The following is a 53,646-nucleotide window of genomic DNA, read 5'->3' on the forward strand; positions in this document are numbered from 1 at the left end:
CGTAGGTCACCTCGACGCGCCGAGAGAGATGACCGAGCAGTGAAAGCCCGAGCAACGGCGCGAGATACGTCAACAGGAAATCGAGGCCGCGCGCCGGAAGAGACGGGGCGCTCCGCTCGGCCAGCGTGACGTACTGGAAGCTCTCGTCCTCGAGTCGGATCGGTGTGTCAGGAGTCTCGACCTTGCGATGAGAGTCGGCGGCTCCGCTTCGCGCGGCTTCGGCGATGGTCGGTGAGACCTCATCGGCCGTCACGGGGATACTCACGTCACGTAGCACCTGCTCGAGCGTCGTCCGCTCGAGCGCCAGATCGATGCGGTAGCCGTCGTTCTGTCGGGCCGACTCGTTCGCGATGTATATCGTCTCGTAGACGGTCTCGTTGAGGAGGACGTACTGGTAGCGGTCGTCAACCGGCGGCCATACACGACCGGCACTGCCGTATTGGATATCCGTCGGGACGGTCCGATTCTCGAGCAGTAATCGCTCGAACGCACACGCTCGACTGTCCCACGGTATCCCGTCCGTACAGGCAATTTCGTCGCGAAGCGGTGTTTCGTGCGAGACGGCGTCGGCATCGGCGTAGTCGATGCTACCGTTGCCGGCCGTCACCGCCGTCCGCTCGTACCGATAGGTCGGTTCGTCCACGTGCAACGGCAGTACCCACAGGGACGCAGCGAGCAATCCGAGCGCGAGGATGGCGAGAACGACATCGCGACGGATCGTGAAAGGCATCGGGCGAACGTCTCGCGAGCAACGGGTTAGTATTTATTATCCAACTTCCGGAAGATGGATAATATCGATCCGGTATTCGAACGGCGGAGTGAGACGGGAGTCCGGAATCCAAACCTTGAATTCTCACGGTCACGTGGACTTGACAATGACTGACGTTGCGGATTCGCCGCCCGTTCGCCGCCTCTCCGACTGGGACGCGGCCGAACTACTGGCGCTCGTCGACGACTACGGCACGCCGCTGTACGCGCTCGACCTCGAGCGCGTCCGCCGGAACTACCGACGGCTCGAGGCCGCCTTTCCCGACGCCGACGTTCTCTACGCGGTGAAGGCGAACGCGCTGGGTGAGGTGCTGTCGACGCTGCACGAAGCGGGCGCTGGCCTCGAGTGTGCCTCCGCCGGCGAAGTACAGCGGGCGCTCGCGGCGGGTGCACTCGGCTCCGAGATTCATTATACGGCGGTTAACCCGCCCGCGGGCGACCTCGACTGGATCGTCGACGCCTGGGCGGACCACCCCGACCTGACAGTCACCGCCGGCTCCGAGGACACGATCGATCGCCTCGCAGATCGGGGCTACGACGGTCGGCTCTGCCTCCGCGTGAATCCGGGGATCGGTGCCGGCCACCACGAAAAGGTCCGGACGGGTGCCGCGGCGAAGTTCGGCGTCCCCGCGGAGCGTGCGGTCGACGTGCTCGCGGATGCCGCCGCCCGCGGCTTCGACGTCGTCGGCATCCACGCTCACGTCGGCTCGGGCGTCTCGAGCGACCAGCTCGATGCCCACCGGGAGTTCGTCGCGCGGATGGGTGATCTCGCTCGAGACGCTGCGGGGGCCGTCGGCGACCTCGAGTTCGTCGACATCGGCGGCGGCTTCGGCGTGCCCTATCGCGAGGACGAGGCCCCGCTGGACCTCGAGCGCGTCACGGACGCGACGCGGGACGCGCTCGGCGAGCTCGACGCGGCGTTGACGATCGAACCCGGCCGCTACTTCGTCGCGGACGCGGGCGTGCTCCTCACCACGGTGAACACGGTCAAGGAGGCCCGCGAGACGACCGTCGTCGGCGTCGATGCGGGGCTGACGACGCTGCTCCGACCGGCGATGTACGACGCGTACCACCAGATTCGGAACCTGACTGCCGACACGAGCGAGCGTGGCTCCTCCCGCGAACGGAGCCCCCAGACCGTCGCCGGCCCCATCTGCGAGAGCGGCGACGTTTTCTGTACCGACCGTGAACTCCCGGGAAGCGAACGCGGGGATCTCCTCGCGATCGGCAACGCGGGGGCCTACGGCTACGAGATGGCGTCCCAGTACAACACCCGACCCCGACCCGCATCGGTCGTCCTCGACGACGGCGACGTGCGACTCGCGCGCCGCCGCGAGACGATCGCCGACGTGACGCGGCCGGAGCGCGAGGCACTCCGCTCCTCGAGCGCGGACCGAAAGACCGACCACGACCGAGCGACCGACACCGACAACGAACGCGATCGATAGCACGATGAGTATCCCATTCCAGAAGTACCACGGCACCGGCAACGACTTTCTAATTATCCACGCGGACGAACACGTCCCCGATCGGGGCGCGCTCGCCGAACGCGAGTGCGACCGGACCGACGGCGTCGGTGCCGACGGCATCCTCTTTCTCGCACTCGAGGAGCAGTTCAACCCGCCACGCGTCGTGATGACGCTGGTCCAGCCCGACGGCGCGACGGCACCCATGTGCGGCAACGGCGCTCGCTGTGCCGCCGAGTGGGCGATGGATCGGACGGGCTCCGAGAGCGTGATGATCGATACCCAGGCGGGAACGCTGCGCGCCGAACGCGACGGCGAGACCGTCGTCGTCGAGATGACCGAACTCACGTTCGTTCCCGACGAGGTTCCGGTCAACGCCGACGAACCGGTCCTCCGGGAGGAGATCGAAGGGCTCGAGGTCTCGGTCGTCAACACCGGCGTCCCCCACGCGGTGAGCTTCGTCGACGACGTCGACGACGTCGATCTCGAGGCGGTCGCGCCGCCGGTTCGCTACGCCGATGTCTTCCCGAAGGGGACGAACGTCTGCGTGGCCAGCCCGGACGGCTCGGGCGGGTTCCGCCAGCGAACCTACGAGCGCGGCGTCGAGGGCGAGACCGACTCCTGTGGCACCGGTGCGGTCGCCATCGCCGTCGCGGCGCGTCGCCTCGGTCTCACCGACGCCGATCCGGTCGCCGTCAGCCCGCCGGGCGGCGACCTTCGGGTGAGCTTCAACGACCGCGGGCGGCCGACGCTCGCCGGCCCCGTCGAACACGAGTTCGACGGCGAAGTGGCCGTCGAATCCCCGGTCGAGCCGTGACGGACGCCGATGCAGCCGTCGATGCCGGGAACGCCGACGCGTTCGACCCGATCGATTTCCTCGAGACCGCCGTCCAGCACCCCTCCCACGAGAATGTCGACCCGATGCGGGAGTTCCTCTGCGAGACGCTCGCCAACCAGGGGATCGAGCCCCACGTCGACGACGCCGGGAACGTGCTGGCGAACCGCGGCCGAGCGATCGAGGACGCCGAGACCCACGTCGTTTTGAATACCCACATCGATACGGTCTCGCCACACGTTCCCTTCGACCGCGACGCGGACGCTCCGGAAGCCGACGGTGCCCCGGTCGTTCGCGGCCGCGGCTCCTGTGACGCGAAGGGACCCCTCGCAGCGCTGCTCTCGGCGTTCTTCGCGGTCGACCCGACCGACGGCCGCGTCACGCTCGCGGTCACGCCCGACGAGGAGGTCCTGTCGACGGGGGCCCACGCGATCGTCTCGAGCGAGCAGCCGCCCACGCGGGACGCCGACGCGGTGATCGTCGGCGAGCCCACCGATCTCGACGTCTGTACGGCCGCGAAGGGACGGTTTCAGGGCACGATTCAGCTCTCCGGTGCCAACGCCCACGCCGCCGAACCCGACACCGGAAGCAACGCGGTCGCCGCGCTCGAGCCGGTACTCGAGGCGATCCGGACGTTCGGCGAGCGCGCGGACGCGCCGCCGACCCACCCGCAACTCGGCGCGGCGACGCTGACGCCGACCGTCGTCGAGGGCGGCGAGGCGACCAATCAGGTGCCCGCCGACTGTGCGCTGACGGTCGACCGCCGGAGCGTGCCGCCGGAGACGGCCGACGACTTCCACGCGTCGCTGACCGCCCACCTGCGGGCCGCCGTCCCCGACGACGTAGCCCTCGCGTTCCGGTTTACCGACCGGCCGACGCCGTTTCTCGAGGCGTGGGAGACCGACCCCGACGCGGCAGTCGTCGACATCCTCGCGGATGCCTCCGGCGGCGCGGTGCGTCCGTTCACCGCGGCGACGGAGGCCTCCTACTTCGCGTCCGCGGCCCCGACGGTCGTCTTCGGACCCGGCGTTCTCGCCGACGACGAGGGAGCCGTCGCACACGCCCCGCGCGAGTACGTACGCGTCGATGCCGTCCGCAAAGCGGCGCGGGCGCTCGAGGCGACAGTGACCGAACTGCTCGAGGACCGGTCCCCGCCCGGCAGTCAAAGCTAATACTCGCTCCGGCTCGTATCCGTTTCCGCCGCGCTGACGATACCGTCGAACAGCCGTCCGTCCCCGTACGGTTCCCGGCCGGTCGACCGCACTTTTTTACCGGTTTCCCGTCTGTCTCGAGACGAACCGTGGTTCCCACTGTTGCCGCACTCCCCGTGCCGGGACGTACAGCCACCGCGCCGCTCTCGCAAGCGGCGTCGGTGACGCTCGCCTGGATGGCGATTACCGCCGTCGCCGCGACCGTCCTGTTGCTCGGCGCGCCGAGAGCGATGCGCGGATTTCGTGACGATCTCGTTACCGAGCCGGATACGACGTTCGCCGTCGGGTTCGTCGCCCTCTTCGGCGTGCTCGTCTGTTCCGGACTGCCGCTGTTCGTCGGCACGTCGCTCGAGCACTCGGGGCTGATCGCGGTCGGCCTGATCGTGGCCACGCCGGGACTGCTCGCGTGTGTCGTGTTGCTGATCGGCGGCGGCTGCGTCGGCACCGTCGCCGTCGGCGATCGGCTCGGCAACCGGCTCGGATCGGGAGCGCCGTCAGCGTGGCAGTCGCTCGGGCTCGGACTCCTCGCGGTCGGCGGCAGCCAGCTCGTCCCGATCGCCGGCACGATCGCGACGATCGCAGTGGCGAGCGTCGGCAGCGGTGCGATCGTCAATCACGGGACCGAAGCGTGGCGCGGCGAGCCGTTGCTCGGGGCGTCGGCCGACGGTCGCACCGATCGCCGGACGGCGGCTCGGTCAGCAGCGCCGTCGGAACGGGATCGGTCGGACCGACATGTCTCGAGCGACCCCACCGACGGCGGCGGGGACACGGACCCGATCCCGGCCGTGACCGGGACTCGATCGGCTGGAAAAGCCGACCGCCGCGGCGACGCGTCGTGGGGGCTCGAGAACGGTGAACCGGATCTCGAGGCCGGCGACCAAGCAGCAGACGAGCGTCGGGGTACTGATGAGACATCACGGGACGATCGCGGCGGCGAGCGCCGGGATGACGCGACCTGATCGATCGGCGGCGCGGGCAGGCGTCTCCCGGCCCGCCGACGGATCGGTCACGCGTAGGTCAGATAGTTCGTGAGATAGACGGTCGCGTTGAAGCAGCCGTGGATCAGCGCGGGGACGAGCAGCGTCCCGCTGCACTCGTAGAGGACCCCGAAGTACAGCCCGAGCGTCGTCACCGTCCCGAGGCTGACGACGACTGCGCTGGGTTCGGAACCCATGTAGACGGGCAGGTGGACCGCCCCGAAGACGAGCCCGGTCAGCACCACCGCGACCGTCGTCGGGAACGTCTCTCTGAGCCGCGACTGGAGGACACCCCGGAACAGGAGTTCCTCGCCGGGCCCCGTCAACAGGACCGCGAGCGGAATCCCGAGGAGGAACAGGACCGGATACTCCCGGCCGGCCTCGATCCCGGAGTGAGTCGTCCCCTCGCTGCCGCCGAGCGGTTCGATCAGGTCGACGACCTGCTGGTAGCCGACGACCGCGACGAACGCGCCGATGAGACCGACGACGACCCAGCCGAGGTCCCAGCGGGTCGGTCGTCGGAGTCGGAGGAAGTCGACGATGAACTCCCGATCGAACCCGTGGCGGCGGACGATCAGATACGACACGGCGGTCCCACCGGCCCCGACGACGTTGAACGCCACCGAAAGCCCGATCTCGTCGACCGTTTCCGTGCTGTACCCCAGAACGGAGAGGTGACCGATCGTACCGATTCCCGCGGCCGTGCCGCTGAGATAGCCCAATACCCCGACTGCAAGACAGACGGTGATCGCCCGGCCACCGCGCTTGATCCGCGTTCCGATTCGCTGACGCCGTTGGCTCGAGGACACACGATCACGTTGCCGGGAGACACAAAAATAGGTACTGACACGTCGAGGCACCGGCGACCGCCGTCGCGGCGACTCTACTCGAGATCGTCGACCAACTCGCTCGCGACGCCGGTGTAGCCCGCCGGCGTCAGCGCGCTGAGTTCCTCGCGCACGTCCTCGTCGATGTCGAGTTCGTCGAACAGTTCGCGGAAGTCCGCGAGGGTGACGTCCTTCCCGCGGGTGACGGCCTTGACGCGCTCGTAGGCGTCCGCTTGGCCCTCGCGGCGGAGGATCGTTTGGACGGCCTCACCGATGATCTCGGGGGTGGCCTCGAGTTCGTCGCGCATGACCTGTTCGTTGGGAACGACCTTCGAGAGGCCCGCAGCGGTCTTGCCGTAGCCGATCAGGCAGTGGGCGAAGGCACCGCCGATATTGCGCTTGACCGTCGAATCCGAGAGGTCCCGCTGGAGCCGGGAGGTGGTGACGTAGTCCGCGAGGAAGGTGAGATCCGAGTTGGCCTTCGAGAGGTTCCCCTCACTGTTCTCGAAGTCGATCGGGTTGACCTTGTGGGGCATCGTCGAGGAGCCGGTCTCGCCGTCGACGGCCTCCTGGCCCAGATAGCGATCGGAGACGTAGAGCCACACGTCCAGATCGAGGTCGAGGAGGACGGTATTGGCTCCGCGGAACGCGTCGAACAGCGCCGCGAGGTCGTCACAGGGGTTGACCTGCGTCGTCAGCGGCTCGAACTCGAGGCCGAGCCCCTCGACAAATTCCTGCGCGAAGGCCTGCCAGTCGACGTCGGGATAGGCCGCGACGTGGGCCGCGTAGGTGCCCGACGCGCCGCCGAGCTTGCCGCTGAGTTCGTCGGTCGCCTGTCGAATGCGTCCGGTGGCTCGGCCGAGCCGCGCGGCGTAAACGGCCATCTCCTTGCCGAAGGTCGTCGGCGTGGCGGGCTGGCCGTGGGTCCGCGCGAGCATCGGGATCGCGCGGTAGTCACGCGCCATGTCGGCAAGGGTGTCCCGCACGTCGTACAGCTGTGGCAAAAGCACCTCGTCGACCGCGTCGCGGACGAGTAGCCGGTGGGCGAGGTTGTTCACGTCCTCGCTCGTCAGCCCGAAGTGGATCCACGGCGAGGCGTCGCTGCCTTCGGGGAGTCGGTGCCGGACGAAGTACTCGATGGCCTTGACGTCGTGGTTCGTCGCCTCGAACTCGGCGTGACCCTCCGTCTCGAGTTTCTTGATCAGCTGGGCGTCCTCCTCGGCGAAGTGCTGGTAGAGGCCACGCAGGTGGTTGCGATCGTCGAGATCGAGTTCGAGCGGCGTCGCCTCGAGTTCCGCCAGCGCGATCAGGTACTCGACTTCGACGCGAACGCGGGCGCGCATGAGCGCGGCCTCGCTCGCGTACGGCGACAACGGTGCGGTCCGGCCGTCGTACCGGCCGTCCAGCGGCGAGACGGCGTACAGGGCGTCGGTCTCGGTCATACTGGCCGTTGGTCCGGGCCGTCGCAAAAGCGTATCGATACCGTGACCCGTTCGAGACCACGAGCGTGTATACCTCCACGCAGTCGATGGCGAATGTGGCCGTAATAATGCACAGACATGCATATGTTGGCACTCGAGACCGCAACCACTTTGCTGCTCGCGAGTGCGGACTAGACCATGACGCGAATCGCCGGGATGGCCGGCAACCGAGGGCGCAACCTGTTGAACATCGCCGACCGCGAACCGGGCGGAGCCGAGTTCGCCGTCGTTTTGACGACCGACCCGGACGCGCCGGTGCTCGAGGCCGCCGCCGAGCGCGACATCCCGACCGAGGTCGTCCCGCTCGCCGACGAACTGAGCCGCCGCGAGCACGAGGAGGCGGTAGTCGAGGCGCTGTCCGACTACGAGTTCGACCTCGTCTGTCTGGACGGCTACATGCGAATCCTCTCGAACACCTTCCTCGACGAGATGCCAACGACGCTGAACGTCCACCCCGCACTGTTGCCGTCGTTCCCCGGCATGGACGCCTGGGGCGACGCGCTCGAGGCCGGCGTCTCGGTGACGGGTTGTACGGTCCACGTGGTCACGGACGCGACCGACGAGGACGGGGCGGTCGTCGAGGAAAAAGTCGACGCCGGTCCGATCGTCACGCAGGAACCGATCCCGGTTTACGAGGGCGACGACGAGGAGACCCTGAAGGATCGCGTTCTCTACGAGTGCGAGTTCCGCGCCTATCCGCGAGCCGTGAAGTGGTTCGCGGAGGGTGCGATGGACGTGGATTTCGCGACAGGCGAGGTATCGGTCGACGCCGACGTTGCGACCGCCGAGGGAGACGACCACGACGGTCTCCCGGCGCGACGGCTGGTCTCCGACGATCGCGCGGAGACGCTTCGCTACGGGGAAAACCCCCATCAGGACGCTGCGGTCTACACCGACTACACCTGTGACGAGGCCAGCGTCGTCCACGCCGACCAGTTAAACGAGGGCGCGAAGGCGCTGTCGTACAACAACTACAACGACGCCGACGGCGCGCTCAATCTGATCAAGGAGTTCGACGAGCCAGCCGCAGCGGTCATCAAACACACCAATCCGGCGGGCTGTGCGACCGCCGACTCGCTCGCCGCGGCCTACGAGAAGGCCCTCTCGACGGACCCGATGAGCGCCTTCGGCGGCATCGTCGCCCTCAACCGCGAGTGCGACGCCGCGACCGCCGAGCAGGTCATCGACTCGTTCAAGGAAGTCGTCGTCGCGCCCGGCTATACCGACGCCGCCCTCGAGGTCCTCCTCGAGAAGGACAACCTCCGCGTCCTCGATGTCGGCGACCTGAACGAGACACGCACCGAACGCTTCACGGAGAAGCCCCTCGTCGGCGGGCGACTCGTCCAGGAACGGGATCTACAGTCGATCTCGGCCGCCGACCTCGAGATCGTTACTGAGCGCGAACCGACAGACGCGGAACTCGAGACGATGGTCTTCGCGTGGCAGACCCTGAAACACGTCAAGTCGAACGGCATCTGCTTTGCCGAAGGCACGGAGACGGTCGGGATCGGCATGGGGCAGGTCTCCCGCGTCGACGCGGTTCGGCTGGCGGCGATGAAAGCCGACGAGCACGCCGAGGGCAAGGACGCCGAGGGCGCGGTCATGGCTTCGGACGCCTTTTTCCCGTTCCCGGACGGGATCGAGGAGGCCGCGGAGGCGGGCATCGAAGCGGTGATCCAGCCCGGTGGCTCGGTCAACGACGAGGACGTAATCGAGGCCGCCGACGAGCACGACATGGCGATGGTGTTTACCGGCCAGCGGTCGTTCAGACACGACTGAACGAAACGACGGCGAATCCGACGTTTCGGCGGGACTGACTGACAGCGGTCCGTTTCAGTGTCCAACCCCTGGGACTCGGATGCGGCCGACCGTCCCGCCAAGCCAGTCGCCGATCCACGCGCCGATCATGGCGACGACGATGGCCATGCCGACGCCGAGCACCGTGAACCCGGCCACGAACGTGACGGTAACTGCCCGGAGCCACGGCGGCGAGGTCGTCTCAGTGAGGGCGAAAACCACCATATCGCTGCACTGCCAGAGCACCGGCAACGAACTGATACACCCGACCCGAGTCGCGACTCGGGAGCGGTCGGTGGAGCCGGATTCGTAGACATAGCCCGCCAGCAGGCCGGCGTAAAACACCGGGCCGAAATCGATCTCGGTCCCCGTCCGCACGTAGCTGGCGGTCGTAAACGGCAGCGCGGCGACGCCGGCGACGAGCGCCACCCGCCACGCGTCGTCCTCGAGTAGGGTTCGGAGGATCGGGGTACGGCTCACAGTCGTCATTCATGTCCACGGGATTATAAAGACAAGCCATCGACACGCCCGACCAGCGGGCCGCGGCCGCGAGCGCTCGGTGGCGAGCGAGCCGTCACCGTTCGACCGGGCGATCCGTCGCGGTCGATGCCACGAAGCTATCAGCACCGTCCCCGTTCGTGTGGCTATGATCGCGAACCGTGATCGCCTCGCCGCGAGCGAGGCCCGCGACATCGCACTCGACTGCGTCGCGGCCGGCATCGAGGCGGGCCATCCTCGAACGGTCGTCCGCGATACCGTCGCTCTCGAGGGTGCGACGCTCCGCATCGCGGACGCGACGTACGACCTCCGCGAGTACGACACCCTCGTCGTCCTCGGCGGCGGCAACGCCGCGGCACACGTCGCCGTCGCGCTCGAGGCGATTCTGGGTGATCGAATCGATAGCGGCGTCGTCGTCACGGACGATCCCGCCGAGACCGAGCGCGTGACGGTCCGGGCGGGTGACCACCCGATACCGAGCGAGCGCGGCGTCGACGCGGCGGGCGACGTCCTCGCAGCGGCGGACGCGGCCGACGGGGATACGCTCGTGCTAGCGGCGATCACCGGCGGCGGAAGCGCCCTCATGCCCGCACCCGCGGGGGACCTCTCCCTCGCCGATCTCCGGACGACCACCGACGCCCTGCTCGCCAGCGGGGCCGACATCGGCGACATCAACGCGGTCCGCAAGCACCTCTCGGCGCTGAAGGGGGGCCGACTGGCGCGCCGCGCCGCCCCCGCGACGGTCGCTTCGCTCGTCCTCAGCGACGTGGTGGGGAACGACCCGAGCGTGATCGCCAGCGGCCCCGTTGCGCCCGACGAGTCGACCTTCGACGACGCGCTCGCAGTCCTCGAGCGGTACGAAATCGACGCTCCCGGCTCCGTCCAGGCTCGCCTCGAGCGCGGAGCCGCCGGCGAGATCGCCGAAACGCCCGGACCCGACGACGCGGCGTTCGAGACCGTTTCGAACCACATCATCGCGGACGGCATGACCACCCTCGACGCGGCTCGCGATGCGGCGGCCGAGCGGGGGTATGAGACGCTCGTCCTTTCTTCGCGCGTTCGTGGCGAGGCTCGCGACGCGGCCGCGACCCACGTCGCGATCGCGGAGGAGGTGCTGGCGACCGGCAGGCCGGTCGCGCCGCCGGCCGTCGTGCTTTCCGGGGGCGAGACGACGGTGACGGTCCGGGGCGACGGGACGGGCGGACCGAATCAGGAGTTCGCGACGAGCGCGGCGCTCCACCTCGCGGACGGGAGCGAAATCGCGGTCGCTGCGGTCGACACCGACGGCAGCGACGGGGCGACCGACGCGGCGGGNCGCGCCATCAGAGATGTGTATAAGAGACAGACCTGCGGGTCATCGGTATCGAGTAGACCGTCCACGGCCCGGAGCGGCTCGAGCCGGCCGACTCAGCTCCAGTAGTCCCCATCGGGCGCGAGCGGGTCGATCACGCGGCAGGCGTTTTTCGAGAAGGCACGACGCAGCAGGTCCTCCGAGACATCGAGGGTCAGGATCTCCATGACAGCGACGTTCGGGTGACAGGCGGGTGCGCCGCTCCCGAAGAAGACGCGATCGGGGTGTTCCATGAGCGCCCGCTCGAGGTGGTCGCGATACCGGACGAAGCTCGTCTCGAGATAGCAGTCGTCGTATTCGGCGAGCAGATCGATCATCTCGGTCATGAGCGACCGATCGAGCGGATAGCCGCCGAAGCAGCCGACGACGACGGGGAACGAGCGCTCGAGGAGGACGTCCGCGAGCGTCTCGGGCGGGGCGTCGACGCCGCCGCGGACGATCACCGGCAGGCCGACGTCCTCGAGAGCCGCGAGAACGTCGTCGTCGGGGTAGTCGTCGACGGCGGGGTCGAGGACGAACCCGTGAAAGCGATCGTCGTACGCGTACTTCTCGATGTCTTCGGGGGACGTGTGGTAGCCCTCGCGACTGCTGACTGCGTTGCGCAGACGGCCGGTCGCGTTTCGACCCGGCGTCTGGGTACCGTTGATTCGGGCGAAAGCGACGAACGGGCGGTCGACGCTCCGTCTGGCGACGCCGTTGTTCGGCGCGAGATAGCTCGTCTCCGCCAGCGCCGGCGGGCAGACGACCGACCGCGTGATCCCGGCCTGATGCATCTCCCGCTCGAGCCGTTCCGCCGTCATCGGTCGCCCCCCGTGCCCCCCACTACCGTCCGTCGGCGGCAGCCGCGTCGAGACGTCGACGACGCGGAACCCGTGTTCCAACTCCAGCATCTTCCGAAACGTTTCGCGTCGATCCATATTTCCCTACCGGCTCCGTCGCCGCCCGCCGTGGCGGTCGTTCACATGCGCAATCGCAAGACGGAACGGCGGTCGGAGGGAAAGAATTATATAGAAGTGCTGACGACATGGTTAGTGAGGATCAACGATGGCACAACAGCGACGCATGGGTGGGCAGCCCATGTTCATCATGAGCGAGGATAGTCAGCGAACGCAGGGTCGCGACGCGCAGTCGTCGAACATCATGGCCGGCAAGGCCGTGGCCGAGTCGGTACGCACGACGCTCGGACCCCGCGGTATGGACAAGATGCTCGTCGACTCCGGCGGGGACGTCGTCATCACCAACGACGGGGCGACCATCCTGAACGAGATGGATATCGAGCACCCCGCGGCACAGATGATCGTCGAGGTCTCCGACTCCCAGGAGGAGGAAGTCGGCGACGGGACGACCACGGCTGCGGTGCTCGCCGGCAACCTGCTGGGCGAGGCCGAAGACCTCATCGAGCAGGACGTCCACGCGACGACGATCGTCGAAGGATATCACGAGGCCGCCGAGATCGCCCTCGAGGCGATCGACGAACAGGTCAACGAGGCCGACGTCGATGACGAAATCCTCCGGCAGGTCGCCGAGTCGAGCATGACCGGCAAGGGCACCGGCGGACTCACCGCCGCGTCGCTGGCGGAGACGGTCGTCGAAGCGATCCGCCACGTCGATACTGACGCGGGCGTCGCACGCGACAACGTCACCGTCCACACACAGATCGGAGCCTCGTCGAACGCGACCGAACTCGTCCCCGGAATCGTCGTCGACGAGGACCCCGCTCACGACGGCATGCCGAGCGAGGTCGAGGACGCGTCGATCGCCGTTCTGGACGTCGAACTCGATGTCCGCACGGGCGACGTCGACGCCGAGTACGCCATCGACTCGATCGACCAGCTCAACGCCGCAATCGACGCCGAGGAGGGCGAACTCGAGGGCTACGCCGAGACCGTCGCCGAGAGCGGTGCCGATGTCGTCTTCACGACCGAAGACGTCGCCGACCGCGTCGCCAACGCCCTCGCCAACGAGGGCGTCCTCGTCTTCGAGGGACTCGGCGACAGCGACGCCCGGCAGGTCGCCTCCGCGACCGGCGCACGCCGCGTCGGTGACCTCGACGATCTCGAGGAATCCGACTTCGGCTCGGCCGACCGCATCCACACCGAGACCTACGGCGATGACGATCTCGCCTTCGTCGAAGGCGGCGCAGCGGCCGAGACGGTCACCGTCTTCGTCCGCGGCGGCACCGAACACATCGTCGACGAACTCGAGCGTGCCATCGGTGACGCGCTCGATGTCGTCGCGACGGCGCTGGAATCCGGCGAAGTCGTCCCGGGTGCCGGCGCGACCGAAATCTCGATCGCGGACAAGATCCGCGAGGAAGCCGCCGGTATCGAGGGCCGCAAGCAACTCGCCGTGACGGCCTTTGCCGACGCGGTCGACATCGTCCCACGCACGCTCGCGGCCAATACCGGACGCGACCCGATCGACGTGCTCGTGGACCTTCGTGCCGCCCACGAATCCGAGGGTCGAGCCGGCCTGATCACCAAGGGTGACGAGGTCACGATCGACGATCCCTTCGAGCACGGCGTCGTCGACCCCGCCGACGTCAAGCGCGAGGCCGTCGAGAGCGCGACCGAGGCCGCCACGATGATCGCCCGCATCGACGACGTTATCGCGGCCGAATAACGTCGCCGTTCGCGACATCCGTTTCGAACGTCCGCTTTTTTCGAGCGCTGTTGTCCCGATAGCCATCACGATTAGCCAATAGTGTTAAGTGTTAACATCAATCAGTTAGAAGTATTATGTCCGGCACTGCTCCGCGAGACACACTGACGCCGATCGCCGTCACTGACGGCCGCACGGTCTACTACGACGACGACCGTGGCACCTACCACACGTGGTGCGAGGACGGCGCGTACGAGCCGGTGAGTACGGCACTGCTCATGACCGTCTCGTCGGTGCTCGGGATCGAACCGGACGATCTCGAGTCGCTCTCCGAGTGCGTCGAACCGGACGCGCTGAACGCCCTCTTCGTCCACTGGCGCGGTGCCGGCCCCCGTTCCGGTGACGGGACGATCACGTTCACGTTTTCGCAGTGCGTCGTCACGGTCCGTGCCGACGGCGAGCTCGTGATCGATCCGGCCCGGACACACGCCGGTCCGACCGGCGATTGATTCGGGGTTCCACCGCCGTGTTTCATCCCCACTGAGCCGTCACGAGGACGCTTCGAGGACGACTCGATCGCCGGGCGCGAGGCCGAACGCGTCCTCACCGCGGCCCCGATTGACATCGAGTTCCACGTACCCGTGACTGCCGACGGTCGCGAGTCGGGCACCCATGGAAACGGCCGCGAAGGTCTCGCCGACCGGAACCGCGTCGCCGTTTACCAGGACCCGGGCCCGGCCGTCGAGGAACGACCCGGGAACGTTCGTGATCGCGTTCCCGAACCCGTCGACAACCATCACCTCGCCGATTGCACGGTGCCCCTCGAGATCGGCTGTCGGAAGTTCGAGGTCGACCGCGACGGCCCCCGACTCGAGACACGTGAGCGAGCCGAGTGCATCGCTCTCGACGTCGTGAACGGCGGCGGCAGCGGGGGCGAAGACGTCCCGACCGTGAAAGGTGTTGCTCCGCGGTGAGCGGTGCTCGCTCGGCTGTGACGGTATCGTCGGTTCCACGGTATCGAGTTCGTCCTCGGCGATCACGTATGCCTCGAGTTCGCCGTCGTCGCCGCCCGCGAGTCGCCGCGCCGCGGGGCACAAAACTCCGTTATCCGGGCCCACGAGCGTGTGGTCGCCGGCACGGAGCACCAGCGCGGCCCGCTCGGTGCCGACACCGGGATCGATCACGACGAGGTGGGTTGCCGGAGGGAAGTACGGCAATACCTCGCGAAGCCAGAACGCCGCCGTTCGAACGTCCTGCCGCGGAAAATCGTGCGCGACATCGACTAATCGAGCATCCGTCCGCTGTCCCAGTACGCCCTTCATCGCCGCCGGATACGGCGTGCCGAAGTCGGACGCGAGCGTAATCATGAACGGCCGTACGGCGTGAGCACCCAAAGACAGCGGGGATTCGGCGGCGGTTGCTCGTCAGTCGTGTTCGATCCGCCCGGTTCAGTCCCCGTTCGAGTCCGAGTCGCTGACCATCTGAATGCGCTCGATCCCGTTCATCTCCTCGACGACATCGACGACCGCTTCGGGGACGAGCGACTCCCAGTCGCCGCCCGTGATCATCCGCTCGCGGACCTCCGACCCTTCGAGGACCTCGCGGTTGAACATCGGCGACTGGCGGATTTCGATGTCGGCCTCGTGGAAGAGTTGGATCACGAGTGGGTTGTTCGAGTAGGCGACATCGAAGTCGGGACTCATGCTCTGGACGTGGCTGACCCATACCGAGTTGCGTTCGAGGTCCTCGATCGGGACGGCGTAAGTGACGAGATCGAACTCGACGAGCGACTTCGTGATCATCATGATCCGTTCGCCCGCCGTAAACGGGTTCCGGACGGTATGCGAATCGTCGGCGCTTCCGATTCCGAGGACGAGTTCGTCGACGTCCTCGGCGATCTGCTCGACCATACTCCGATGGCCGTTGTGAAAGGGCTGAAAGCGACCGATGTAGAACCCCCGAGTCATGCCGGTCACTGCACGGGCGCGGCGCTTAAGGGTGGCGAGTTCACCTCGAGTCGAGCGATCGACATCCCGGTCGATCCGTGCCGACGTTCCGCCGTCCCTGACACTGCTCGACGGGGACTGATCAGACAACTATATATTCCTCCCCAGACGATACTGTATTAAACAAACCGCTCTCATCGGCTGCTTTCCGCTGTCGACCGCTGTTCCGCCCGGTATCACCGACTGACACCATCCTCCGCATGGAGAAAGTATATCAGTCGCAACCCCTTCGAACCAGGTACCGAACAGAGTTCTATGAGTAACGATACGAACGTTGACGACCCTCCCGAAGACGCTTCGGAGACTGTTTCCGACGGGACCGACCCCGTTGAGCAGCCCGAGCGTCAGGGAGACCGGTCGCCGCTCGAGGAGGACGGTGACCGTCGCAACGACGTCGACGATCCGATCGACGAGTTCGAGCCGTCGTCCGACGAGGACGACGACATCGAGACCGTCGAGGACCTCGGGAGTACCGTCGAGGTCGATCCAGGCGTCGAGGTCGACGAAGAGATCGCCGAGGACGATCTGCTGGGCGGTCTGAAGATCGATTCGACCGAGGACATCGAAGTCCCCGATCGGCTCGTCGATCAGGTCATCGGCCAGGACGAAGCGCGAGATATCATTATCAAGGCGGCGAAGCAGCGCCGGCACGTCATGATGATCGGTTCGCCGGGGACCGGCAAGTCGATGCTGGCGAAGGCGATGAGCCAACTGCTTCCGAAGGAGGATCTTCAGGACGTTTTAGTCTACCACAATCCCGACGACGGCAACGAACCGAAGGTTCGGACCGTTCCCGCCGGGAAGGGCGAACAGATCATCGACGCCCACAAGGAGGAGGCCCGCAAGCGCAACCAGATGCGCTCGATCCTGATGTGGATCATCATCGCCGTCGTTATCGGCTATGCGCTTCTGGTAGGCGGGCAGATATTGCTTGGCATCCTCGCAGCGGGGATCGTCTGGCTGATCTTCCGCTACACCTCCCGCGGGACCGATGCGATGGTGCCCAACATGATCGTCAACAACGGCGATCAGCGCGTCGCGCCCTTCGAGGACGCGACCGGTGCCCACGCCGGCGCACTGCTCGGTGACGTCCGCCACGACCCCTTCCAGTCCGGCGGCATGGAGACACCGAGCCACGACCGCGTCGAGCCGGGCGCGATCCACAAGTCCAACAAGGGCGTGCTGTTCGTCGACGAGATCAACACGCTCGACATCCGGACCCAGCAGAAACTGATGACGGCCATCCAGGAAGGCGAGTTCGCCATCACGGGCCAGTCCGAGCGCTCCTCGGGCGCGATGGTCCAGACCGAACCCGTCCCCTGTGACTTCATCATGGTCGCCGCCGGGAACCTCGACGCCATGGAGAACATGCACCCCGCGCTCCGCAACCGGATCAAGGGGTACGGGTACGAGGTCTACATGGACGACACCATCGAGGACACCCCCGAGATGCGGCGCAAGTACGCCCGCTTCATCGCCCAGGAGGTCGAACGCGACGGCCGCCTGCCCCACTTCACCGACGACGCCGTCGAGGAACTCATCCTCGAGGCGAAACGCCGCTCGGGCCGCAAGAACCACCTCACGCTGCTGTTCCGCAGCCTCGGTGGGCTGGTCCGCGTCGCGGGCGACATCGCCCGCGCTGAGGATCGCGAGTACACCACCCGTGACGACGTCTTGCAGGCGAAGAAACGCTCGCGCTCGATCGAACAACAGCTCGCCGACGACTACATCGAGCGCCGCAAGGACTACGAGCTGCAGGTCAACGAGGGCGGTGTCGAGGGCCGCGTCAACGGCCTCGCCGTCATGGGCGAAGACTCGGGCATCATGCTGCCGGTCATGGCCGAAATCGCCCCCGCACAGGGCGGCGGACAGGTCATCGCCACCGGCAAGCTTCAGGAGATGGCCGAGGAATCCGTCCAGAACGTCTCCGCGATCATCAAGAAGTTCTCCGACGTCGATCTCTCGGAGAAGGACATCCACATCCAGTTCGTCCAGGCCGGCCAACAGGGCGTCGACGGCGACTCCGCTTCCATCACGGTCGCGACCGCCGTCATCTCCGCGCTGGAGAACATCCCGGTCGACCAGTCGGTCGCGATGACCGGCTCGCTGTCGGTCCGCGGCGACGTGCTGCCGGTCGGCGGCGTCACCCACAAGATCGAAGCCGCCGCCAAGGCCGGCTGCACGAAGGTCATCATCCCCGAAGCGAACGAACAGGACGTGATGATCGAAGAGGAGTACGAGGACATGATCGAGATCATCCCCTGTGCGAACATCAGCGAGGTCTTGGACGTCGCCCTGATGGGCGAACCGAAGAAGGACTCGCTGGTCGACCGTCTCAAGTCGATCACCGGGACGGCGTTCGATCAGGGCACCGTCGGCTCCGCCGGCGGGTCGAACCCGAGCCCGCAGTAAATGCCGCAGTGGGCGACGTTCGTCGGCATAACCGGCGTCGTCCTCGCGCTCCTGCTCGTTTTATCACATCTGACACAGTCCGCGTTTACCGACGGCGATCCCGACTCGAGCGACGGCGAACCCCGGGCGAACGCGACGACCGCCGCCGAGACGGTCGACGGGACGGGCAACTCGCAGCCGCGAGATGCCGAGCAGGCGGCCGGTTCGGACGGGGGCGAGCAGCCGCCCGTCGCGAGGGACAACGAGTCGGCGCGAGACGATCGCTCCGCCGATGTCCCGTCCGACGTCGCGGGCGAGCCACGTGACGTGCCACTCGAGTCACACGGACGGCAGCGGCCGGCCGACCGCGGCGTCGATCCGGACTCGCTGTCGACCGGACTGGTCCTCGCGAACGTCGCCTTCTCGCAGGGTCTGTTCGCGCTCGTGTTACTCGGTGCCGCGGTCTACACCGCCGTTCCGGCCGCGGCACTGGGGATCGAGTTGTCCGTCGCATACCTCCGATCGGGGCTGCTCTGGGGGACGGCCGCCGGATGCGTCTTCTACGTCGCGAACGAACTCGCCGGGGCGGCGGCGACCCGCGTCGGATTCGACCACGACGAGGCCCTCCGAGAGCTGTTGTCTCCCGACTCGCTCGAGGGCTGGCTCGTCCTGTTGCTGGGCGTGCTCCCGATCATCGCCCTCTTCGAGGAGTTCCTCTTCCGGGCGGCGCTGATCGGCGTCCCCGCCGCCGGCTACGGACTCTCGCCGTGGCTGCTCGCGGTCGGGTCCTCGATCGCGTTCGCGCTCGGCCACGGCATGCAGGGCCCGGTCGGTGTCGTCGTCACCGGCCTCCTCGGGTTCGTCCTCGCGGCCGTCTTCATCGCCACCGGGAGTCTCCTGGTCGTCGTCGTCGCCCACTACCTGATCAACGCCCTCGAGTTCGTCGTCCACGAGGGGATCGGTCTCGAGTGGGCAGACCCCCTCGAAGGCTAAGGGTTGGTTCAAATACGAACCCTCATCGATAAGTGGTTTCAACTCGAATGATTGTCATATTCAGTGTCGAACGCGCTCGAGCCACCGTTCATAATTGGGTTCACAAGGCCGATCTACAGCCCGAATCTGGTCGGTGTCCGGATCACGTTGCGGTTGACGAGACGGTGATCCAACTGAATGCTGAGCAGTATTGGCTGTACGCCGCAGTCGTATACGCTCGAGCGGTGGCTCTCGGACTCGCCGTCGGAGTCGATTCACTCGGGATAACGTGCGAACGCAACCCCTCGTTCGCAGTCGCAATCGGATACTCGCGGGTCCGCTCCGTCAGCGCCGCCTCGAGTCGGACCGGGGCCCGCCATCGGTCTGTGCCGATCGCGTCGGATCGCCGTCCGCAGCCGATCCCGTCTCGGTCGGATCCGCGCCATCGCCGCCGATTTCCGTCTCCGTATCGGTCCCGACCTCGACATCCCGCTCGGTCTCGGGTCGCGGCTCCCCGTCGGAGCGGCTCTCGAGCCACGCCCGGACGAGATTCACGCCGTCCTGGAAGAACGGCACCGGGTCGTCGGCGACCGCGTAATCGAACCGAGGCTGGCGGACGAGCGACGTGGCGACCTCGCGTGCGGCCGCGGCGAGCGACGGGCGGTCGACGAGCGGGTACTCCTCGGTCGCCACGCTGTGGAGGTAGCTGAGTTCGCCACGCAACAGATGGCCACCCAGCCCGACCTCGTACGTCGGCTCCGACCTGATCGGCTCGTCTATCGCCAACTGCCAGTAGTAGTAGGGGAAGTCGGCCCCCGCCCGAATCGAGAACGGCAGCGACGACCAGAACCGCGGGTTGATCTCCATGAGTTTGAACTCGCCGTCCGCAGGGTCGCGCAGGAACTCGACCATGGCGAGCCCGTGCCACTCGAGTTCGCTCAGGAGCGCGCGACCGGCGGTCTCGAGGGCCGGGATGTGGACCGATTCACGGTAGGCGCTGGGGCCGCCGCAGTACTCCCAGCCGCGACGCTGGCAGTGCTGGAAGGTCGCGACCGGGTCGCCGCGGTCGTAGAGCGCGAAGAAGCCGAACTCCCGCGAGTCGGCGATCCGCTCCTGGACGATCGGGGTATGGCCACGTTTCTCGACGACCGCTTGCTCGTCCGGCGGCTTCCCGGGCCGCTGGTACGCCGTCGAACCGATCTCCGCGTCCTCGAACCGCGCCCCGAGATACGTCGGCGATGCCACGGTGTAGCGTGGTTTCACGACCGTCTCACGGCTCCAGTCGGTCCACTGATCGAGGAGGTCGGTCTCGGGCGTGCCGACGCCGGCCGCCTCGGCGGCTGCGAAGAGTTCGACGCGGTCCTGTACTCGTCGCAGCGTCTCGAAGTCGGGCCACGGCGTCGCGATTTCGTCGGCGAACGCTGCCTTGCGCTTTGCGAGCACGTAGACGTCTTCCTCACGGACCGGAACGATCGTCCGAACGGCCGGGCGTTCGGCAAGCGAGAGCAGCGCATCCCCGTACGCGGCGAGTTCGGTTTCCGGGTCCGGCAGCGTGACGAACTCGTCGCGGTAGGCCGAGCTGGCCGCCGGCGTCGACCGTGACTCCGAGCCCACGATGGTCCGAATACCCCGCGGGTGCAGTGAGCGGAGACAGGCAACGGTGCTCGGTGCATCGATCCCGGGCACGAGCACGCTCGCGTCGTCCCTGTGACGTTGCATAACCGGTAGCTGGGGGGCTTATTGCATTGTTATAGATCGAATAATTCGGGGCGTCGGTCGTCGTTCCGGATTCGATCGGGAGACGCGGCGTTAGGCGTCGAATACGCTCCGCTCGAGCGCGGGGTCGCTGTAGGCCGTCCACCGACGAATCCGTCCGTCTCGAACGGCGAACGCGTGAGCGAACGGGACATCGAAGGGGCGGCCGTCGATCGTTCCGACGTAGGCACCCGTTACGATCGTCCGCTCGCCGGCGTCGACGAACCGCTCGGGGAGCGCCTGGAGATGCGCGGCCCGTTGTCCCGTCGCCAGCACCACGTTCTCGAGGACCGCGTCGATCCCCGTCTCCGTTCGCCCGGCGCGGTCGCCAGTCGTCGCATCGGTCCAGACGATGTCGGCCTCGAGTATCGGTGCCAGCTCGTCCGCTCCGCCCCGACCCGTGACGACACGGTTGAACGTGGCGTAAAACGCCGTGAGCCGTTCCCGTGTGGACCTCCGCTCGGCCGCTCGCCGTTCGGTCGCTGTCATGAGTGCGGTGGTAGCAAAAACGCGATCGGACAACAGAGCGCGATCCGAGTGCACGCGGTGAGAACGTCACGAAGTCCGGCACGTCGGTTCGGCGATCAGCGGGGTCCGCCGGCCGCGTTTCGGGGTGCCGGCAGAGAGCGGTCGCTGTTCGGGCGCTTGAAATCCCCGAAGACTCGGGGGAGAGAAATCGCGGTAGACGGAATCGACTTAGAGCAGTCCCGTCTTCTGGAGTTTCATCAGGTCCTCGGTGTCGAGGGTTTCGCCTTCCTTGAACTTCTGATAGATTTCCTCGGCCTCCTCCTTGGCCTCCTCTTTCTTCTTGTCGCGTTCGGACTTGCGCTCCTCTTCTTCCTGCTTGTCGAGTTCGCGCAGGCGCTTCTGGACGCGGACGAAGTCCTCGTGGTGGCGGTCGGCGGCCTCCTGGGCCTCGACGAACTTCTCGTGCATCTCGTCGGCCTCGTCACGGATGTCGTCGGCTTCCCGATAGGCCTCGATCATCTGGTTGTGATGTTCCTGGGCCTTGTCCGCCAGTTCCGTGACCTTCTGGTGGTGCTGGGAGGCTTCCGATCGCACTTCCTCGGCCTCATCGACGAGTTCTTCGAGATCCTCGTTCTGATCGAGTTTCTGCTTGCGCTCCTCGTACTCCTCGCGTTTGCTCTCGATCTTCTCGATGAGTTCCTTCTCGTCCTCGCTCGAGAGGACCTCGGTCTGTTGTTTGAACTCGAGTTCCTCGATCTCCTCTTCGAGTTCCTCGAGGTCCTTGCCCTCGTCGAGCTCCATGTCCGACTTGAGCTGTTCGACCTTGTCGAACAGCTCGTTGGCTTCGGCGTTGAGCTCGTTGCGGCTCTCCTTGTGTTCCTGGACCTGCTCGTTGAGCTCGTCGCGTTTCTCGCGGTGCTCCTGGGCCTCGTCGACCTTCTCGCGAGTCTTCGCGTTGAGGTCGTCGCGCTTGGAGGCCCGGTCGGAGGCCATCTGGTTCAGCTCGTTTCGCCGGTCCCGCAGTTGACCGGCCATTTTGATGAGCTGTCCTTTCGATTTGTTTTCTAGGTCGTCCTCTGTCAGTTCGATGTTCTTCGATTCGTCTACCATGTTAGTCAAACCTCTGTGCCATACCCGCACCGGAGAACCCGTCGACGGCTACTCGAGTCGGTCGCCGACGGCTCGGCGGGTGACTCGAGTAGCCGTTCGACCGTTCGAAGCGACTGCTCACGATCTGCGAAACCTCGGTGAATAAGATTTCCTGTCATCGATCGTCGAGCGATACGCGCCCCGGTGGCGTTCTGGTGACTGGTACTACTGGCCCCTATAGTTTAAATGTACCGGTCACGACACCCCTGAAAACCGTTAGCAGGGACCTCCTTCCACCGTGTTGTGTCATGCCACGGCTGCTGTCGGCAGTATAAACCTGGGCCGACTCGACCGCTCGGCAACGGCACCGTTCGTGATCGCGAGCGAACCGGTGACGGCGACCCGACGCTAAAAGAGGTTCTCGAGACGTTCGTCGGCGAACTCCTCGGCGTGGTCCGTCGCTTCCGCCTCCTGGGCGTCTTTCGCCTCGCGGGCGCGGTCCATGAACGCCTCGATCCGGTCGGAGCGCTCCGCGCCGCCGAGCAAGACGAGCGCGCCGAGTCGGTCGCTGTCCATGGGGAAGTCACCGCCACGGACCTGCATGCTTCCGGTTTCGTCCTCGAGCCAGCGGCGGGCGCGTTCGACGCCCTTGCGCGGGATCGCATCGGGCTGGCCGGCAATGACGAGCAGCGCCGAGTCGGCCGTCGTCGCATCCGGCAGGCTGGTTCCGGTCAACAGCGCCTGTCGAGCGACGCTCATCGTGTTCGTGATGTTCTCGCTGCTGTCCTCGCTTGCGACCTCGGTCGCGTAGCCGAGCGCCGCGACCCCACCCGCGCGAAGGGTGTTGATTACTTCGCTCGAGTCGACGACGCTCTCGCCGACGCCGTTGACGGCCTCGCCGGCGGCAAAGAGCAGGCCGACACGTTTGGCGATCCGTTCGTTGATCGTCTCGAAGGCGCTCTCGATGCTCTCGCCCTGTTCGTGCCAGGCGTCGTTGTCGATCAACAGCGTCGAGTCGGCCTCCCGGAGGAGCGTCTTCAGGGAGCGACCGGCGTTGGCTTGATAGAGCGCGCCCTCGTTCCGTCCCGGAAGGATGCCGAGCGCGTAGACCGGGATGTCGTAGATCTGCTGGAGGTGATGGACGAGGACCGGCGCGCCGCCGCTCCCGGTGCCGCCGCCGAGGCCGGCGACGACGAAGACGGCTTCGGCCGTCGACGTGACGCGCCCGTCGAGACCGTCCAGTACTTGCTGGATGTCCGATTGCATCACTTCGGTCCCGAGTTCGTTGTCGGCACCGACGCCGTGCCCGTTCACGCGGTCGGCACCGATCAACTGCGTCTCGACGAACTGCAGCGACTCGAGGTCGGCTTCCGCCGAGTTGACGGCCAGCGCTCCCTGGATGGCTTCGAAACCCATGTCCGCGTCGAACCTGGCGAGTCGTTCAGTGACGTTGCCGCCAGCCTGGCCGACTCCGATCAGGGCTACTTTCATGTACGTCCCATATGATGGCGGTCTGTTGAAAGTTCCGGTCGGGTAATGAGTTCGGCAGCGGTGAACGGACCCGACCGCTCGGACTCATCTAGAGATACGCGGCGAACGCGTCCGCGATCTTTTCCTCGGCGCGTCTGAGGTGATGGTCGACGGTCCGACGGCTGAGATCCAGCGCGTCCGCGATGTCGGCCGTCGTCGTCCCGCGCGGGATTTCGTAGTATCCCCACTCGTAGGCGGCCAGGAACACCTCGCGCTGGCGGTCGGAGAGCGTCGGCAGAAAGGAGTCGACCGAAAGGACCGGCGTCTCGGATCGAACGGTTTGCAGTTCTTTTTTCGACTCGACGGTCACGGTCGAGTCGGCCGCGATGTCGCTGTAGAAGGCGGTCAGGTTCGATGCGGTGAGCGCGAGGACGCGAACGACCTTTGCCCCGCTCTCGTACCGTAACGGCGGCAAGAGTAGACAATCGTTGGCGGCAAGCGGCGCTTCGATATAGTCGTCACCGTACTGTTTCAGACACGACTCCGTGACGATCGTCCGATCGCTGCCGTTTTCGATCCGCTGTCGAACCCCGACCTCCGCGGCCACCTGAGCCTCCACGTCGGCTTGCTGGTCCCCGGTCACGTGGAGCAAGTCACAGTGATCGTTACACCACAACTCGATGCTCGTCTCGTTGTTCGCCGTCGAACTCGAGTACGGATCGTCGCTCTCGATCCGAAATACCGCCTTGTACATAGGGCACGTTCGCCCGGTTTCCTTAAAAAATATTGGCCAAAGGGAGAGTGACAGGATTTCACGTTCGCTAGCGTGAGAGCTAGACGCATGACACGAGACGATTCCGGTCACGAAATCGGCGAGCCGTCGTCGGACTGGCGCGAATACCAGGGGTCTCCGACGGGGACCGACATCGAGTGTGAGGGGTGGCGACAGGAGGCCGCTCTGCGATTGCTCAACAACAACCTCGACCCCGAGGTCGCAGAAGAGCCGGAGGACCTCGTCGTCTACGGCGGGACCGGCCGCGCCGCGCGGAGTTGGGACGCGTACGACGCGATCCTCGACGAACTCCGGGACCTCGACGACGACGAAACGTTGCTCGTCCAGTCGGGGAAACCCGTCGGGCGCTTTCGAACGCACGACCGTGCGCCGCGCGTGTTGATCGCGAACTCGAACCTCGTCGGGAACTGGGACGACTGGGAGCACTTCCACGAACTCGAGTCGAAGGGGCTCATCATGTACGGGCAGATGACCGCGGGTTCGTGGGCCTACATCGGCACGCAGGGGATCATCCAGGGGACCTTCGAGACGCTGGCCGAGGTCGCACGCCAGCACTTCCCCGACCGCGAGGGACTCCGCGGGACCATCACCGCCACCGCCGGCCTCGGCGGGATGGGCGGTGCACAGCCACTCGCCGTGACGATGAACCACGGCGTCTGTATCGCAGCCGAAGTCGACGAGCGGCGCATCGACCGGCGACTCGAGACGGACTACTGCATGGAGAAGACCGACGACATCGACGAGGCGATCGAACTGGCCCGCGACGCCGCGGCGGCCGGCGAACCGCGCTCGATCGCGCTCCATATGAACGCGGCGGAGATGTTCGACGGGTTCCTCGAGCGGGGGTTCGTCCCGGAGATCGTCACCGATCAGACGAGCGCCCACGACGAACTCGAGGGGTATTATCCGAGCGGCTACACCGTCGACGAGGCCGATGCGCTCCGCGAGTCCGATCCCGAACGGTACGTCGCCGAGAGCCTCGACACGATGGAGCGCCACGTCGAGGGGATTCTGGCGATGCAGGACCGAGGCGCGGTGGCGTTCGAGTACGGGAACAACATCCGCGGTCAGGTCGAAACACATCGCGGGCTCGACACCGCATTCGACTTCCCGGGGTTCGTGCCGGCATACGTTCGGCCGTTGTTCTGCCGCGGCAAGGGACCGTTCCGCTGGGTCGCCCTTTCCGGGGACGAGTCGGACATCCATCGGACCGACGAGGCCGTCAAGGAGCTGTTCCCGGACAAGGAGCAACTCCATCGCTGGATCGATCTCGCGCAGGAACAGGTCTCGTTCCAGGGGCTTCCCAGCCGCGTCTGCTGGCTGGGGTATCAGGCCGACGACGGGCTGACCGAACGCGCACGGTTCGCGTTACACATCAACGACCTCGTCGCAGACGGCGAGATTTCGGCCCCGGTCGTCGTCACGCGCGACCACCTCGACGCGGGCAGCGTCGCCAGTCCGAACCGGGAGACCGAGGCCATGCGCGACGGCTCGGACGCCGTCGCCGACTGGCCGGTGCTCAACGCCTTGCTCAACTGCGCTGCCGGTGCGGACATCGTCAGCGTCCACGACGGCGGCGGCGTCGGGATCGGGAACTCTTTACACACCAACAATCACGTCGTCCTCGACGGGTCGGACCTCGCTGCACGGAAGGCCCGGCGCGTGTTTACCACCGACCCCGGGATGGGTGTCATCCGCCACGCCGACGCCGGCTACGACGAAGCGCTCGAGGAGGCCGCGGATTCGAACGTCCACGTCCCGATGCAGGAGGACGAATGAGTTCGTTCATCGACCCACCGACGTGGTCAGGGACATCGTCGGACCCCGTCGACGAGCAGTTCGGCGATGTCGTTACCGCGACGATGCTCGAGGAGGCGGACTCGTTCGATGCCGTCCTCGTCGGCGAGCCGTACGACGGTGCGGTCATCTCCCGAACCGGGGCGGCTGCGGGTCCCCGTGCGCTCAGGGAATCGCTCTCAGGGGTCAAGACCCACCATTTCGGGAGTGGCCCCATTCGGAGCGTCGCCGACCTCGGGGACATGCCGATTCCCGACGGCTCCGTCGCCGACGTCCAGCGGGCGGTCCGCGAGCGCGCGGCGGCGGTACACGAGCGCGAAGCGTTGCCGGTGTTCCTCGGCGGAGACAACTCGCTGACCTACCCGAACGTCGCCCCGCTTCTCGAAGACGCCAGCGTCGGCGTCGTCAACATCGACGCCCACCTCGACGTCCGCGAGACACGGGACGGCCCGACCAGCGGGACGCCCTATCGCCAGTTACACGAGGCCGGGCTGGACGGCTACGCGTGTCTCGGTGCGCGCCATTTCGAGACGAGTACGGCCTACCACGAGTTCGTCCGCGAGCGCGGCGGCGCGGTCGTCACCGCGACGGAGGCGGCAACCGATCCCGCCGACGCTGTCGATCGAGCGTTATCGGCACTCGAGGGCGTCGACCGGCTCTACTGTAGCGTCGACATCGACGTTCTCGACGCACCCTACTGCGGTGTCAGCGCCCCGACGCCCGGCGGGTTGTTGCCGCGGGAGCTATTCGATCTCGTCAGTCGCATCGCGGCCGACGACCGTCTCGCCGGCTTCGAGGTCGTCGAATGCGCGCCGCCGCTCGACGAGGGCGGGCGAACCGTTGACGCCGCGTCGCGGACCGTCGCACACGCTCTCGCGGGGTGGGCAGCATGACCGATCTCGTCGTGTACAACGCCGCCGAGCTCGCGACGCCGACCGAAAACGACCCCCTCGAGACGACGGCGAACGGGGCCGTCGCGATCGACGACGGCATCGTGGTCGCAACGGGATCGACAGACGAAGTCACCCGTGTGTATCCGCCGGAAAACGCAGCGAATAGCATCGATGCGACCGGGCAGACGATACTGCCGGGGTTCGTCGATCCACACACGCACGCCGTCTTCGGCGGGACCCGTGCCGACGAGTTCACCGCGAAGCTCGAGGGCGCGTCGTATCAGGAGCTCCTCGAGGACGGCGGTGGCATTCTACGGACGGTTCGGTCGACGCGCGAGGCGTCCCGCGAGCAACTCGTCGAGACCCTCGTGGCACAGCTCGATGTCATGCTCGCCCACGGAACGACGACGGCCGAAGTGAAATCCGGTTACGGGCTCGACATCGAGACCGAACTGAAACTGCTCGAGGCGATCGCGATCGCGGACGAGCGACACCCGATCGACGTGGTCCCGACGTTCATGGGGGCCCACGCCGTTCCTGAAGGGATGGCGGCCGACGACTACGTGGATCGGGTCGTCGAAGACCAACTGCCGGCGGTCGCGGACGCCGGCCTCGCCGAGTTCTGTGACGTCTTCTGTGAAGCGGGCGTCTTCTCGGTCGCACAGTCCCGCCGCGTCCTCGAGGCCGGACAGGAGGCGGGACTGTCGGCGAAGATCCACGCCGAAGAGTTCGAGCGACTCGGCGGCTCCCAACTAGCTGCCTCTCTGGACGCGACGAGCGCCGATCACCTGTTGCAGGCGACCGACGACGATATCGAGGCGCTGGGTGACGCAGGCGTCACACCCGTCCTGCTCCCGGGGACGGCGTTCTCGCTCGGAGCCGAGTACGCGGACGCGGCTGCCTTCGAGGCGGCCGATGTACCGGTGGCGATTGCAACGGATTTCAACCCGAACTGCTACTCACAGAGCATGGAGTTCGCTATCGACCTCGCGTGCAATGGGATGCGAATGGGACCGGCCGCGGCGATCCGCAGTGCGACCAGCACCGCCGCCGCTGCCATCGATCGCACGGACGGAACGGGGACGCTGTGCGAGGGCGCGCCGGGCGATCTGGTCGTCGCGAACGTCGCCGACCACCAGCATCTCCCGTACAATTTCGGTGTCTCGACTGTCCAAACCGTCGTGAAAGATGGCGAGGTGGTCCACCGTGAGTGATCGATCGGTCGTCGTTGACGGAACGTCGCTGACACCCGCAGATGTCGAACGCGTCGCCCGCGAGGGAGCCACCGTCTCGGTTCCCGAATCGGCGCGGCAACGAGTCCGCGCGTCCCGCGAGCGGATCGTCGACATTGTCGACTCCGGACAGGCAGTCTACGGCGTCAACACCGGGTTCGGCGAACTCGTACAGGAACGAATTCCGGACGACGAGATCGAAGCCCTCCAGCACAACCTCGTTCGAAGTCACGCCGCGGGCACCGGGCGCGACCTCGAGCGACCGGAGATTCGGGCGATGCTCGTGACGCGCCTCAACGCGCTCGTCGCGGGGTACAGCGGCGTCCGCGAATGCGTCGTGGATCTCCTCGTCGGCATGCTCAACAACGGCGTTCACCCCGTGGTAAAGGCCAAAGGCAGTCTGGGTGCGAGCGGCGATCTCGCGCCCCTCGCACACCTCGCACTCGTCGTCATCGGGGAGGGCGAAGCACTCGTCGACGGCGACCGCCTCGCCGGCGACGAGGCACTGGCCCGCGTCGGCCTCGAGCCGCTCGATCTCCGGCCGAAGGAAGGGTTGGCACTGATCAACGGGACGCAGCTAACCGTCGCGATCGGCGCGCTCGTCGTCCGCGATGCCGAGCGGGCGATGCGGATGGCGGACGTCGCCGGGGCGATGACGACGGAGGCGACGATGAGCACCACGGCGAGCGCCCACGCCAGCATCCAGCGCGTTCGCCCGCATCAAGGGCAGGCCACAAGCGCGGCGAACATCCGCCGGCTGACGCGCGACTCCGAAATCGTCGAATCGCACCGGAACTGCGACCGGGTCCAGGACGCCTACTCGATCCGGTGTCTCCCGCAAGTTCACGGGGCCGTCCGCGACGCGATTCGCCACCTTCGGTCGGCCATCGAGACGGAACTCAACAGTGCGACGGACAACCCGCTCGTCTTCCCCGCCGACGAGGCCGACGAGCGAGCGAGCGGCACGGATCGGGCGGCGGTGCTGTCCGGCGGAAACTTCCACGGCCAGCCGCTTGCGTTGCGACTGGATTACGTGACGAGCGCCCTCGCGAACCTGGCGTCGATCGCGGAACGGCGGGTCGATCGACTGCTCAATCCGAACGTCCAGGAGCCACACTTACCGCCGTTCCTGACCACCGACAGCGGCCTCGAGTCGGGCTACATGATCGCCCAGTATACGGCCGCGGACCTCGTCAGCACGATCCAGACGCAGGGACGCCCGTCGACGGACAGCGTCCCGGTGAGCGGCAACCAGGAGGATCACGTGAGTATGAGCGCCCAGAGCGCTCACGTCGCCAGCGACGCCGTCGATCGGACGATACGCGTGGTCGGCATCGAACTGGCCTGTGCCGCGCAGGCGCTCGACTTCATCGACGACCGCGTTCCCGGCGTCGGGACGCGGGCCGCCCACCGAACCATCCGCGACCACGTCCCGCACCTCGAGACGGATCGTCCCATCCACCGCGACATCGAGACGATGGCGGACCTGATCCGTTCCGACGAGTTGCTCGCGGCCATCGAACGGAACCTCGACGACGGCGTGGCGTGAGATCAGCGGCGCTCCCGTCGGACGCTCCCATCGGACGCCGTCCCGGCCCATCGCGCGTTTCGACGCTTGTTTTTTCCTGGTTTGGAGCGCGATCGCGAGTGCAGTGACGCGGTTCGGACGCTTTTGTGTGCCGACTGCAACGCCACTCGCAGTGCTCTCGTATGCCGACAGTATGTCGACACGGACTGTCACGTAGCGTGACAGCGAGCGCGGAACGGAAACCGATATACAACCGGACCGGATTCGTCGGGACGAACGCGCCGCACTGACAGTCGACATATAAACAGTTGACCGTATGGAAACCAGTACTACTTGGAGTGAACCACGAGTGTTGTTTACATGGTAGCGAGCATCACCCACGCGACGCGCGCCCAGCATCGAACCGAGACACCGAGACGACGGACACCCCGGCTTGGGGCGGGACTGTCCACGGGACGGCCCGACCGCGTGGACGCCGTTCCCGATGCGGGAGGCACTGACGACACCGATCGATCGGTTGCACGTCGACAGCGGGTCCCGTCGTCGGCTCGACTCGGCCGCGACCGGACCGGGCTCGAGGTGACCCGATGGTAGCGCTCGAGCCGCAGCTGTTCGAGGATATCGATCCCGAGAAACGACCGTCGTTGCTTGCGGCGCTCGTACCCGTCGTGGCGATGCTCGGATTCCTCAGCGTCGGGATCGTCCTGCTCGAGCTTGACCCGCAGTTCCCGCTCTTTTGGGGGATCGCGTTTACCGGGCTGTTCGCCCGATACCACCTCGGCCTGTCGTGGGACGACCTGTACGACGGGATCACGGATAGCCTCCTCATGGGGATGCAGGTCATCCTCATCATGTTCGTCGTCTACGCGCTTATCGCCACGTGGATTCAGGCGGGAACGATTCCGGGGCTGATGTACTACGGGCTCGAACTGCTCACGCCGGCGATCTTCCTGCCGATGACCGCGATCCTCGCCGCAATCGTCACGTTCGCCGTCGGCTCGTCGTGGACGACTGCGGGGACGCTCGGCGTCGCGTTCATCGGTATCGGAGCCGGGCTCGGCATTCCGATGCCGATGACGGCCGGTGCCATTCTGACCGGCGCATACACCGGGGACAAGCAGTCCCCGCTCTCGGACACGACGAACCTCGCGGCTGCCGTGACGAGCACCGACCTCTACGATCACATCAACGCGATGCGGTTCGGGACGCTCATCGCGTTCAGCCTCTCCGTCGCGCTCTATGCCATCCTCGGCCTCCGTGCCTCCGGGACGATTCCCGCCGGACGAGTCGCGGAGATTCAGGGTGCCATTCAGGGGACGTACGTCGTGACACCGCTCGTCTTCGTGCCGCTGGTGCTGACGTTCGGACTGGCCATCTACGGCCTCCCGGCGCTGCCGGCGCTCGGCGTCGGCGTGTTCGCCGGCGTTCTCACTTCCGTCGGCATTCAGGGGACCGGGTTCGCCGCGGCGTGGACCGTCGCACAGTCCGGAACGGCTCCCGAGACCGGGATGGAACTGGTAAGCGGACTGCTCCAGAGCGACGGCCTGCTCGGCGGTGCGTGGATCGTCACCATCGCGATCGCCGCGCTCTCGCTCGGGGGGATACTCGAGCGCGCCGGCGTGCTGGCGGTTCTCGCACACCACCTCGGCCGCCTGAGTCGCGGCGAGGCGAGTCTCACTGGCGTCACCATCGTCTCCGCGATCTCGATGAACGTCCTCGCGGCCGAACAGTACATCAGCATCGTCGTCCCCGGGATGTCCCTTCGAAACCTCTACCGCGAACAGGGGCTGAAGATGGAGAACCTCTCGCGTGCCGTCGAAGCGTCGGGCACGACGACCGCGGTCCTCATCCCGTGGTCGAGCGGCGGCCTGTTCATGGCCGGAACCCTGGGCGTCCCGACGCTGTCGTACGCGCCGTACTACTTCTTCGGCTTCCTGTCGCCGCTCGTGCTCCTCCTGATGGGCGTGACCGGCTGGCAAATGACATCCGAAACTCGAGCGGAGCCCCGTGAGACCGCATCGACGACCGACGGAACGGCGGCCGTCACGGGCGGCGAAGAGTAACGACGGCTGCGGGGTCGCATCGGCCCGCCGACCGACCGCCACCCGTCATCGATATCGGAGCACCGGCCGCCCGGTTACGGCGGCACAGACCCAACGGGAATGTCACAATATCTTTCTACGCCATTCCCGTCCCTTCGCATATGTTCTACGAACAGCGGATGACCGTTCCTGACTCGCCCGCCGACCTCCGGGCCGAGTACGAGGCCGATTTCGCAGCGATCGTCGATGAGCGCGGCCCCGAGGCCATCGCCGACGACACCGACCTCGAGCGGGAGACGCTCGAGGCGATAGCCGCGGGCGACTCCCCCGCGTTGACCCTCGAACAGGCCGCCCGGATTCAGTCGCTCGAGGAGGGTGCGCCCGACCCGGAGACGATCGTGACGATGGCGCTGGAACACCTGCTATTGGGCATGTCGACGGCGGTCCTCGACGTCGACGCGGTCGAGAGTCACCTCGAGATCGACCTGGATGCAAAGGAAATCCACCAGAAGATCGAAGGGCGAGCACCCATGTCGTTCGGGGAGTTCGTCCACATCCAGTACGTGATCGCGGACGGCGCGCCCTGACTTCGGAGCGACGGGTCGTCCCGCCGGCTCACCCGCGTCGGCTGGTCGGCGGCGGCGAACCCGCCCGCAGGCCAGCCGCCGATTCGGGCGGCGATCATCACTGAACGGGAGAGAACGTCGTCTCGAGCGGGGGCATTATGTAGATTCGGCCACGAGTCGGGCTATGAAGGTTGCAATTCTCGGCTGCGGGTACGTCGGCATCGAGCTCGGCCGACAGCTCGCCTCGCGAGGCCACGAGCCGATCGGCGTTCGCCGGTCCGAGGAGGGGGTCGAACGGATCGCTGCCGCCGGCTTCGAGGCGATGCGGGCGGATATCACCGATCGGGAGGCGCTCGCGGCGGTTCCGGACGTCGACGCGCTCGTCTTCGCCGCGAGTAGCGGCGGACGGGGTGCCGAGGCCGCCCGGGACGTGTACGTCGACGGGCTACGGACGGCGATCGAAGCGTTCGGGGAACGCGAGAACGCACCCGACAGGCTCGTGTACACCTCCTCGACCGGCGTCCACGGCGACCACGACGGCGACTGGGTCGACGAGGAGACGCCGCTCGATCCCACCACGGAAAAGACCGCGGTGCTCGTCGACGCCGAGCGACTCGCGCTCGACCTGCCTCCCGAGTACGGCATCGACGGGACCGTGGCGCGCTATGCCGGGCTGTACGGCCCCGGCCGGTACCGGCTCGAGCGCTACCTCGACGGACCCGTCACCGAGGGGTATCTGAACATGGTCCACCGGGACGACGCCGCGGGTGCGGTTCGCCACCTGCTCGAGGAGGCTCTCGCTCGCGGCGAGGTCGTTCAGGTGGTCGACGACGAGCCGGCCTCGAAGTGGGCGTTCGCGGACTGGCTGGCCGACGCGTGTGACGTCGAGCGTCCGCCGAAGCGGACGAAAGCCGACCGGCTCGCGGACGACGACCTCTCCGAGGCGGGCCGTCGACGAATCCTGACGAGCAAGCGCTGTTCGAACGAGAAGCTCCGGGCGCTGGACTACGAGTTCGACTTCCCCACGTACCGAGAAGGGTACCGCGACGCGATCGAGACCTATCGGAAGGGCTGATCGGTCCGGCGTACACCCGATCCAAAGCGTTCGAGCGGCGTGTGCACCGTTTCGATGGCTCGAGGCCCGACTGGTTCGACGGCTGATGAGTGTCGCTGCGACCCGTGGAATCGGGGGAAATTTCTTGGTGGTTCGATTTGATCACCCGATATGAGCTCTCGGAGCGTCCCGACCGACGGTCCCGTCGTCGGGGCGACCCCGCTCGTCACCGAGTCGGTTGCCGACTCGATCCGGTCCCTCGAGCCGCTCGTTCTCTCGCTTCTGGTGCTCGCCGTCGTCGGCCTCGTCCTCGGTGGGTGGTGGGCGGTTCGTTGGTTCCGTCGTCCGCCGGGTGCACGCCTTCGGCGCATGCTCGCCGCACACGACGCGGTGACGGTGTTGATGCATCCGAATCCCGATCCGGACGCGATGTCGTGTGCGATGGGCGTCGCGCGGATCGCTGACTCGGTCGATACCGACGCGACGCTGCAGTACTCCGGCGAGATCCGCCATCAGGAAAACCGCGCGTTCCGGACCGTCCTCGATCTGGACCTCGAGTCGATCGAGGCGAGTTCCCAACTCGCCACCGACCCGGTCGTCCTGGTCGATCACAACACGCCGCGGGGCTTTACTGGAGCCCAGACCGTCGAGCCGATCGCAGTCGTCGACCACCATCCCGGCAACGGAGCCGGGACGCAGTTTACCGACGTCCGGACCGACTACGGCGCGGCGTCGACGATCATCGTCGAGTACTTGACGGATATCGGCGCGTCGATGGCCGACGAGGACGGCTCGGGCGACGTTCAGGTATCGCCGGAGCTCGCGACGGGGCTGCTCTACGGCATTCAATCCGACACGAACCACCTGACCAACGGTTGCTCCCGGGCCGAGTTCGACGCCTGCGCCGCGCTGTTCTCGGGGATCGACGAGGACCTGCTCGACCGGATCGCCAATCCGCAGGTCAGCGACGACGTCTTACAGGTCAAGGCGNGCGCCATCAGAGATGTGTATAAGAGACAGCCTTCGCGGTCTGCGATGTCGGCGAGATCGGTAACGTCGACGCAGTTCCCCAGGCCGCGGACGAACTCATGCACCTCGAGGGCGTCACGGCCGTCGTCGTCTACGGCGAACACGACGGGACGATCCACCTCTCCGGCCGGTCCCGCGACGACCGGGTCCACATGGGTGAGACGCTGCGCCACGCCATCAACGACATTCCGATGGCCAGCGCCGGCGGCCACGCCCGGATGGGTGGCGGTCAGCTCTCGGTCGACCACATGAACGGAATCGGACCCTCCGACGGGATCAGCCGTACGGAGTTCGAGGAGCGACTCTTCTCCGCGATGGCGGGCGAGCGCTAGCCGGCCGCGCCGAGCAGCGATAGGAGAGACTGAACCGAGTTACACACTGGTTGCAACGCTGTCGTGCGAGCGGGTGTCCGATACCGTTCCGTTGCTGTCGCGCACGGGATCTCGTCGTCGGAACGCCGTCGCGGCTACTGATCGCACGCCGTTCTCGCCGCGGTCTTCGAGAGGGCGCGCAAGCAACGGCCGTGCTCCCGCCTAGCGGATCTCCTTCCACTCCGCGCCGCAGTCCGGACAGATACGAACCGTCTTGATCTCGTCCGGGTCGTTTTCGGTCTTTAGCGGCTTCTTGCACTCGCCACAGACGAGCCGATCGTACGTATCCTTCTCGAGGTCGCCGGCGCGAAGCGCCTTCCGGACTGAGTTCATGTTCGCCCTGTAGGCAGGAGGGGAAGAAAAAGACCGGTGCTTTAGCCGGTCTCGACTCGGCTCCGCGTTCGGTGGCATTCCGTCCCTCGACCCGGTCCCGCCGACGGTTTATCTGGCCGCATCCGTGGCCGTTTTACCGGTCCGCTCGAAGACCCCACCGATGGAGTACGTCCAGGAGCGGATCGCTACGCTCCACGAGTTCGACGGCGGGGACGTGGGGATGGGTGGCGACCTCGCCCGCGAGGCCGCCGCTGCGGTCGCCGAGACGGCCGTCATCGTCCCGATGACCGGCCGCGAGTACGAGAGCCCCGCCGCCGAGCGCGTCCTCGCGGAACTCGAGCGCCTCGAGCCGGCACCCGCGGCGGTTTTCGTCCCCGTCAGGGCCGACGCCGACCGAATCGGACCGTTTCGAGACTGGCTCGGTTCGTTCGCCCTGCCGACCCGGGTCCTGTGGTGTAACGCGCCGGCCGTCGATGCCGTGCTCGCCGATGCCGGGTTGGACGGCGGGCTCGGAAAGGGACGGGACGTCTGGCTCGCCCTCGGTCCCGCCGCGGACGTCGCCGACGCGGTCGTCGTCCACGACGCCGACGCGCGCAGCTACGAGGCTGCACACGTCCAGCGCCTGCTCGCACCGCTGACGATGGACTTCGACTTTGCAAAGGGATACTACGCGCGCGTCGAAGGTGACCGGCTCTATGGGCGGCTCTGCCGACTGTTCTACGAGCCGTTGCTTCGAGCCCTGGCCGACGCCCGCGACGCGCCGATCGTCGACTACCTCGGCGCGTTCCGGTACGCGCTCGCCGGCGAGTTCGCCGCGAGTGCCCACCTCGCCCGGCGGCTTCGCGCACCGCGTGCGTGGGGACTCGAGGTCGGCACGCTCGGCGATGCCTACGAGATCGCCGGCTTCGACGGCTCCGCACAGGTCGACCTCGGTCGCCACGAACACGACCACCGCGCGGTCACCGGCGACACCGGACTCGAGGGGATGAGCCGGGAAGTGGCGGCCACCCTCCTGGGGGTGGTAGAAGAGCACGGCGTCGACCCCGCGTACGAGACCCTCCCCGAGCGATACCGGGCCGCCGGTAACGAGTTGATCGACCAGTACCGCGCCGACGCGGCGTTCAACGGTCTGGCGTACGACCCCGCGGACGAGCGGGAGCAGGTGTCGCGCTATGCCGACTCGATCGCACCGCCGGGGCCGGACACGCGCCTGCCGCGGTGGACCGACGCCCCGTTCGAGCCGGCCGACGTGCTCGCGGCCGCCCGCCCCTGGCGGGAGCACCGCGTTGGCTCGCAAGACTAATCCCGCCATCGGCCGTTGGGCAGCGTATGGACGCGACCGCCGACGAACTGGCCGGCGTGGTCGACCTCTTCGGCGGGTTGACCCGCGCGGAACTCGAGCGGGCGCTCGCCGAGGCCGCCTACCGGGCCGACGGACGGACCGTCGAAGACGCGGCCCTCGCGGCGGCCATCGACGAGGCAGTCGAGTCGTTCGCGCTCGTTCGGTACGCACCCGACGCGGACGGCGAGGCGCTGCTGGTCGCCGGCCCGACGGCGTTTCCGACGGTGCCGGAGCACGCGGAAGACGTCCCACATATCCTCGATATCGAGCCGCGAGCCCCCGATCGCGAGGCGCTGGGGGAGACGGCCCGCGAGCGCGTGCTCGAGGTCGCCGACGAGGCCGTCGCCGCGGGCGAGACGGAACGGATCAAGACCATGATCGACGTGAGCTACGACATCGAAGCGTGGGCACCGGTCGATCTCACGGACGAACGACGGCGGCTGGAGGACGCGCTCGAGGAATGACCGACCGGAGACTGGTGCTCGATCCGGTCGCGAGCTACGAGCCGACCGAGATCGGCGATCAGGAGTACGACGCGGCCGTTCTCGCGCCGATCGTCGACCGCGACGGCGAGGACGCCCTGCTCTTTACCCGGCGAGCCGACCACCTCGGCGAGCACCCCGGACAGATGAGTTTTCCCGGCGGCGGCGCGGAGCCCGAAGACGAGACGATCCTCGAGACGGCGCTCCGAGAGGCCAACGAGGAGATCGGCCTCGAGCGACGCGAAGCCGAAGTGGTCGGGCAACTCGACGACATCCGGACCGTCACCGAATACGCCGTGACGCCGTTCGTCGCCCACGTCCCCGACCGGGAGTACGTCCGCGACGAAAGCGAAGTCGCCGAGATCGTCGTCCTCCCGCTGTCGGGACTGCTCGATCCGGACAACTACGAGTACGAGCGCCGCTCCCATCCCTACTACGGCGACATCGTCATCCACTACTTCCGCGTGAACGGCTACACCGTCTGGGGTGCGACCGGCCGGATTCTGGTCCAGTTGCTCGAGCTGGCGACCGCGTTCGAAGCGCCGGAAACGGTCGACCGGTCGGGGTTTTGAGAACGACCGCCCGCTACAGTCCCTCGAGCGATCGCAGCTTCTGTTCGACGTCCGGCGGCGCGGCGCTTGGGCCGTCACGCACGCGGTGATCCGGGAGTAAAAGCGGCGCGGGGTTCTCGGCGAGCGCGGTCCGGACGAGGATGATGTCGTCCTCGGCCTCGTGATCGAGCCCGGACGTCATCCGGGCGAGCGTCTCGACGGAGATCTGGTCGCCGTAGGGAATCCCCTGGACCCCTTCGAGGACCGCCCGCCGGTCTGTCGGCATGGTCATCGCGACCTGCACGTCCTCGAAGGTGATCTCCTCGAGACCGTCGAGATATTCGAAGATCCGATCGAGAAGGGGGTGGTCGTCCTCGGCGTCGTCGGCTGGACGGTCCGGAAACGAAACGCTCAGCACCCGTCCGCTGGCGACACCGAGCTGGATGTACCGGTCGAGATACGGCGATTCCCGCGCGTAGATTCCAGCGTCCGTAACGTCCTCCATGGGTGTCCGTAGCCCGTCGGGACTTGAATAGCCGCCGGTCCGGCGTCGCCCGCACGTCGACTCAGCATACGACGCCGTCGCGCTCGCAGGAGGGGGCGTCGCGGCGTGACGACGGGGCCGCTTCCGATGGTTCTTGGCGTCTGAGAACTCCGAGCGGACTCTTGTCCCCGATGTTCCGAACACTAGTTATGAACGCAAAGGAAGACGGGACGACCGTTGGGACACCGGGTGACGAACGGGAGATCCGTGCCGAAATCCGACTCGATCTCACCGGAACGGACTGCATTCTCGAGGGGGCTCAGGAGGAGCCGATGGTCCGGCATCAGATCATGAACGACACGTGCTACGTCCTGTCGGATACTGGGACGAAGGCGACGGGGGTCACGCAGACGGAAACCACCGTCGACAACTCCTGTCCGTGTGCGGTCTTTCGTCGCCATCAGTGTGTCCCACTGTTCGGAGCGGTCGAGGACGGCACGACGGTGGTGACGACGTATCTGCCGGACCGCGACACGTTACAGCAGTTGATCGAGGAGTTACGCGATGTCGTCGGCCACGTCTCGTTGCGGCGACTCACGACGTCCGACACGGACGAAGTGACCGACGTTCGAACCGTCGATCTCGCGCTGCTGACCGAGCGCGAAGAGGAGACCCTGACGCGGGCGATCGAAGCCGGCTACTACGACGATCCGCGGGGGATCGAGTTCGAGGCGCTGGCGTCCCGACTCGGGATTTCGAAGTCGGCGCTCTCACAGCGACTCAGCGCTGCCGAATCGAAACTGTTGCTCGACCTTCTCGAAGGGTAGCGGGATTGTTGCGCGGGAATATCGGCGTCGACCAAGCCGAGGTCGGCATCGGCGATCACGGCGCTGCTTATAAAGGACGAAACTATTTGCCCGTGAGGGCTCGGCCTCGCGGCTCGTAGCCGAACGTGGAGGGATCACGATGGGAAACTCAGACGAGACGCGGATGATCGACGACGAGTCGGTCGGTATCGATGCAGCGGTCTGGGAGGAGACGGCCGACGAACTCCTCGCGGACAGTCCCTATGATCCGAAGCTCGGCAAGGAGATGAGCAGGGACGCGGTCCGGGTCAGCACCGGCCGCATGACGGAGGCGGAGTTCCACGAGAAGTACCACGACGCCGTTCTCGAGGAGTTCGGCGTCGACGACCGGCCGATAGAAACGGGTGATGCCGATGAGTGAGCAGGACGGGGTCGGCGTGAGTCGGCGGTCCGTGCTCCTCTCGGCCGGGGCAGCAGCCGGCATGCTGGGGCTTGGCGGGCACAGCGCCCTCCAATCGCTCACGCGGGACGAGACGGACGCTGCGGTCGAGGGCCTGTTCGACGAAACGCAGGTCCTCAATACGGCGTGTGCGCCGAACTGTCGGGGCAAGTGTCCCCTCAACGTTCACGTCAGGGACGGACAGATCAAGTTCGTCGAACCGCAGATGACCGACGACGAACGGTATCGACGGGGATGTCTCCTCGGCCAGTCACACGTCCAGCGCGTGTACAGTCCGAAGCGCCTGAAGTACCCGATGGTACGGGCCGACTGGGAACCCGGCGCTCCCAATCCGGGCGGCCGCGGCGAGGACGCCCGATTCGAGCAGGTCTCGTGGGACGACGCGCTGCAGTACGTCGCCGACGAGATGCGCCGCGTCCGGTCGGAGTACGGACCGGAGAGCGTGTTCTTCCATACCGGGTCCGGGGACAACGGCATGGGTACCACGCTCTTCGGTCGGCTGGCGTCGATGTTCGGCGGGACCCAACAGAGTTGGTCGATCGACTCGAACGTCGGCGTCGGATTCAACCGGATCACCGGACACGGGTTCTTCCTCCCGCCGACGAACGAGTCCGCCGACTGGGTCAACGCCAACACGATCATCGTCTGGGGCTCCGATCTCTTCAAGAGTCAGTTCCAGAACGACGCCTCGAAAGTCCTCGACGCGATCGAAAGCGGTGCCAAACTGGTCGTCGTCGATCCGGTATACACGACGACGGCGTCGAAAGCGGACCTCTGGCTGCCGATCAAACCGGGGAAGGACACCCACCTCGCGCTCGCGATGATTCATACTGTCCTCGCCGACGGGTCCTACGACGACGCGTTCCTTCGCGAGCGAACGACCGCGGGTGCGCTCGTCCGCGACGACACCGACGAGATGCTTCGGATGCGGGATCTCGAGGGCGACGCCGACGACGATCGGGTCGTCGGTATCCACGCCGAAACCGGCGAGCCGGTGCCGCTCGAGCCCGACACGTACGCGGAGATAGAGCTGTTCGGCGAGTACGAGGTCGACGGCATCCGGGCGACGACCGGGCTGTCGCTGCTCGAGGACCACGTCGCGGACTACTCGCCGGAGACGGTCGCGTCGGTCGCCGACCTCGACCCGGCCGACATCAAAACCGCGGCCCGATGGCTCGCGACCCGCGGTCCGGGAGGGATCGCGCCGAGCTACGCGCTCGGCCGGTACAAGTACGGGCACGTCTTCGGCCAGACCTACGCCATCTTACTGGCGCTGACGGGGGATTACGGGAAGTCGGGCACGATCCACGCCCAGCACCCCGCCGGGACGACGCTAAACAGCGGCGAGTACGGCTCCCCGGACGGCGCGCCGGGAACGCAGTCGCTGTCCATGCACGAAGTGCCCGCCGCGCTCGAGGACGGCGAGCCGTTCCCCATCAAGGCGATCTACGGGATGGAGTCGAACATGCTGGCCAACCAGTTCCCGAACCGCCAGCGCTGGCACGACCTCCTCGAGAACGTCGACATGTTCGCGATGGCGGACTTCCATCGCACGCCGACGGTCCAGCACGCGGATATCATCCTGCCGGCGGCCCACTGGTTCGAACGGGAGGACATCACCGACGCGTGGGGGTCACATCCGCACATCTCACACCGGACGAAGGCACACGAGCCGCTCTGGGATGCGCGGGACGACTACCACATCATCGCGGAGTTGGCGGACAAACTCGGGTACGACGACCTGTTCCTCGACGACAAGCGCGCCGAACTCAGGAAGATCGCGTCGAACGACGATCGGTTCGACTTCGACGAACTCCGTCGGAAGGGGAACGTTCGCGTCGAGGACGAAGCGGCAGGGATCAAGTACACCGATCCGTTCCCGACCGATACCGGACGGATCGAGCTCTACGACGAGGATCACCCCGTCGAGGACGACGGAACGGTGCTTGACCTCCCGCGGCCGATCGAGGACAGAACCGCCACCGATCACGACCTCGCCGACGAGTATCCGCTGCTCTTCATGCAGAAACACTCCAAGTGGCGGATCCACTCCCAGTGGGCGGACAACGCGATGGTCCGGAAGTTCAACGCGGAACCGACCCTCGACATCCATCCGTCGGATGCGAGAGAGCGGGGGATCGACGACGGCGACTACGTCCGCGTCTACAACGACCGCGGGGAGGTGGTCGTCCGCGCCAGCTACAACGAAGGGATGCGACCCGGACTGATCAACATCGATCAAGGCTGGTGGACGGACGACTACGTCCACGGGAGCCATCAGGATCTCACCCACATGGAGGTCAACGATCTGGCCCCGACATTCGCGTTCTACGACGTTCGAGCGGACGTCGAACCCGCACCGGAAACCATCGATACGAGCAAATACACGGCCCCCGAGTCGGCCGACTGGCTCGAGGGGTACCCGAACGGAGGTGACAACTGATGACCGACTACGGCATGGTAATCGACCTCGAGCGGTGTATCGGCTGTAACGCGTGTGCGGTGAGTTGCAGCCAGGAGAACAACGTCTCGCTCGACAAACAGTGGAACCGCATCCTCACGGAAGGCGGCGACGCGATGGACACACCCGAGGGCTCGTACCCGGAAAACGGACGCGACGGGACGCTCTCGATGAACCATCTGCCGCTTGCGTGCCAGCACTGCGACAACGCTCCGTGCGTCAAGGTCTGTCCGGTCAACGCGACCTACAAACGCGACGACGGCATCGTCGAGATCGACTACGACAAGTGTATGGGCTGTCGGTACTGTATGAGCGCCTGTCCGTACAACGCGCGGGTGTTCAACTTCGACGAGCCCAAGACGCTGCCCACCGACGGGACCGGCAACGTCGAGGAGCGCAAGCAAGGCGTCGTCGAGAAGTGTACCTTCTGTAGTCACCGGGTGGAGGAGGACCTCGACCCGGCTTGTACGGTTGCGTGCCCGGCCGATGCCCGCATCTTCGGCGATCTCGATGACGAGGAGAGTACCGCCTCGCGGTACGTCGAGAAATACGAAACCGAGCAGCTCCTCGACGAACTCGAGACCGATCCGAACACCTACTACATCCGCGGCGAGATGAGTCCCGGCCGAACGCGAAGCGGCAACGAACTCGAAGGTACCGAGAAGAAAGCCGTCGGGAACCCGAACGGCGTCGCGACCGACGGAGGTGACGGCCAATGAGTGCCGCGTCGGACGCCGGCGTCGTCGTTCCTCGCTTCGGAACGCGGGGCAAAGCCTGGCTCGCCCTGCTGGGCGTTCTGATCGTGGCCGGGCTCGGTGCCTGGGCGTATCAGCTCCGGCAGGGGCTTGCGGTCACCGGGATGGACAACGTCTTCTCCTGGGGACTGTACATCATGCTGTTCGTCCTGTTCATCGGCCTCTCGGCGGGAGGGCTGATCATCTCGAGCGCGCCGAAGTTCTTCCACTCGAAGCGGTACGACAGCCTGGCCGCGCTGGGCGTGCTGTTGAGCCTGGGGTGTATCGTCGTCGCCGGGCTGTTGATTCTGCCGGACCTCGGGAGCCCGAGCCGAGTGACCGGCTTCCTGACATCGCCGGACCCCCGCTCGCCGATGGTCTGGGACTTCGGGATCGTGCTCCTCTACGGGCTGTTCAACGTGGGGTATCTCTGGTTGCTAACCAGACGGGACTTCGCGAAGATGGGGTCATGGCTGGCGTTCGGCGTCGAGGACACGCCCGCGGGCCGGGAACGCGACCGCAAATTCGCCTTCTGGGCGGCGGCGATCGCGATGCCGCTTGCGGTCGGATTGCACTCGGTGACCGGCTGGATCTTCGCGACCCAGATCGGCCGTGGCGACTGGTTCAATCCGCTGGTCGCGCCGATGTTCATCATGAAAGCGTTGGTATCGGGACTGGCGCTGTTGCTGGTGACCGGCATCCTCGTCGACCGGTTCACGCGGTTTCGGTTCCCGCGGGAACTGGTGCCTGAACTCGGGAAATTGCTGGGTATCTTCGTGGCCGTCCACGTTATCTACCTGGTCGCGGCAGAACGACTCCCCCACGCGTGGGCGGCGCACTTCGAGTTCTGGTCGATCACCCGCGCGTTCCTCGTCGGGGATACCATCCACTTCTGGCTGTGGACGCTCATCGGCGGCGTGCTTCCGATCGCGTTGCTCGCCGTGCCGTCCCTCCGGCGTCGGATCAAAGCGGTCTTCGTGGCCAGCGTCGCGGCGATCGTCGGTATCCTCTTCGAGGGCGTGTACCTGATATTTACCGGGTACCACGACCTGAACATCGACGCCGCACCCGGCGTGACGACCGGAACCGACTACACCGGACTCGAGGCGGATATCTGGGCGACGACCGGCAGCTACACCCCCACGATCGTCGAGCTGGCGGTCGCAGTCGGCCTCGTCGCCGTGGGCGCGCTGATCGTGACGCTCGGCCTTCGGTTCGTTCCGATCCAGCCCAACGATCGCACCCCCGTCAGCGCCGAGCGGGACGAGACGACTGCAACGACGGCCGACCCCGTCGCGACCGACGGCGGAGCCGATGCGGAGGTGGCCGGCGATGCGTAACTCGATGCTCGAGGGCGACGATCGCGGTCGACTGGCGGGTGGGTACTCGGTACTGGCTCGCTGCTGGCGACAGCCGACCGCGGACCTCCTCGCGGCGGTGTCGGACGGGACGTTCGAACGGATCGAACCCGAGGTGGCCGAGACCTCGGTCGAGGACCTCCGCGTCGAGTACGCGCGGCTGTTCGTCGGTCCGGCCGAACCCGCGTGTCCGCCCTACGAGAGCCTCTATCGGGATGGGGACGACGCGGTGCTCGGGCCGTCGACGCGCGCCGTCGTCACGTGGTACCGGTCGTACGGGCTCGGACTCGAGCCGGAGTGGCCGGACCTGCCCGACCACATCGCGACCGAACTCGAGTTCGCCGCGTATCTCCTCGAACGGGAGGACCCGGAGACGTGCGAACGGTTTCTCGACGAGCATCCTCGGCTGTGGATCGAGGAGTTCCTCGACGACGTCGAGCGAGAAACGCGCGAGCCCTATTATCGGGCGTTAGCGACGATGACTGCCGCCGCCATCGACGGGTGACCGGCCGCCATCCCGCGGGAGCCGTCCGCGCCGCGAGGTCGCCGGGACCTCCGGCCGGTCTCCCGTCCGGTCGACCGGCGACGGACCATCGCCATGGAAGGCGGCGGCTCCCGTTCTCCCGCACGTTCAACTACGTCGAGGGCGTCGGCCTCGAGTCGAACGCCGGGACGTGACGCAAGCCTTATGTACATATGAGTACGTCGATGTACAATAATGAACTCCGATACGGAGCTCGCCCCCGCGGTGCAGTCGATACTTGCGGCCGCACGGGAGCGTGCCGGCGGTGAGGGCGTCGTCGACATCGACGCGCGCTCGCTGACCGACGCGTTGGCCGACGCCGAGGCCGACGGGCGGGTCCCACTGATCGCGGAGGTGAAACCGACGAGTCCGACGGCCGAGGGGACTCGAGACGACGATCCGGTCGAACTGGCTCGAGCGATGGTCGCGGGCGGCGCGGCGGCGATCTCGGTGCTGACGGAGCCGAGCCACTTCGGCGGTTCGCCCGAGGCGCTGACCCGAATTCGGGAGGCCGTCGACGTCCCGGTTCTGCGGAAGGACTTCGTAGTCGACGAGGACGGCATGGACCTCGTCGAAGCGGACCTGCTCCTGTTGATCGTCAGATTCGTCGACGATCTCGAGTCCCTCGTGGCGGCCGCCCGCGATCGCGGGTTCCAGCCCCTCGTGGAGGTCCACGACCGGGACGAACTCGAGACCGCCCTCGAAGCGGGTGCGGACATGATCGGGGTGAACAACCGCGATCTGGCGAGCCTCGAGGTCGATCTCGAAACCGTCGAATCGGTCGCACCTGCAGTCCCCGAGGACGTAACGCTGATCGCCGAGAGCGGGGTGTCGTCGCCGGCCGACGTTCGGCGGATGCGGGAGGCGGATGCCGACGCCCTGCTGGTCGGGAGTGCCATCATGGACCACGGCGGTGACAGCGACGTGACCGAAAACACGCGACGGCTCGCCGGAGCGGAATCGATGGAGGCCGCGGACTCGGCGACGGGGTCCGCGGCGACGGACCACGACGGAGGCAGTCAGATATGAGCATGGAACACGACGACGAGCACGAATCCGGGCGGACCGGGACGTTCGGCGACTACGGCGGCCAGTACGTTCCCGAGGCACTGATGCCGGCCCTGCAAGAACTCGAGGACGCCTACGAGCGGTACGTCCTGGAGAACGAGGACGGCTTCATGGACGAGTTCCGGGAGCGACTGCGCGATTTCGGCGGGCGGCCGACGCCGCTCCAGCGCGCGGATCGCCTGAGCGAGCGCTACGACCGCGAAATATACCTCAAACGCGAGGACCTCCTCCACGGCGGAGCCCACAAACTCAACAACGCGCTCGGACAGGTTCTCCTAGCGAAATACATGGGCAAAGAGCGGATCATCGCCGAAACCGGGGCCGGCCAGCACGGCACTGCGACGGCGATGGCCGCGGCCCACCTCGACATGCCCTGCGAGATCTATATGGGTCGAACGGACGTCAATCGCCAGCGTCCCAACGTCTACCGCATGCGAATGAACGGAGCCGACGTGAACCCCGTCGCGGCCGGCAGCGGGACGTTGAAAGAGGCGATCAACGAGACGATGCGCGACTGGGCGACGACCGTCGAGCGGACCCACTACGTGATCGGCTCGGTCGTCGGCCCGCACCCGTTCCCGAAGATGGTCCGGGACTTCCAGGCGGTCATCGGCGACGAAACGCGAACGCAGATCCGGGAGCAGGCGGGTCGGCTCCCCGACAGCGTCGTCGCCTGCGCCGGCGGCGGTTCGAACACGATGGGGACGTTCCACGCCTTCGTTCCCGACGACGAGGTCGCCCTCCACGCCGTCGAGGCCGGCGGCTCGAGCCTCGAGATCGACGAGGACGCGGGGCTGGCACCGAACTCCGCGACGCTCTCGACGGGAACCGACGGGGTGCTCCACGGCGCGATGACGAAGCTCCTCCAGGGAACCGACGGGCAGATCGTCGAATCCCACAGCGTCAGCGCCGGTCTCGACTACGCCGGCGTCGGGCCGGAGCTTTCGCATCTCGTCGAGACGGGACGGGTCGTCCCCGCGACCGTCGACGACGAAGACGCACTCGAGGGCTTTCACCGTCTCTCGCGGCTCGAGGGTATCATTCCAGCGCTCGAATCGAGTCACGCGCTGGGCTATCTCGAGCGCGCGGCGGGGTCCGCCGGGGAGACGGCAGGCGGACAACGGCCGCGAGACGAGGATCGCGGGGACCTCGGCGATCTCGTCGTCGTCAACGTCTCCGGGCGCGGGGACAAGGACCTCGAGACCGTGCTCGAGGAAACCGAGACCCGTGATCTCGAGGCCGCGCCGGACGTGGAGGTGTTCGACGGATGACCGACGCCGGACGGTCGACGGTCGGCGAGTCCGACAGCGACGTCGAGGCGGCCATCAGGGAGCACCACCCCGCGCTCATCACCTACATTACGGCGGGCGATCCCTCGCTCGCGGACACGAAGGCGTACGTCGAGGCACTCGACCGGGGCGGCGCGGACCTGATCGAACTCGGCCTCCCGTTCTCGGAACCGGTCGCGGAGGGAGCGACGATCCAGGCCGCGATCAATCGTGCGCTCGAGGCCGGCACGACCCCCGAGGGCTTCTTCGAGTTGGTCGCCGACCTCGAGACCGAGGCACCGCTGCTGGTGATGACGTACTACAACATGATCCTTCAGTACGGTGCCGCACCCGACGTGCGACCGTTCGTCGAGCGCGCCGCCGAGGTCGGCCTCTCGGGGATCATCGTCCCCGACCTGCCCGCCGAGGAGGCCGATCCGCTGCGGGAGGCCTGCGACGACAACGGACTCGATCTCGTCTTCATCATCGCGCCGACGACCGAGGGCGAGCGTCTGGACCGGATCATGTCTCACGTGTCGGGCTTCGCCTACGTCCAGGCGCGTCTCGGGACGACGGGCGCACGCGAGAACGTCTCGGGTGCGACCCACGACAGCCTCGCGCGGCTCTCGGAGTACGACGTCCCCAAGGCGGTCGGGTTCGGCGTCAGCGAGGGCGACCACGCGGCCGAAATCATCGATGCCGGCGCGGACGGCGTCATCGTCGGGAGCGCCCTGGTCGATATCATCGCCGAGCACGGCCCAGCGGGCACCGAGACGGCGACCCGGAGCGACACTCCCGGCGACGCGGCCGCCGCACTCGAGGCCAAAGCCGAGGAACTCAAACGCGGCGCACGCCGCGGTGCGGACACTATCACGGACGATCACGAGAAAGAACCGGAACCAGAACAGCCATAACTGCAAGCTTGCTACACTCCCGCAATGACCACAGGAATCGACGCACGACTCGACCGGATCGGGACAGACGGATCGTACGTGATCATTCCCATGGACCACGGTATCACGATGGGTGCCGTCCAGGGGCTGAAAGACATCGAATCGACGATTGACGGCGTCACGAGCGGAGGGGCGGACGCGGTTCTCACCCAGAAGGGGATCGCGCCGCGCGTCCACGACAACAAAAACGACAAGGGCTACATCGTCCACCTCAACGGCTCGACGACGATCGGGCCGGACGAGCAGGACAAGCGGCTGACCGGGACCGTCGAAGAGGCGGTTCGTGTCGGTGCCGACGCCGTCTCCTTCCATATCAACGTCGGCTCGGATCACGAACCCGATCAGATCAGCCAGCTTTCGGAGGTCACCGAGCAGGCCCAGCGGTTCGGCATGCCGGTCCTCGCGATGGCCTACGCCCGCGGCCCCGGCGTCGACTCGACGGACCCCGAAGCGCTCGGCCACGCGGTTCGACTCGCCGAGGAACTCGGCGCTGACATCGTCAAAACGGGGTACAGCGGCGACGCCGAGAGCTTCCAGCACGTCGTCGAGTCGACGCGGCTGCCCGTCGTCATCGCCGGCGGCTCGAAGGGGACCGACCGCGAGACGGTCGAAATGGTCCGCGGCGTGATGGACGCCGGCGGTGCCGGCGTCTCAATGGGCCGCTCGGTCTTCCAGCACGAAACCCCGGCGGCCATCGCGCGGGCGGTCTCCGGCGTCGTCCACGAGGATCTCTCGACCGACGAGGCACTGGCCGAGTCGGGACTCGCGCTCGAGGCCTAACTCTCCGTTCTCCTGGTACGTTCGACCGGCCCACAGCGGCGGCGCTCGCGACGCGCCGGCCCTCAGTGACAGTGCGTATCGAGGTGGACGTCCCGGTCGGCGTACCGCGGGCTCAGTTCGACGGTGGCATGATCGACGCCGTGACGGTCGAGTTCGTCGTGGACGCGGCCGACGACCGTCTCGGCTTCGGCCATCGTCTCGACACCGGTTTCGATGTGGACCGTCGCGACCGTGATCTGGCTGCAGATCTGCCACGCGTGAAAGTCATCGACACGGTCGACGCCCTCGATATCGGTGAGGTGGGCGCGGATCTCGCCGCTCTCGAGGGGGGTCTTGAGGAAGAAAATTTCGCCGCTGCCGCGCAGGACGGTGATCGCCGACCAGGCCACGACGGCGGCGATCAGCGCCGCGGTGATCGGGTCGACGGCGCGGATACCGGTCACCTCGATGGCCAGCACCGAGACGATGACGGCGACCGAGCCGCCGGCGTCACCGAGCAGGTGGTAGAACGCGCCCTTCTCGTTGAGGCTCATCGCATCGCCGTGGAGGACGACGACCGAACCGACGTTGACGAGCAGGCCCCCGATCGCGATGGCGATCGTCGGTCCGGTCCCGATCGCGATGGGATCGAGAAACCGCTGGACGGACTCCCAGAGGATGAATCCGACCATCGGGAGGAGGAGCAGGCCGTTGAGGAAGGCGGCGAACGGCTCGAGGCGATGGAGACCGTACGACCAGCGGTCGCCGTCGCCGTAGCGTTCGGCGACGTGGGCGGCGGCGAAGGCCATCACGTACGCGAGCGCGTCGAACAGCATGTGGACGGCGTCGCTGATGAGCGCGACGGAACCGAACGCCAGTCCGCCCGCGAGTTCGACGACGAAGCCGACGACGTTGATCAGCGAGACGACGGCGAGTTTGCGGCTGCTCGTCGTATCCCCGCCGTGGTCGTGTCCGTGCCCGTGGCCGTCGTGCGTGTGTGAATCGTCGTGAGAGCGAGTCGAGTCGGTCCGACCCATCGTGGGTCGGACTCGGAGCGCCGGGTTATTAATTCAGCTGCTATTAATCGGCGTATTCTATGTTAATCATAACAAAATCCTGTGCCTATGTTGTTAACACGGCCGTGCGGCGTATGGTCGCTCCCGCACACGACTAGTCGAGCGCGGAAGGCTTATTCGACTGACCATACCTGTTTCGAGTATGGGAATACTCGACTTGATGCTGGGCAAGTCCGGTCCCGGCGAGCAAGGCGTCGCAGCGAAGTCGTACACGCTCCCGAAGGAGACCCACGATTTCGTCTACCCCGTCGCGGTCCGCCGCGCGGAACTCGAGGCGTTCGCCGAGTTGCTCGAGGCGGAAGCGGACGCGCCGGCGCTCGAGGCCGAAACCGACGACATGCAGGCGGCCTTCGAGGACCTGACCGGCGAGGCCGACACCGGCATCGATACCGACGAACTGGTCGAACGGATGCGACGGCCGCGGCGCGCGGCCGAACCGGTGATCGAGCGCTGGCGCGAGGGGTTCGAGCAGGACATCGGCGTGGTCTACGCTCGCAGCGGGACCTACGACGCGCTGATCGCGTTCGTCAAACTCTGTAAGCAACGCGACGACGCGGCGTCCGACGCGTTCGAACTGCCCGAAAGCTTCCCCGATGCGGCGGCCCTGCTCAAGCGACTCGAGGAAGGAACGGACACGCAGTATCGGGCCGTGGTCCACACGGACCTACTTCCAGACCGGTAGCGACGACGCCGTATCGGCCGTCGGAACCGTCCGGACGACGGTTCAGACGATCGTCTCGAACGCCTCGAGCGACGCGAGTTCGTAGGTCGGCTCGTGCTCGCCGGTCGCCCCGTCGCGGCCGGGATCGAGCCAGGCCGAGTCGAGTCCCATCGCGTTAGCACCCGCGATATCGGCGTGGAGGGAATCGCCGACGTGGATCGCCGCGTCGGGCGCGACGGAAAGTTCGGTCAGCGCGTGCTCGAAGGGGGCCGCGCTGGGTTTCGGGTGAATCCCGGCGCTCGGGTCCGTAAAGACGCGCACGTCGAAGGCATCAGCGATGCCCAACGCCTGGAGTTTCCGCGTCTGCGTCTGTCGACCGCCGTTCGTGATGAGCCCGAGTCCGACACGGCTGCGGTTGCGGGCATGCTCGAGCGCCGCTTTCGCGCCCGGGCGAAAGTCGACGGCGGTCGGGTCCTGAACCGCGAGGTATTCCGCCGCGAGCGCGGGCGCAACGTCGGCATCGACGCCGGCACGATCCGCGACGGCGGTAAACAGATGCTCGTAGAACTCGCGGTCCGTCTCGGCGGTCGGCAGCTCCGGGACGGCGGTTCGCAGGTCCGCGGGCGTACAGAACGGCTCGTAGCCGGCGCGCTCGAAGGTCGACTCGAGCAGGGTCGTGGGGTCTTGTGTCGATTCACAGAGGGTGGCATCGAGATCGAAACAGATCGCGTCGTAGGCGGCCATCTGGAATCGCGTACGTGCTCGGGCGTTCTGAACGTTTCGCCGACCGGGGTCCTCATGCGACGTTACGGCCGCTGTCGCCGTGACTCGCGCGAAATTCCCGACCCCTTTCATGTTCGCCGGACGGGGGACGCGGCCGGTCGGTCGAAACTGCCGGCTGGCGGCGATTCGACGCGAGTCCGACCGTCGATCCGTAGCAGTTATTTTTACTGACGAGTCTGTCGGCGTATGGAGGTCGTCAAGCGAGTCCACATCGTGCCGCTGGGATACGAGTTCGATCGGATTCTCGAGCCGATCCGGAACCAGCGGGCGGATTTGGTCTACCTGCTCGAAGACGAGCGCGCGGGCAGCGGACGGCAGGGTGGGGCACCGAGTGGGACGGACGGTGGAACGAGCGAACGAAACGCGACGGTAACAGCCGATTATCACCCGGAGTTGCGGGCGGAACTCGAGTCGATCGTCCCCGAGGTCCGAACCCGAGAGTGTGATCTCACGGACGTGTACGCGGTGCTTGGCGACGTGACGACGCTGGCCGACGTACACGCCGACGATCAGGTGTACGTCAACGTATCAGGAGCCGGCACGATCCCGGCGATCGGCGCGACGATCGCGTGCATGGACGTCTCGACGGACGCTCACGCCTACTACGTCGAGCCATCGGAGTACGCCCACGACGGGACGAGCGAGCCCGTCTCCGCCGGCCTCGACGAGATCGAGGAGGTCCCGACCTACCCGATCGAGTCACCGACGCGTGATCAGGTGGCGATCATGGGATTCCTCGCCGACCCGGCCGCGTGGGAGGGGTACCACGACGACCGGACGGCCCCGCCGAAGAAGAAAGACCTCATCGAGTACGCTCGCGACCGGAAACTCGACTTCATGGCCGATCGCCGCTCCCCCGGCGAGCGTTCCGGCGAGGACAAAGGGGCGTTCCGCGTGCTCGATACGCACGTCCTCGAGCCGCTGGCCGAGGACGGATACGTCACGATCGAATCGGTCGGTCGGCGGCGCGTGGTGGAGTTGACCACACGGGGCGAAAACGCCTACCGGGCGTTTCGACACAAACTCATCGAGGAGGGCGGCGAGCCCCAATAGAGTGCGCGGGCGTCAGCGGGAAGAGTTACGGACGGCTCAGTCCTCGTCGACCAGCGTGTACAGTTTCGTCCCGAGCCGAGCCAGTTCGAGATCGGCCTCGAGGCGCTCGATATGGTCGCGAAGCGCCGCCGTCTCGAGCCCCGGGTACTCGCGGTCGGTGCGGGAATCGAGGTGGCTGCTCGCACGAGCGAGCAGGAAGGGCGCGGCATCAGCGAGGTGCGAGCCCGGAAGCTCGGGGCCAGCGTTCCGACCACGCTCGACCGCGGCCCGGACCTCCCGGGCCACAACGAGCGTCCGGCGCAGCGAGCGGATCTCGTCCTGATCGGCGGGCGGACTCAGATACGTCGCCAGCACCTCGTCGGCCGCGACGACCCGTTCCGGGTCGACATCGAACGACTCCGCGAGCCGCTCGGGAGCGGGTTCGCCGACGCCGGTACGGCGAGCAGCGAGGCGAACAGCACCGAGCACGGCAGCGGTGTGACCGCACTCGAGCGTCGCCATTTCGCCCGCGTGATCGAACGCCGCTCGGGCGACATCGACGGTGGATTCCACCCCGAGTCGGCGGGCGGCGCAGTCGATCGTCGGTTCGGCGCTCATCTCGAGGTGGCGCTGACCCATACGAAACCGTTCGTCCGGACGGATATTATCAATTTCTGAGAAAGTACTCATACAATCGTTACTATCGTGAGTGTGTATACTATCCATAAACAGACGGCTGGCGTGACGATCGCGATGGTCGGCGAGCCGCCGGCTCGCGTCGATTCGCCCGGCAGCCAACGATCGCTCCGTCGCCCCTCCCCGATCCGCCACGTTCAAGCCGGTTCCCTTCGACCGTCGAGTCATGACGCGAGCTGTCTGGGTAAAAGCCGACGATGCCGTCGGCGACTGGGACGACCGTCGGGCACGGATCACCGCCGCGCTCGAGGCGGGTGCAGACTGGGTACTGGTCGACGAGGACGACGTCGAGCGCGTCCGCGAACTCGGCGATATCAACGTCGCGGCGTTTCGGACCGACGGAAACGTAACCCTGGTCGACGACATCGACGAAGCCGAGGACGAGACGGGAGACGCCGCCACGCGGGCGGACGCCATCGTCGTCGGGAAAGACGGCGAGGGCGACGCGACTATCGACCTCCCCGAGGACTTCTCGGGGTCGGCGGATCTCTCGACGCTGCGCCGTGACGGTGACTTCGACCGGGGCGCGTACGTCCTGTCTCTTATAC

At 66.7% G+C, this 53,646-nt stretch carries 50 protein-coding genes and 2 pseudogenes (1 of these 52 running past the window's edge); 35 read left to right on the forward strand and 17 right to left on the reverse strand.

Annotated features, from left to right (window positions below):
* A protein-coding gene (locus C487_RS13615; protein WP_006186376.1) for a hypothetical protein crosses the window boundary here: on the reverse strand, window positions 1-730 show its 5' portion. 20 nt of this gene lie to the left of the window's left edge; the window shows 730 of its 750 coding nt (coding positions 1-730); its start codon is at window positions 728-730; its stop codon lies beyond the left edge, outside the window.
* 145 nt (window positions 731-875) lie between these two features.
* On the opposite strand from C487_RS13615, the gene lysA reads away from it, so the two are divergent.
* The 4 genes from lysA (at window position 876) to C487_RS13635 (ending at window position 5,239) form a co-directional block, all read left to right on the forward strand.
* Complete coding sequence (gene lysA / locus C487_RS13620; RefSeq protein WP_006186377.1) at window positions 876-2,216, forward strand: diaminopimelate decarboxylase; 1,341 nt, start codon at window positions 876-878, stop codon at window positions 2,214-2,216.
* A gap of 4 nt (window positions 2,217-2,220) precedes the next feature.
* Entirely contained in the window at window positions 2,221-3,051 is an 831-nt protein-coding gene (dapF, locus tag C487_RS13625; protein WP_006186378.1) for a diaminopimelate epimerase, read from the forward strand.
* Window positions 3,048-4,241 carry a M20 family metallopeptidase gene (locus tag C487_RS13630; protein WP_006186379.1) on the forward strand — a complete coding sequence of 398 codons (1,194 nt, stop codon included), beginning with the start codon at window positions 3,048-3,050 and terminating at the stop codon, window positions 4,239-4,241. The genes dapF and C487_RS13630 overlap by 4 nt, the downstream gene beginning before the upstream one ends.
* Before the next feature lie 128 nt (window positions 4,242-4,369).
* Window positions 4,370-5,239 (forward strand): hypothetical protein, encoded by an 870-nt coding sequence (locus tag C487_RS13635; protein WP_049908155.1) that lies wholly within the window; start codon window positions 4,370-4,372, stop codon window positions 5,237-5,239.
* A gap of 47 nt (window positions 5,240-5,286) precedes the next feature.
* Here the strand turns inward: C487_RS13635 and C487_RS13640 are convergent, their stop codons facing one another.
* A complete protein-coding gene (locus C487_RS13640; protein ID WP_049908156.1) occupies window positions 5,287-6,066 on the reverse strand; it encodes a CPBP family intramembrane glutamic endopeptidase in 780 nt (259 codons plus the stop codon).
* 74 nt (window positions 6,067-6,140) lie between these two features.
* Complete coding sequence (gene purB, locus C487_RS13645) at window positions 6,141-7,526, reverse strand: adenylosuccinate lyase (protein ID WP_006186382.1); 1,386 nt, start codon at window positions 7,524-7,526, stop codon at window positions 6,141-6,143.
* A 177-nt stretch (window positions 7,527-7,703) separates the two neighbouring features.
* Between purB and purH the strand changes: the two genes are divergently transcribed.
* The gene (purH, locus tag C487_RS13650; protein WP_006186383.1) at window positions 7,704-9,344 is read left to right on the forward strand and encodes a bifunctional phosphoribosylaminoimidazolecarboxamide formyltransferase/IMP cyclohydrolase; all 1,641 of its coding nucleotides are present in this window, start codon (window positions 7,704-7,706) and stop codon (window positions 9,342-9,344) included.
* Window positions 9,345-9,398: 54 nt separating this feature from the next.
* Here purH and C487_RS13655 read toward each other — a convergent pair whose 3' ends face one another.
* Window positions 9,399-9,842: a DUF5518 domain-containing protein gene (locus tag C487_RS13655; protein ID WP_006186384.1), complete on the reverse strand. Its 444-nt coding sequence runs from the start codon at window positions 9,840-9,842 to the stop codon at window positions 9,399-9,401.
* 166 nt (window positions 9,843-10,008) lie between these two features.
* Here C487_RS13655 and C487_RS13660 point away from each other — a divergent pair, with 166 nt between their 5' ends.
* Window positions 10,009-11,280: a glycerate kinase type-2 family protein gene (locus C487_RS13660; protein ID WP_006186385.1), complete on the forward strand. Its 1,272-nt coding sequence runs from the start codon at window positions 10,009-10,011 to the stop codon at window positions 11,278-11,280.
* Here the strand turns inward: C487_RS13660 and C487_RS13665 are convergent.
* On the reverse strand, window positions 11,268-12,128 hold the full coding sequence (locus C487_RS13665) for an amidohydrolase family protein (RefSeq protein ID WP_006186386.1): 861 nt from the start codon (window positions 12,126-12,128) through the stop codon (window positions 11,268-11,270). The genes C487_RS13660 and C487_RS13665 overlap by 13 nt on opposite strands.
* A gap of 160 nt (window positions 12,129-12,288) precedes the next feature.
* On the opposite strand from C487_RS13665, the gene thsA reads away from it, so the two are divergent.
* Entirely contained in the window at window positions 12,289-13,833 is a 1,545-nt protein-coding gene (gene thsA, locus C487_RS13670) for a thermosome subunit alpha (protein ID WP_049908158.1), read from the forward strand.
* Between the two features lie 116 nt (window positions 13,834-13,949).
* Window positions 13,950-14,321, forward strand: a complete 372-nt coding sequence (locus C487_RS13675) for a HalOD1 output domain-containing protein (RefSeq protein WP_006186388.1) — start codon at window positions 13,950-13,952, stop codon at window positions 14,319-14,321.
* A 39-nt stretch (window positions 14,322-14,360) separates the two neighbouring features.
* Here C487_RS13675 and C487_RS13680 read toward each other — a convergent pair whose 3' ends face one another.
* Together C487_RS13680 and C487_RS13685 are read right to left on the reverse strand one after the other, a co-directional pair.
* Entirely contained in the window at window positions 14,361-15,179 is an 819-nt protein-coding gene (locus C487_RS13680; protein ID WP_006186389.1) for an SAM hydrolase/SAM-dependent halogenase family protein, read from the reverse strand.
* An 81-nt stretch (window positions 15,180-15,260) separates the two neighbouring features.
* Window positions 15,261-15,779 carry a nicotinamide-nucleotide adenylyltransferase gene (locus tag C487_RS13685; RefSeq protein ID WP_006186390.1) on the reverse strand — a complete coding sequence of 173 codons (519 nt, stop codon included), beginning with the start codon at window positions 15,777-15,779 and terminating at the stop codon, window positions 15,261-15,263.
* A 294-nt stretch (window positions 15,780-16,073) separates the two neighbouring features.
* On the opposite strand from C487_RS13685, the gene lonB reads away from it, so the two are divergent.
* From lonB to C487_RS19710, 3 genes and pseudogenes are all read left to right on the forward strand, one after another.
* Window positions 16,074-18,230, forward strand: a complete 2,157-nt coding sequence (gene lonB / locus C487_RS13690) for an ATP-dependent protease LonB (protein ID WP_006186391.1) — start codon at window positions 16,074-16,076, stop codon at window positions 18,228-18,230.
* On the forward strand, window positions 18,231-19,202 hold the full coding sequence (locus C487_RS13695) for a CPBP family intramembrane glutamic endopeptidase (protein ID WP_006186392.1): 972 nt from the start codon (window positions 18,231-18,233) through the stop codon (window positions 19,200-19,202).
* 56 nt (window positions 19,203-19,258) lie between these two features.
* A pseudogene (locus C487_RS19710) lies at window positions 19,259-19,411 on the forward strand (IS6 family transposase); the annotation flags it as partial.
* A gap of 115 nt (window positions 19,412-19,526) precedes the next feature.
* On the opposite strand, the gene C487_RS13700 reads toward C487_RS19710, so the two are convergent.
* From C487_RS13700 to C487_RS13720, 5 genes are all read right to left on the reverse strand, one after another.
* Window positions 19,527-20,900, reverse strand: a complete 1,374-nt coding sequence (locus tag C487_RS13700) for a carboxylate--amine ligase (protein WP_049908159.1) — start codon at window positions 20,898-20,900, stop codon at window positions 19,527-19,529.
* A gap of 90 nt (window positions 20,901-20,990) precedes the next feature.
* Entirely contained in the window at window positions 20,991-21,425 is a 435-nt protein-coding gene (locus C487_RS13705) for a nuclear transport factor 2 family protein (protein WP_006186394.1), read from the reverse strand.
* A gap of 207 nt (window positions 21,426-21,632) precedes the next feature.
* A complete protein-coding gene (locus C487_RS13710) occupies window positions 21,633-22,514 on the reverse strand; it encodes a coiled-coil protein (RefSeq protein WP_006186395.1) in 882 nt (293 codons plus the stop codon).
* A gap of 387 nt (window positions 22,515-22,901) precedes the next feature.
* Complete coding sequence (locus C487_RS13715; RefSeq protein WP_006186396.1) at window positions 22,902-23,984, reverse strand: tubulin/FtsZ family protein; 1,083 nt, start codon at window positions 23,982-23,984, stop codon at window positions 22,902-22,904.
* 88 nt (window positions 23,985-24,072) lie between these two features.
* Window positions 24,073-24,717 carry a helix-turn-helix domain-containing protein gene (locus C487_RS13720; RefSeq protein WP_006186397.1) on the reverse strand — a complete coding sequence of 215 codons (645 nt, stop codon included), beginning with the start codon at window positions 24,715-24,717 and terminating at the stop codon, window positions 24,073-24,075.
* An 87-nt stretch (window positions 24,718-24,804) separates the two neighbouring features.
* Between C487_RS13720 and hutU the strand changes: the two genes are divergently transcribed.
* The 8 genes and pseudogenes from hutU (at window position 24,805) to C487_RS13760 (ending at window position 35,229) form a co-directional block, all read left to right on the forward strand.
* Complete coding sequence (gene hutU, locus C487_RS13725; RefSeq protein WP_006186398.1) at window positions 24,805-26,535, forward strand: urocanate hydratase; 1,731 nt, start codon at window positions 24,805-24,807, stop codon at window positions 26,533-26,535.
* A complete protein-coding gene (gene hutG / locus C487_RS13730; protein ID WP_006186399.1) occupies window positions 26,532-27,446 on the forward strand; it encodes a formimidoylglutamase in 915 nt (304 codons plus the stop codon). Before hutU ends, hutG begins: the two co-directional genes overlap by 4 nt.
* Complete coding sequence (hutI, locus tag C487_RS13735) at window positions 27,443-28,660, forward strand: imidazolonepropionase (protein WP_006186400.1); 1,218 nt, start codon at window positions 27,443-27,445, stop codon at window positions 28,658-28,660. The genes hutG and hutI overlap by 4 nt, the downstream gene beginning before the upstream one ends.
* Window positions 28,653-30,227: a histidine ammonia-lyase gene (hutH, locus tag C487_RS13740; protein WP_006186401.1), complete on the forward strand. Its 1,575-nt coding sequence runs from the start codon at window positions 28,653-28,655 to the stop codon at window positions 30,225-30,227. The genes hutI and hutH overlap by 8 nt, the downstream gene beginning before the upstream one ends.
* Window positions 30,228-30,793: 566 nt before the next feature.
* Entirely contained in the window at window positions 30,794-32,269 is a 1,476-nt protein-coding gene (gene arcD, locus C487_RS13745) for an arginine/ornithine antiporter ArcD (protein ID WP_006186402.1), read from the forward strand.
* 140 nt (window positions 32,270-32,409) lie between these two features.
* The gene (locus tag C487_RS13750; protein WP_006186403.1) at window positions 32,410-32,835 is read left to right on the forward strand and encodes a DUF5791 family protein; all 426 of its coding nucleotides are present in this window, start codon (window positions 32,410-32,412) and stop codon (window positions 32,833-32,835) included.
* Between the two features lie 163 nt (window positions 32,836-32,998).
* Window positions 32,999-33,889, forward strand: coding sequence for an SDR family oxidoreductase (locus C487_RS13755; RefSeq protein ID WP_006186404.1), 891 nt, complete (start codon window positions 32,999-33,001; stop codon window positions 33,887-33,889).
* Window positions 33,890-34,039: 150 nt separating this feature from the next.
* Window positions 34,040-35,229, forward strand: a pseudogene (locus tag C487_RS13760) (DHH family phosphoesterase).
* 201 nt (window positions 35,230-35,430) lie between these two features.
* Here C487_RS13760 and C487_RS21080 read toward each other — a convergent pair.
* Entirely contained in the window at window positions 35,431-35,601 is a 171-nt protein-coding gene (locus C487_RS21080; RefSeq protein WP_006186405.1) for an HVO_0758 family zinc finger protein, read from the reverse strand.
* A 160-nt stretch (window positions 35,602-35,761) separates the two neighbouring features.
* On the opposite strand from C487_RS21080, the gene C487_RS13765 reads away from it, so the two are divergent.
* Genes C487_RS13765 through C487_RS13775 form a run of 3 tightly spaced genes read left to right on the forward strand, consistent with a single transcriptional unit; the run spans window position 35,762 to window position 37,997 of the window.
* Window positions 35,762-36,904 carry a glycosyltransferase family protein gene (locus C487_RS13765; protein ID WP_006186406.1) on the forward strand — a complete coding sequence of 381 codons (1,143 nt, stop codon included), beginning with the start codon at window positions 35,762-35,764 and terminating at the stop codon, window positions 36,902-36,904.
* A 26-nt stretch (window positions 36,905-36,930) separates the two neighbouring features.
* The gene (locus C487_RS13770; RefSeq protein WP_006186407.1) at window positions 36,931-37,407 is read left to right on the forward strand and encodes a DUF7109 family protein; all 477 of its coding nucleotides are present in this window, start codon (window positions 36,931-36,933) and stop codon (window positions 37,405-37,407) included.
* Window positions 37,404-37,997 carry an NUDIX hydrolase gene (locus tag C487_RS13775; RefSeq protein ID WP_006186408.1) on the forward strand — a complete coding sequence of 198 codons (594 nt, stop codon included), beginning with the start codon at window positions 37,404-37,406 and terminating at the stop codon, window positions 37,995-37,997. The genes C487_RS13770 and C487_RS13775 overlap by 4 nt, the downstream gene beginning before the upstream one ends.
* A gap of 13 nt (window positions 37,998-38,010) precedes the next feature.
* Here C487_RS13775 and C487_RS13780 read toward each other — a convergent pair whose 3' ends face one another.
* On the reverse strand, window positions 38,011-38,481 hold the full coding sequence (locus C487_RS13780; protein ID WP_006186409.1) for an MGMT family protein: 471 nt from the start codon (window positions 38,479-38,481) through the stop codon (window positions 38,011-38,013).
* Between the two features lie 188 nt (window positions 38,482-38,669).
* On the opposite strand from C487_RS13780, the gene C487_RS13785 reads away from it, so the two are divergent.
* The 10 genes from C487_RS13785 (at window position 38,670) to C487_RS13830 (ending at window position 48,871) form a co-directional block, all read left to right on the forward strand.
* Window positions 38,670-39,287, forward strand: a complete 618-nt coding sequence (locus C487_RS13785; protein WP_006186410.1) for a helix-turn-helix domain-containing protein — start codon at window positions 38,670-38,672, stop codon at window positions 39,285-39,287.
* A gap of 139 nt (window positions 39,288-39,426) precedes the next feature.
* On the forward strand, window positions 39,427-39,687 hold the full coding sequence (locus tag C487_RS13790) for a 4Fe-4S ferredoxin N-terminal domain-containing protein (protein ID WP_006186411.1): 261 nt from the start codon (window positions 39,427-39,429) through the stop codon (window positions 39,685-39,687).
* Window positions 39,674-42,169 carry a molybdopterin-dependent oxidoreductase gene (locus tag C487_RS13795; protein ID WP_006186412.1) on the forward strand — a complete coding sequence of 832 codons (2,496 nt, stop codon included), beginning with the start codon at window positions 39,674-39,676 and terminating at the stop codon, window positions 42,167-42,169. Before C487_RS13790 ends, C487_RS13795 begins: the two co-directional genes overlap by 14 nt.
* The gene (gene dsrO, locus C487_RS13800; RefSeq protein ID WP_006186413.1) at window positions 42,169-42,906 is read left to right on the forward strand and encodes a sulfate reduction electron transfer complex DsrMKJOP subunit DsrO; all 738 of its coding nucleotides are present in this window, start codon (window positions 42,169-42,171) and stop codon (window positions 42,904-42,906) included. Before C487_RS13795 ends, dsrO begins: the two co-directional genes overlap by 1 nt.
* Window positions 42,903-44,261, forward strand: coding sequence for an NrfD/PsrC family molybdoenzyme membrane anchor subunit (gene nrfD / locus C487_RS13805; RefSeq protein ID WP_006186414.1), 1,359 nt, complete (start codon window positions 42,903-42,905; stop codon window positions 44,259-44,261). Before dsrO ends, nrfD begins: the two co-directional genes overlap by 4 nt.
* The gene (locus tag C487_RS13810; protein WP_006186415.1) at window positions 44,254-44,784 is read left to right on the forward strand and encodes a TorD/DmsD family molecular chaperone; all 531 of its coding nucleotides are present in this window, start codon (window positions 44,254-44,256) and stop codon (window positions 44,782-44,784) included. The genes nrfD and C487_RS13810 overlap by 8 nt, the downstream gene beginning before the upstream one ends.
* A 213-nt stretch (window positions 44,785-44,997) precedes the next feature.
* Window positions 44,998-45,831 carry an indole-3-glycerol phosphate synthase gene (gene trpC, locus C487_RS13815; protein WP_006186416.1) on the forward strand — a complete coding sequence of 278 codons (834 nt, stop codon included), beginning with the start codon at window positions 44,998-45,000 and terminating at the stop codon, window positions 45,829-45,831.
* On the forward strand, window positions 45,828-47,141 hold the full coding sequence (gene trpB, locus C487_RS13820; RefSeq protein ID WP_006186417.1) for a tryptophan synthase subunit beta: 1,314 nt from the start codon (window positions 45,828-45,830) through the stop codon (window positions 47,139-47,141). The genes trpC and trpB overlap by 4 nt, the downstream gene beginning before the upstream one ends.
* Window positions 47,138-48,052 carry a tryptophan synthase subunit alpha gene (gene trpA, locus C487_RS13825; protein ID WP_006186418.1) on the forward strand — a complete coding sequence of 305 codons (915 nt, stop codon included), beginning with the start codon at window positions 47,138-47,140 and terminating at the stop codon, window positions 48,050-48,052. The genes trpB and trpA overlap by 4 nt, the downstream gene beginning before the upstream one ends.
* Window positions 48,053-48,076: 24 nt before the next feature.
* On the forward strand, window positions 48,077-48,871 hold the full coding sequence (locus C487_RS13830) for a 2-amino-3,7-dideoxy-D-threo-hept-6-ulosonate synthase (protein ID WP_006186419.1): 795 nt from the start codon (window positions 48,077-48,079) through the stop codon (window positions 48,869-48,871).
* 62 nt (window positions 48,872-48,933) lie between these two features.
* Here C487_RS13830 and C487_RS13835 read toward each other — a convergent pair whose 3' ends face one another.
* Window positions 48,934-49,887, reverse strand: a complete 954-nt coding sequence (locus tag C487_RS13835; protein WP_006186420.1) for a cation diffusion facilitator family transporter — start codon at window positions 49,885-49,887, stop codon at window positions 48,934-48,936.
* Window positions 49,888-50,068: 181 nt separating this feature from the next.
* Between C487_RS13835 and C487_RS13840 the strand changes: the two genes are divergently transcribed.
* Window positions 50,069-50,608, forward strand: a complete 540-nt coding sequence (locus C487_RS13840) for a hypothetical protein (protein WP_006186421.1) — start codon at window positions 50,069-50,071, stop codon at window positions 50,606-50,608.
* A 42-nt stretch (window positions 50,609-50,650) separates the two neighbouring features.
* On the opposite strand, the gene C487_RS13845 is transcribed toward C487_RS13840, so the two are convergent.
* A complete protein-coding gene (locus C487_RS13845) occupies window positions 50,651-51,331 on the reverse strand; it encodes an HAD family hydrolase (protein ID WP_006186422.1) in 681 nt (226 codons plus the stop codon).
* A gap of 225 nt (window positions 51,332-51,556) precedes the next feature.
* On the opposite strand from C487_RS13845, the gene C487_RS13850 reads away from it, so the two are divergent.
* Window positions 51,557-52,423, forward strand: a complete 867-nt coding sequence (locus C487_RS13850) for an HFX_2341 family transcriptional regulator domain-containing protein (protein ID WP_006186423.1) — start codon at window positions 51,557-51,559, stop codon at window positions 52,421-52,423.
* Between the two features lie 36 nt (window positions 52,424-52,459).
* On the opposite strand, the gene C487_RS13855 is transcribed toward C487_RS13850, so the two are convergent.
* Window positions 52,460-53,041, reverse strand: coding sequence for a hypothetical protein (locus C487_RS13855; RefSeq protein ID WP_006186424.1), 582 nt, complete (start codon window positions 53,039-53,041; stop codon window positions 52,460-52,462).
* Between the two features lie 223 nt (window positions 53,042-53,264).
* Between C487_RS13855 and C487_RS13860 the strand changes: the two genes are divergently transcribed.
* Window positions 53,265-53,646, forward strand: a 382-nt coding sequence (locus C487_RS13860; protein WP_006186425.1) for a 3-dehydroquinate synthase II, incomplete at its 3' end; no start/stop codon positions are given.

Origin of the sequence: Natrinema pallidum DSM 3751, assembly GCF_000337615.1 — an archaeon.
In the GTDB taxonomy this organism is placed as follows: Archaea; Halobacteriota; Halobacteria; order Halobacteriales; family Natrialbaceae; genus Natrinema; species Natrinema pallidum.

Excerpts from the sequence above, each read along its gene's own strand:
- thsA (WP_049908158.1), top strand. The coding sequence starts at position 12,289 with ATGTTCATCATGAGCGAGGATAGTCAGCGAACGCAGGGTCGCGACGCG.
- C487_RS13685 (WP_006186390.1), bottom strand. The coding sequence starts at position 15,779 with ATGACTCGGGGGTTCTACATCGGTCGCTTTCAGCCCTTTCACAACGGC.
- C487_RS13695 (WP_006186392.1), top strand. The coding sequence starts at position 18,231 with ATGCCGCAGTGGGCGACGTTCGTCGGCATAACCGGCGTCGTCCTCGCG.
- C487_RS13855 (WP_006186424.1), bottom strand. The coding sequence starts at position 53,041 with ATGGGTCAGCGCCACCTCGAGATGAGCGCCGAACCGACGATCGACTGC.
- C487_RS13675 (WP_006186388.1), top strand. The coding sequence starts at position 13,950 with ATGTCCGGCACTGCTCCGCGAGACACACTGACGCCGATCGCCGTCACT.
- C487_RS13720 (WP_006186397.1), bottom strand. The coding sequence starts at position 24,717 with ATGTACAAGGCGGTATTTCGGATCGAGAGCGACGATCCGTACTCGAGT.
- trpA (WP_006186418.1), top strand. The coding sequence starts at position 47,138 with ATGACCGACGCCGGACGGTCGACGGTCGGCGAGTCCGACAGCGACGTC.
- C487_RS13755 (WP_006186404.1), top strand. The coding sequence starts at position 32,999 with ATGAAGGTTGCAATTCTCGGCTGCGGGTACGTCGGCATCGAGCTCGGC.
- C487_RS13775 (WP_006186408.1), top strand. The coding sequence starts at position 37,404 with ATGACCGACCGGAGACTGGTGCTCGATCCGGTCGCGAGCTACGAGCCG.
- dapF (WP_006186378.1), top strand. The coding sequence starts at position 2,221 with ATGAGTATCCCATTCCAGAAGTACCACGGCACCGGCAACGACTTTCTA.
- purB (WP_006186382.1), bottom strand. The coding sequence starts at position 7,526 with ATGACCGAGACCGACGCCCTGTACGCCGTCTCGCCGCTGGACGGCCGG.
- C487_RS21080 (WP_006186405.1), bottom strand. The coding sequence starts at position 35,601 with ATGAACTCAGTCCGGAAGGCGCTTCGCGCCGGCGACCTCGAGAAGGAT.
- arcD (WP_006186402.1), top strand. The coding sequence starts at position 30,794 with ATGGTAGCGCTCGAGCCGCAGCTGTTCGAGGATATCGATCCCGAGAAA.
- C487_RS13680 (WP_006186389.1), bottom strand. The coding sequence starts at position 15,179 with ATGATTACGCTCGCGTCCGACTTCGGCACGCCGTATCCGGCGGCGATG.
- C487_RS13700 (WP_049908159.1), bottom strand. The coding sequence starts at position 20,900 with ATGCAACGTCACAGGGACGACGCGAGCGTGCTCGTGCCCGGGATCGAT.
- lysA (WP_006186377.1), top strand. The coding sequence starts at position 876 with ATGACTGACGTTGCGGATTCGCCGCCCGTTCGCCGCCTCTCCGACTGG.
- hutI (WP_006186400.1), top strand. The coding sequence starts at position 27,443 with ATGACCGATCTCGTCGTGTACAACGCCGCCGAGCTCGCGACGCCGACC.
- C487_RS13790 (WP_006186411.1), top strand. The coding sequence starts at position 39,427 with ATGGGAAACTCAGACGAGACGCGGATGATCGACGACGAGTCGGTCGGT.
- C487_RS13850 (WP_006186423.1), top strand. The coding sequence starts at position 51,557 with ATGGAGGTCGTCAAGCGAGTCCACATCGTGCCGCTGGGATACGAGTTC.
- C487_RS13765 (WP_006186406.1), top strand. The coding sequence starts at position 35,762 with ATGGAGTACGTCCAGGAGCGGATCGCTACGCTCCACGAGTTCGACGGC.
- nrfD (WP_006186414.1), top strand. The coding sequence starts at position 42,903 with ATGAGTGCCGCGTCGGACGCCGGCGTCGTCGTTCCTCGCTTCGGAACG.
- hutU (WP_006186398.1), top strand. The coding sequence starts at position 24,805 with ATGACACGAGACGATTCCGGTCACGAAATCGGCGAGCCGTCGTCGGAC.
- purH (WP_006186383.1), top strand. The coding sequence starts at position 7,704 with ATGACGCGAATCGCCGGGATGGCCGGCAACCGAGGGCGCAACCTGTTG.
- C487_RS13840 (WP_006186421.1), top strand. The coding sequence starts at position 50,069 with ATGGGAATACTCGACTTGATGCTGGGCAAGTCCGGTCCCGGCGAGCAA.
- trpC (WP_006186416.1), top strand. The coding sequence starts at position 44,998 with ATGAACTCCGATACGGAGCTCGCCCCCGCGGTGCAGTCGATACTTGCG.
- C487_RS13665 (WP_006186386.1), bottom strand. The coding sequence starts at position 12,128 with ATGGATCGACGCGAAACGTTTCGGAAGATGCTGGAGTTGGAACACGGG.
- lonB (WP_006186391.1), top strand. The coding sequence starts at position 16,074 with ATGAGTAACGATACGAACGTTGACGACCCTCCCGAAGACGCTTCGGAG.
- dsrO (WP_006186413.1), top strand. The coding sequence starts at position 42,169 with ATGACCGACTACGGCATGGTAATCGACCTCGAGCGGTGTATCGGCTGT.
- C487_RS13770 (WP_006186407.1), top strand. The coding sequence starts at position 36,931 with ATGGACGCGACCGCCGACGAACTGGCCGGCGTGGTCGACCTCTTCGGC.
- C487_RS13785 (WP_006186410.1), top strand. The coding sequence starts at position 38,670 with ATGAACGCAAAGGAAGACGGGACGACCGTTGGGACACCGGGTGACGAA.
- hutG (WP_006186399.1), top strand. The coding sequence starts at position 26,532 with ATGAGTTCGTTCATCGACCCACCGACGTGGTCAGGGACATCGTCGGAC.
- trpB (WP_006186417.1), top strand. The coding sequence starts at position 45,828 with ATGAGCATGGAACACGACGACGAGCACGAATCCGGGCGGACCGGGACG.
- C487_RS13845 (WP_006186422.1), bottom strand. The coding sequence starts at position 51,331 with ATGGCCGCCTACGACGCGATCTGTTTCGATCTCGATGCCACCCTCTGT.
- C487_RS13795 (WP_006186412.1), top strand. The coding sequence starts at position 39,674 with ATGCCGATGAGTGAGCAGGACGGGGTCGGCGTGAGTCGGCGGTCCGTG.
- C487_RS13780 (WP_006186409.1), bottom strand. The coding sequence starts at position 38,481 with ATGGAGGACGTTACGGACGCTGGAATCTACGCGCGGGAATCGCCGTAT.
- C487_RS13810 (WP_006186415.1), top strand. The coding sequence starts at position 44,254 with ATGCGTAACTCGATGCTCGAGGGCGACGATCGCGGTCGACTGGCGGGT.
- C487_RS13705 (WP_006186394.1), bottom strand. The coding sequence starts at position 21,425 with ATGACAGCGACCGAACGGCGAGCGGCCGAGCGGAGGTCCACACGGGAA.
- C487_RS13715 (WP_006186396.1), bottom strand. The coding sequence starts at position 23,984 with ATGAAAGTAGCCCTGATCGGAGTCGGCCAGGCTGGCGGCAACGTCACT.
- C487_RS13830 (WP_006186419.1), top strand. The coding sequence starts at position 48,077 with ATGACCACAGGAATCGACGCACGACTCGACCGGATCGGGACAGACGGA.
- C487_RS13750 (WP_006186403.1), top strand. The coding sequence starts at position 32,410 with ATGTTCTACGAACAGCGGATGACCGTTCCTGACTCGCCCGCCGACCTC.
- C487_RS13835 (WP_006186420.1), bottom strand. The coding sequence starts at position 49,887 with ATGGGTCGGACCGACTCGACTCGCTCTCACGACGATTCACACACGCAC.
- C487_RS13710 (WP_006186395.1), bottom strand. The coding sequence starts at position 22,514 with ATGGTAGACGAATCGAAGAACATCGAACTGACAGAGGACGACCTAGAA.